General features: G+C 38.5%; 64 protein-coding genes. 9 read left to right on the top strand and 55 right to left on the bottom strand.

Going from position 1 to position 55299, the window contains the following annotated elements; translation table 11 throughout:
* Positions 1-147 precede the first annotated feature (147 nt).
* From rpmB to A5844_RS05150, 3 genes are all read left to right on the top strand, one after another.
* Complete coding sequence (rpmB, locus tag A5844_RS05160; RefSeq protein WP_086284201.1) at positions 148-336, top strand: 50S ribosomal protein L28; 189 nt, start codon at positions 148-150, stop codon at positions 334-336.
* A gap of 402 nt (positions 337-738) precedes the next feature.
* A complete protein-coding gene (locus A5844_RS05155; RefSeq protein ID WP_086284200.1) occupies positions 739-3399 on the top strand; it encodes a YfhO family protein in 2661 nt (886 codons plus the stop codon).
* A gap of 131 nt (positions 3400-3530) precedes the next feature.
* On the top strand, positions 3531-4826 hold the full coding sequence (locus A5844_RS05150) for an ISL3 family transposase (RefSeq protein ID WP_086284199.1): 1296 nt from the start codon (positions 3531-3533) through the stop codon (positions 4824-4826).
* A 185-nt stretch (positions 4827-5011) separates the two neighbouring features.
* Here the strand turns inward: A5844_RS05150 and A5844_RS05145 are convergent, their stop codons facing one another.
* The 38 genes from A5844_RS05145 to rpsL all read right to left on the bottom strand — a co-directional run bounded on the left by A5844_RS05145 (position 5012) and on the right by rpsL (position 29363).
* The gene (locus A5844_RS05145; protein WP_086284198.1) at positions 5012-6142 is read right to left on the bottom strand and encodes an IS110 family RNA-guided transposase; all 1131 of its coding nucleotides are present in this window, start codon (positions 6140-6142) and stop codon (positions 5012-5014) included.
* Between the two features lie 608 nt (positions 6143-6750).
* Positions 6751-7506, bottom strand: a complete 756-nt coding sequence (gene truA, locus A5844_RS05140) for a tRNA pseudouridine(38-40) synthase TruA (protein WP_086284197.1) — start codon at positions 7504-7506, stop codon at positions 6751-6753.
* Positions 7507-7549: 43 nt separating this feature from the next.
* Positions 7550-8347 carry an energy-coupling factor transporter transmembrane component T family protein gene (locus tag A5844_RS05135; protein WP_086284196.1) on the bottom strand — a complete coding sequence of 266 codons (798 nt, stop codon included), beginning with the start codon at positions 8345-8347 and terminating at the stop codon, positions 7550-7552.
* Complete coding sequence (locus A5844_RS05130) at positions 8337-9206, bottom strand: energy-coupling factor ABC transporter ATP-binding protein (RefSeq protein WP_086284195.1); 870 nt, start codon at positions 9204-9206, stop codon at positions 8337-8339. The genes A5844_RS05135 and A5844_RS05130 overlap by 11 nt, the downstream gene beginning before the upstream one ends.
* Positions 9182-10021, bottom strand: coding sequence for an energy-coupling factor ABC transporter ATP-binding protein (locus A5844_RS05125; protein WP_086284194.1), 840 nt, complete (start codon positions 10019-10021; stop codon positions 9182-9184). The genes A5844_RS05130 and A5844_RS05125 overlap by 25 nt, the downstream gene beginning before the upstream one ends.
* 269 nt (positions 10022-10290) lie before the next feature.
* Positions 10291-10671, bottom strand: a complete 381-nt coding sequence (rplQ, locus tag A5844_RS05120) for a 50S ribosomal protein L17 (protein WP_005880733.1) — start codon at positions 10669-10671, stop codon at positions 10291-10293.
* 27 nt (positions 10672-10698) lie between these two features.
* The gene (locus A5844_RS05115) at positions 10699-11637 is read right to left on the bottom strand and encodes a DNA-directed RNA polymerase subunit alpha (protein WP_086284193.1); all 939 of its coding nucleotides are present in this window, start codon (positions 11635-11637) and stop codon (positions 10699-10701) included.
* A 79-nt stretch (positions 11638-11716) separates the two neighbouring features.
* On the bottom strand, positions 11717-12106 hold the full coding sequence (rpsK, locus tag A5844_RS05110; protein WP_086284192.1) for a 30S ribosomal protein S11: 390 nt from the start codon (positions 12104-12106) through the stop codon (positions 11717-11719).
* A 27-nt stretch (positions 12107-12133) separates the two neighbouring features.
* Complete coding sequence (gene rpsM / locus A5844_RS05105; RefSeq protein ID WP_002288713.1) at positions 12134-12499, bottom strand: 30S ribosomal protein S13; 366 nt, start codon at positions 12497-12499, stop codon at positions 12134-12136.
* 17 nt (positions 12500-12516) lie between these two features.
* Positions 12517-12633, bottom strand: coding sequence for a 50S ribosomal protein L36 (gene rpmJ / locus A5844_RS05100; protein ID WP_002288710.1), 117 nt, complete (start codon positions 12631-12633; stop codon positions 12517-12519).
* 32 nt (positions 12634-12665) lie between these two features.
* Positions 12666-12884 (bottom strand): translation initiation factor IF-1, encoded by a 219-nt coding sequence (gene infA, locus A5844_RS05095; protein ID WP_002288695.1) that lies wholly within the window; start codon positions 12882-12884, stop codon positions 12666-12668.
* Positions 12885-13075: 191 nt separating this feature from the next.
* The gene (locus tag A5844_RS05090) at positions 13076-13723 is read right to left on the bottom strand and encodes an adenylate kinase (RefSeq protein ID WP_086284191.1); all 648 of its coding nucleotides are present in this window, start codon (positions 13721-13723) and stop codon (positions 13076-13078) included.
* A gap of 59 nt (positions 13724-13782) precedes the next feature.
* Positions 13783-15078: a preprotein translocase subunit SecY gene (secY, locus tag A5844_RS05085; protein ID WP_086284190.1), complete on the bottom strand. Its 1296-nt coding sequence runs from the start codon at positions 15076-15078 to the stop codon at positions 13783-13785.
* Positions 15078-15518, bottom strand: a complete 441-nt coding sequence (gene rplO, locus A5844_RS05080) for a 50S ribosomal protein L15 (RefSeq protein WP_086284189.1) — start codon at positions 15516-15518, stop codon at positions 15078-15080. Before rplO ends, secY begins: the two co-directional genes overlap by 1 nt.
* Positions 15519-15564: 46 nt before the next feature.
* Entirely contained in the window at positions 15565-15744 is a 180-nt protein-coding gene (gene rpmD / locus A5844_RS05075; protein ID WP_010734455.1) for a 50S ribosomal protein L30, read from the bottom strand.
* Positions 15745-15758: 14 nt separating this feature from the next.
* Complete coding sequence (gene rpsE / locus A5844_RS05070; RefSeq protein ID WP_010734456.1) at positions 15759-16259, bottom strand: 30S ribosomal protein S5; 501 nt, start codon at positions 16257-16259, stop codon at positions 15759-15761.
* Between the two features lie 20 nt (positions 16260-16279).
* A complete protein-coding gene (gene rplR / locus A5844_RS05065; RefSeq protein ID WP_086284188.1) occupies positions 16280-16636 on the bottom strand; it encodes a 50S ribosomal protein L18 in 357 nt (118 codons plus the stop codon).
* Positions 16637-16799: 163 nt separating this feature from the next.
* A complete protein-coding gene (gene rplF, locus A5844_RS05060) occupies positions 16800-17336 on the bottom strand; it encodes a 50S ribosomal protein L6 (RefSeq protein WP_086284187.1) in 537 nt (178 codons plus the stop codon).
* A 31-nt stretch (positions 17337-17367) separates the two neighbouring features.
* A complete protein-coding gene (gene rpsH / locus A5844_RS05055) occupies positions 17368-17766 on the bottom strand; it encodes a 30S ribosomal protein S8 (RefSeq protein ID WP_086284186.1) in 399 nt (132 codons plus the stop codon).
* A gap of 36 nt (positions 17767-17802) precedes the next feature.
* Positions 17803-17988 carry a type Z 30S ribosomal protein S14 gene (locus tag A5844_RS05050; protein WP_002356214.1) on the bottom strand — a complete coding sequence of 62 codons (186 nt, stop codon included), beginning with the start codon at positions 17986-17988 and terminating at the stop codon, positions 17803-17805.
* Positions 17989-18006: 18 nt separating this feature from the next.
* Positions 18007-18546, bottom strand: coding sequence for a 50S ribosomal protein L5 (gene rplE / locus A5844_RS05045; protein WP_034689410.1), 540 nt, complete (start codon positions 18544-18546; stop codon positions 18007-18009).
* A 28-nt stretch (positions 18547-18574) separates the two neighbouring features.
* Positions 18575-18883: a 50S ribosomal protein L24 gene (gene rplX, locus A5844_RS05040; RefSeq protein WP_086284185.1), complete on the bottom strand. Its 309-nt coding sequence runs from the start codon at positions 18881-18883 to the stop codon at positions 18575-18577.
* A gap of 36 nt (positions 18884-18919) precedes the next feature.
* The gene (gene rplN / locus A5844_RS05035; protein ID WP_086284184.1) at positions 18920-19288 is read right to left on the bottom strand and encodes a 50S ribosomal protein L14; all 369 of its coding nucleotides are present in this window, start codon (positions 19286-19288) and stop codon (positions 18920-18922) included.
* A 57-nt stretch (positions 19289-19345) separates the two neighbouring features.
* The gene (gene rpsQ, locus A5844_RS05030; protein WP_067483538.1) at positions 19346-19612 is read right to left on the bottom strand and encodes a 30S ribosomal protein S17; all 267 of its coding nucleotides are present in this window, start codon (positions 19610-19612) and stop codon (positions 19346-19348) included.
* A gap of 24 nt (positions 19613-19636) precedes the next feature.
* Positions 19637-19825, bottom strand: coding sequence for a 50S ribosomal protein L29 (gene rpmC / locus A5844_RS05025; RefSeq protein ID WP_002288664.1), 189 nt, complete (start codon positions 19823-19825; stop codon positions 19637-19639).
* Positions 19815-20249, bottom strand: a complete 435-nt coding sequence (rplP, locus tag A5844_RS05020; RefSeq protein WP_086284183.1) for a 50S ribosomal protein L16 — start codon at positions 20247-20249, stop codon at positions 19815-19817. Before rplP ends, rpmC begins: the two co-directional genes overlap by 11 nt.
* A gap of 2 nt (positions 20250-20251) precedes the next feature.
* Positions 20252-20908 (bottom strand): 30S ribosomal protein S3, encoded by a 657-nt coding sequence (rpsC, locus tag A5844_RS05015; RefSeq protein WP_010720446.1) that lies wholly within the window; start codon positions 20906-20908, stop codon positions 20252-20254.
* A 13-nt stretch (positions 20909-20921) separates the two neighbouring features.
* Positions 20922-21269 (bottom strand): 50S ribosomal protein L22, encoded by a 348-nt coding sequence (gene rplV, locus A5844_RS05010; protein ID WP_086284182.1) that lies wholly within the window; start codon positions 21267-21269, stop codon positions 20922-20924.
* A gap of 22 nt (positions 21270-21291) precedes the next feature.
* Positions 21292-21570 carry a 30S ribosomal protein S19 gene (gene rpsS, locus A5844_RS05005; RefSeq protein ID WP_002288655.1) on the bottom strand — a complete coding sequence of 93 codons (279 nt, stop codon included), beginning with the start codon at positions 21568-21570 and terminating at the stop codon, positions 21292-21294.
* Between the two features lie 42 nt (positions 21571-21612).
* Positions 21613-22446, bottom strand: a complete 834-nt coding sequence (rplB, locus tag A5844_RS05000) for a 50S ribosomal protein L2 (RefSeq protein WP_086284181.1) — start codon at positions 22444-22446, stop codon at positions 21613-21615.
* Between the two features lie 38 nt (positions 22447-22484).
* Positions 22485-22775 (bottom strand): 50S ribosomal protein L23, encoded by a 291-nt coding sequence (rplW, locus tag A5844_RS04995; RefSeq protein ID WP_002290449.1) that lies wholly within the window; start codon positions 22773-22775, stop codon positions 22485-22487.
* Positions 22775-23398 (bottom strand): 50S ribosomal protein L4, encoded by a 624-nt coding sequence (rplD, locus tag A5844_RS04990; RefSeq protein WP_086284180.1) that lies wholly within the window; start codon positions 23396-23398, stop codon positions 22775-22777. The genes rplW and rplD overlap by 1 nt, the downstream gene beginning before the upstream one ends.
* 27 nt (positions 23399-23425) lie before the next feature.
* The gene (gene rplC / locus A5844_RS04985) at positions 23426-24055 is read right to left on the bottom strand and encodes a 50S ribosomal protein L3 (RefSeq protein ID WP_010734470.1); all 630 of its coding nucleotides are present in this window, start codon (positions 24053-24055) and stop codon (positions 23426-23428) included.
* Between the two features lie 28 nt (positions 24056-24083).
* The gene (rpsJ, locus tag A5844_RS04980) at positions 24084-24392 is read right to left on the bottom strand and encodes a 30S ribosomal protein S10 (RefSeq protein ID WP_086284179.1); all 309 of its coding nucleotides are present in this window, start codon (positions 24390-24392) and stop codon (positions 24084-24086) included.
* A 475-nt stretch (positions 24393-24867) separates the two neighbouring features.
* Positions 24868-26055 carry an elongation factor Tu gene (gene tuf, locus A5844_RS04975; RefSeq protein ID WP_086284178.1) on the bottom strand — a complete coding sequence of 396 codons (1188 nt, stop codon included), beginning with the start codon at positions 26053-26055 and terminating at the stop codon, positions 24868-24870.
* Between the two features lie 174 nt (positions 26056-26229).
* Positions 26230-28314, bottom strand: a complete 2085-nt coding sequence (gene fusA / locus A5844_RS04970; protein WP_086284177.1) for an elongation factor G — start codon at positions 28312-28314, stop codon at positions 26230-26232.
* Positions 28315-28392: 78 nt separating this feature from the next.
* A complete protein-coding gene (gene rpsG, locus A5844_RS04965) occupies positions 28393-28863 on the bottom strand; it encodes a 30S ribosomal protein S7 (RefSeq protein ID WP_086284176.1) in 471 nt (156 codons plus the stop codon).
* Between the two features lie 86 nt (positions 28864-28949).
* Entirely contained in the window at positions 28950-29363 is a 414-nt protein-coding gene (gene rpsL / locus A5844_RS04960; protein ID WP_002294318.1) for a 30S ribosomal protein S12, read from the bottom strand.
* Between the two features lie 303 nt (positions 29364-29666).
* Between rpsL and rpiA the strand changes: the two genes are divergently transcribed.
* From rpiA to A5844_RS04945, 3 genes are all read left to right on the top strand, one after another.
* A complete protein-coding gene (gene rpiA / locus A5844_RS04955) occupies positions 29667-30350 on the top strand; it encodes a ribose-5-phosphate isomerase RpiA (protein ID WP_086284175.1) in 684 nt (227 codons plus the stop codon).
* A gap of 112 nt (positions 30351-30462) precedes the next feature.
* Positions 30463-31047, top strand: coding sequence for a recombinase family protein (locus A5844_RS04950; protein ID WP_086284174.1), 585 nt, complete (start codon positions 30463-30465; stop codon positions 31045-31047).
* Positions 31048-31321: 274 nt separating this feature from the next.
* On the top strand, positions 31322-32008 hold the full coding sequence (locus tag A5844_RS04945; RefSeq protein WP_086284173.1) for a 2,3-diphosphoglycerate-dependent phosphoglycerate mutase: 687 nt from the start codon (positions 31322-31324) through the stop codon (positions 32006-32008).
* 189 nt (positions 32009-32197) lie between these two features.
* Here A5844_RS04945 and A5844_RS04940 read toward each other — a convergent pair whose 3' ends face one another.
* Together A5844_RS04940 and A5844_RS04935 are read right to left on the bottom strand one after the other, a co-directional pair.
* Positions 32198-33616 carry a glycoside hydrolase family 1 protein gene (locus tag A5844_RS04940; RefSeq protein WP_179190547.1) on the bottom strand — a complete coding sequence of 473 codons (1419 nt, stop codon included), beginning with the start codon at positions 33614-33616 and terminating at the stop codon, positions 32198-32200.
* 13 nt (positions 33617-33629) lie between these two features.
* Positions 33630-34934 carry a PTS sugar transporter subunit IIC gene (locus A5844_RS04935; RefSeq protein ID WP_086284172.1) on the bottom strand — a complete coding sequence of 435 codons (1305 nt, stop codon included), beginning with the start codon at positions 34932-34934 and terminating at the stop codon, positions 33630-33632.
* 168 nt (positions 34935-35102) lie between these two features.
* Between A5844_RS04935 and A5844_RS04930 the strand changes: the two genes are divergently transcribed.
* Positions 35103-35804: a GntR family transcriptional regulator gene (locus A5844_RS04930; RefSeq protein ID WP_086284171.1), complete on the top strand. Its 702-nt coding sequence runs from the start codon at positions 35103-35105 to the stop codon at positions 35802-35804.
* A gap of 325 nt (positions 35805-36129) precedes the next feature.
* Here the strand turns inward: A5844_RS04930 and deoD are convergent, their stop codons facing one another.
* The 14 genes from deoD to A5844_RS04855 all read right to left on the bottom strand — a co-directional run bounded on the left by deoD (position 36130) and on the right by A5844_RS04855 (position 52020).
* A complete protein-coding gene (gene deoD, locus A5844_RS04925; protein ID WP_086284170.1) occupies positions 36130-36837 on the bottom strand; it encodes a purine-nucleoside phosphorylase in 708 nt (235 codons plus the stop codon).
* 22 nt (positions 36838-36859) lie between these two features.
* Positions 36860-37678 (bottom strand): purine-nucleoside phosphorylase, encoded by an 819-nt coding sequence (locus A5844_RS04920; RefSeq protein WP_086284169.1) that lies wholly within the window; start codon positions 37676-37678, stop codon positions 36860-36862.
* A gap of 365 nt (positions 37679-38043) precedes the next feature.
* Positions 38044-39210, bottom strand: coding sequence for a phosphopentomutase (deoB, locus tag A5844_RS04915; protein WP_086284168.1), 1167 nt, complete (start codon positions 39208-39210; stop codon positions 38044-38046).
* Between the two features lie 93 nt (positions 39211-39303).
* Positions 39304-40260 (bottom strand): ABC transporter permease, encoded by a 957-nt coding sequence (locus A5844_RS04910; RefSeq protein WP_086284167.1) that lies wholly within the window; start codon positions 40258-40260, stop codon positions 39304-39306.
* Complete coding sequence (locus A5844_RS04905) at positions 40260-41393, bottom strand: ABC transporter permease (protein WP_086284166.1); 1134 nt, start codon at positions 41391-41393, stop codon at positions 40260-40262. The genes A5844_RS04910 and A5844_RS04905 overlap by 1 nt, the downstream gene beginning before the upstream one ends.
* Complete coding sequence (locus A5844_RS04900; protein ID WP_086284165.1) at positions 41386-42948, bottom strand: ABC transporter ATP-binding protein; 1563 nt, start codon at positions 42946-42948, stop codon at positions 41386-41388. Before A5844_RS04900 ends, A5844_RS04905 begins: the two co-directional genes overlap by 8 nt.
* A 211-nt stretch (positions 42949-43159) precedes the next feature.
* On the bottom strand, positions 43160-44245 hold the full coding sequence (locus tag A5844_RS04895) for a BMP family lipoprotein (protein ID WP_086284164.1): 1086 nt from the start codon (positions 44243-44245) through the stop codon (positions 43160-43162).
* A 63-nt stretch (positions 44246-44308) separates the two neighbouring features.
* On the bottom strand, positions 44309-44707 hold the full coding sequence (locus tag A5844_RS04890; protein ID WP_244610790.1) for a cytidine deaminase: 399 nt from the start codon (positions 44705-44707) through the stop codon (positions 44309-44311).
* A gap of 19 nt (positions 44708-44726) precedes the next feature.
* On the bottom strand, positions 44727-45389 hold the full coding sequence (gene deoC, locus A5844_RS04885) for a deoxyribose-phosphate aldolase (RefSeq protein WP_086284162.1): 663 nt from the start codon (positions 45387-45389) through the stop codon (positions 44727-44729).
* A 12-nt stretch (positions 45390-45401) separates the two neighbouring features.
* On the bottom strand, positions 45402-46703 hold the full coding sequence (locus A5844_RS04880) for a pyrimidine-nucleoside phosphorylase (RefSeq protein ID WP_086284161.1): 1302 nt from the start codon (positions 46701-46703) through the stop codon (positions 45402-45404).
* A gap of 141 nt (positions 46704-46844) precedes the next feature.
* Positions 46845-47861 (bottom strand): LacI family DNA-binding transcriptional regulator, encoded by a 1017-nt coding sequence (locus tag A5844_RS04875; protein ID WP_086284673.1) that lies wholly within the window; start codon positions 47859-47861, stop codon positions 46845-46847.
* Between the two features lie 878 nt (positions 47862-48739).
* A complete protein-coding gene (locus A5844_RS04865) occupies positions 48740-49357 on the bottom strand; it encodes a hypothetical protein (protein WP_086284160.1) in 618 nt (205 codons plus the stop codon).
* A 443-nt stretch (positions 49358-49800) separates the two neighbouring features.
* Entirely contained in the window at positions 49801-51264 is a 1464-nt protein-coding gene (locus A5844_RS04860) for an IS1182 family transposase (protein ID WP_086284159.1), read from the bottom strand.
* 153 nt (positions 51265-51417) lie between these two features.
* Positions 51418-52020 (bottom strand): class I SAM-dependent methyltransferase, encoded by a 603-nt coding sequence (locus A5844_RS04855; RefSeq protein WP_086284158.1) that lies wholly within the window; start codon positions 52018-52020, stop codon positions 51418-51420.
* Positions 52021-52446: 426 nt separating this feature from the next.
* On the opposite strand from A5844_RS04855, the gene coaA reads away from it, so the two are divergent.
* Together coaA and guaA are read left to right on the top strand one after the other, a co-directional pair.
* Positions 52447-53370, top strand: a complete 924-nt coding sequence (coaA, locus tag A5844_RS04850; protein ID WP_086284157.1) for a type I pantothenate kinase — start codon at positions 52447-52449, stop codon at positions 53368-53370.
* 58 nt (positions 53371-53428) lie between these two features.
* Entirely contained in the window at positions 53429-54994 is a 1566-nt protein-coding gene (guaA, locus tag A5844_RS04845; protein ID WP_086284156.1) for a glutamine-hydrolyzing GMP synthase, read from the top strand.
* A gap of 90 nt (positions 54995-55084) precedes the next feature.
* On the opposite strand, the gene A5844_RS14410 is transcribed toward guaA, so the two are convergent.
* Positions 55085-55299, bottom strand: a 215-nt coding sequence (locus A5844_RS14410; RefSeq protein ID WP_218776167.1) for a hypothetical protein, incomplete at its 5' end; no start/stop codon positions are given.

Raw genomic sequence — 55299 nt, 5'->3', positions numbered from 1 at the left:
TAACCTTGTTTAATTTACAATTAATCATGAGAAATGTCAATCGCAACTATGAAAATGTACTTGCAAATTTCTTTCCTGTATGATATGTTATTCTGGTATGAGCTGAATTTACTATTGCTCCAAATCAAGGCAAAGGAGGAAATTTACATGGCAAAAGTTTGTTACTTTACAGGTCGCAAGACAAAAAGTGGAAACAACCGTTCACATGCGATGAACGCAACAAAACGTACTGTTAAACCTAACTTGCAAAAAGTTCGCGTTATGATCGACGGCAAACCTAAAAAAGTTTGGGTGTCAACTCGTGCTTTGAAATCTGGAAAAGTTGAACGCGTATAATTATAATTGAATGAAGTTTGAACCGTTCACACAATGAACGGTTTTTATTTTATAAATATCTTTAAATAAAAAAGGCTTAAAACAACTAATCACCCAGATAATTGTTTTAAGTCTTCTTTTATGTGCCACTATTCAATAGTGATAGAAATATGTTTTTTTATAATCATTTCAATCTAAACATAACGCATTTCAAAACCCTTGTCAACACCTTATTTTAAAAGAAAAATACAGCTTTTAATGATTGTTATTATATTATAAAAGAAAACGCAAACTTAACCTTACGTTTGTTATTTATTTGTAAATTTGATTTTTTTATGAAATACAAGTCTTTTTCAGCAAGTAAAAACTGGAATATGATAAACTAATTATAACTTCATATAGAAATTTGGTGAATAAAATACAATGAAAACTTCATTCAAACAGTTTTTAAAAGAAAACGGACGCTATGCTGCTGCCAGTTTTTTAATTCCTTTACTTATCCTTGCACTTGTTTATTTAAGTATTGGAATTTATCCAGGAAGTGACAGGAGTATTCTTGCAAGTGATGCGTTCTCACAATTTTCAAATTTCCATGCCAGCTTTCGCAATATGCTTTTAGGAAAGCAAAGCATCTTCTATACTTGGAATGCTTCACTCGGATTAAATTACTTATCTTTAGTTTCGTATTATTTAGGTGGGATTTTCACACCACTCGTTCTTTTCTTTCCTAATCAAACGATGCCTGATGCACTTTATGTTCTCACATTGCTGAAAGTTGGGGCTGCTGGGTTATCTTTCTGGTTTTTAGCACATTCTTATCGAATTCCTCGTTGGGGACAAGTAGCGTTAAGTGTTAGCTATGCTTCCATTTCATTTATTACAGCACACTCAGAAATCATCATGTGGTTAGATACGTTTGTCTATCTCCCATTGATTATTTTAGGAATTCATCGAGTCATGGACTTGAAAAAACCAACAGTATTATTTGTCAGTTATTTACTATTGTTCTTATCCAGTTTTTACATGGGCTTTATGGTCGGGGTCTTTTCATTTTTATATTTCATCGCACGATTATTGACAAATTGGTCAGCCTACAAAAAATCGATTATACCTTATGGAGTGACTTCCTTGTTAGCCGGAGGTGCTTCAATGATCATTATTTTACCTGCCATTCTCGATCTTCGCGCGAATGGAGAGGCTTTGACACAAATTACCACATTAAAAACTGAAGCTACTTCTTATCTTGATTTACTGATGAAAAATATGGTTGGCGTTTATGACACTACCAAATACGGATCCATCCCATTTATCTATGCAGGGTTATTCCCCCTCGTCTTATGTTTATTTTATTTTGTCAGTCGCAAATTCCCACTAAAAAACAAGCTGCTTTTTGGTAGTCTATTTGCTTTATTGATTGCTAGCTTCTACTTTGTTCCATTCAATTTGTTCTGGCACGGTATGCATGCACCAAATATGTTTTTGTTCCGTTATGCGTATCTCTTCTCCTTCTTGGTTCTCTTATTAGCAGCAAAAAGTTGGGAAAAACTAGATGCTAATGACCGCGGGACTATAGTAGGGATCATTATCGTATTAGCTGCTGCTTTTGCCACTGCTTGGGGCATCAAAGCTGATGATGGTTATACGTATGTTACGTTAACTTCCTTCGTTTTAACGATCGTATTCTTAGGTCTCTACGCTTTGACGGTTGGTTTCTTCCAACAACATCAATGGGATTTGAAACGACTTAGTGTTCTCTTGTTATTAGTGATGACAGCAGAAGCTGCTGTGAATACCAATAGCATGATTCACGGCATCCTTGACGATTGGAACTATGCTTCAAGAAGTTTATACACCGATCCTTATCCTGATATCAAAACATTAGTTGATGAAACAAAGACAGATTCAGATTCTTTTTATCGCTTAGAAAATCTTGATCCAGTTTCTGCCAATGATTCGATCAACTATGGTTACAGCGGAATCAGTCTATTTTCTTCGATAAGAAACCGAAATTCTTCTTCCTACTTGGATACTTTGGGATTTCGTTCAAGAGGAACGAATTTGAATATTCGTTATAACAACAATACATTACTCATGGACGGGTTTACAGGAATTAAATACAATATTGCCAAAAACGATAGCAGCTTCAATAAATATGGCTTCGAAGAAGAAAGCAAGAGTGGCGATTATACCTTATACAAGAATATAAACGCATTACCATTAGCCTTTCAGGCTCCGTTGACGATCAATGACATCGAACAGCCAACAACGGATAATCTAACGAGTCAAACAAACTTGATCAATGCCTTATCAAGTTTAAATCAACAATATTTTACTTTTTATACACCTAACTTAAAGGGACAAGAAAATACAACGATCACTCGTACGACAAATGGCGTCACTTATTCTGAGACAGCAGATAACTTACCGAAAGTTTTGACTTGGGAAGTCCAAGTGCCGGCAAATACACAAGCTTATCTCAGCTTGTTTCCAACAAACTTTGCCCAATTAGAAAGTTCAACTGCCACTCTTACTGTAAATGGCATGTCTAGAAAAACACAAATCAATATCGCCGGTCAATATTATGATTTGGGCTATTACCCACAAGATACAACGGTGACTTTCTCTGTAAGTTTTTATGGAACGAAGGAAGTCAGCTTTATGGAACCAAAAGTAGTAGGGTTAGATGTAGTCGCCTATCAGGCTGCAATGAACCAAATCAATCGCAACGGGGTTGAAATGAAAACAACGAGTCGAACAGCCACTGGTAAAATCAATACACCAGAAGATACGATGCTAGTGACTACTATCCCTTATGATGAAGGATGGACAGCAAAAATCGATGGGAAAAAGGTACCAATAGAAAATTTCAAAGATGCTTTCTTAATGGTACAAGTGCCAGCAGGCGAACATACTATAACTTTTAGCTACTTACCAAAAGGGTTCATTGTTGGCTCCATTCTCTTTATCCTATGTATCGCTTTATTCATCTTATATCTGTGGTATCTTCATACGCGTGAATTTTCTGGTGTGATCTATCCAGACGACGAAAGACGCCCACGTAGAGAACGAAGAAAAAGAAGATAAAAAGAGGCTCTATACTTTTTGATGTTGGTGGATTCCACTGACATCTTTTTTATTGAGAAAAAAAGATAGAAAAGACACCTTGAAATCCTTTAGAATTGATTTGGCGAAACCATTCATAAGGAGGATTCAAGATGTCTTATACTCAGCTTATCAAAGATACTCTAAATATTCTAGACCTAAATATCCATTTTGAGGAAAATTGCTTAACGAAAGAAAAGTACAAAGGCCAAATTTGCATGATCTATCGTGGGAGGCTTCGCTATTCACCTGAAAAATGTGTTCATTGCCACTGTGTCGTCCCCTCTCAGCTTATCCATTGGGGGACGACAACCGTTCGGTTGTTACTCAATGATGTTTCTGAATACCGAACTTATTTAGAATTGAAGAAACAACGCTTTAAATGTAAGTCTTGTCATAAAACCTTTGTTGCCGATACTTCGGTTGCTGAAAAGCACTGTTTTATTAGTCAAAAGGTCCGTTGGTCTGTCGTCACTCGTTTAAAGAAGAACACTTCAATGACCGAAATTGCCTACCAAAAAAATATTTCTGTCTCTTCCGTTTATCGAATCATGAAAAAATTTTATCGTCCATTGAATCCCTTGAAACAAAGCTTACCAAAAACTTTATGTTTCGATGAATTTAAGTCTGTTCGTAGTGTGTCTAGCGCCATGAGCTTCATTATGATGGATGGTGACACCCATGAACTACTGGATATTTTAGAAAATCGACGCCTTCCCTATCTAGAACGTTACTTTTTGCGCTTCTCATCAGAAGTTCGAGAGGCGGTTCAATGGATCGTTATTGATATGTATGCACCTTATGTTTCCTTAGTGAAAAAGCTATTTCCAAACGCGAAACTGATTATTGATCGATTCCATATTGTCCAGCATATTGGTAGAACATTTCGCAATCAACGAATCAAAGAAACAAATCGGTTGCTTAAACATCCTTCTTCTTCTCAAAAAAGCCTAGGTAGGAAGCTAAAACGTTACTGGAAACTTTTACAAAAAGAAGAAGGAAAACTAGATTATGACAAACGCACTTGGCGAGCCGGTTTTAAAGAGTATTTAACTGAAACCGAAATAGTCGATCGCCTTCTTAGAGACTGTCCTAGTCTACACTCTGGTTATCAACTCTATCAAAATCTACTTTATGCAGTTAAAAAGCGGGAAATTGACACGTTTAAAGAATATTTAAATGTGGGAAAAACAGACCTTCCTGAAATCTATGATAGAACTTTGAAAACCTTTAAAAAGTTTCTTCCACAAATCGAGAACGCCCTACGTTATGGCTACTCAAATGGCCCTTTGGAGTGTTTGAACAATCATATCAAGGTATTAAAACGAAATGCCTATGGGTTCCGAAGCTTTTACAACTTTAAATTACGAATCATGATTCGGCATGGGAAAGCATTACTCATAAAATAAAAAAAGGAACAGAAAGAAAAATAGTTCTTTCTGTTCACCAATCATTCTAGGATTTCTCTTCACCAACATCGTTTTATACGAAAGCTTCACCGCACCTATGTACGAAACAACTAGAAAAAAAGCAAAAAAAAACTACCCTCCTCCATAAAAATTAAGAATCTAAAAATTTCAAAGAGCAGTGGTTCTTATTCGTGATAGACTTCATTTCTCAAAAGCATATAGTAAATGATTCTAGTAATAAGATGAGCAACTGCCACTATCGCACGCTTACCGCCTCGATTTCTACAGATTCTTTGATAATAGTTTTTGAATCTCTGATGATTAGATTTACAAGCTGAATAGGCACATTGGCATAAGACCCTCTTTGCATAAGCATTTCCTTTGGAAATTCTCGTAGAGCGTCTTTTCCCAGCACTTTCATTGTTTCCAGGACACAGACCAACCCATGAGGCTAATCTTTCTGCAGAAGAAAACTGATTCATATGAATGCCAAACTCAGAGATAATTACAGCAGCTGAATCCGTACTAATTCCTGGGATCGTTAATAAATTGTCCATCTGTTTTTGGTAAGGAAGTAAATATTCGGCTATTTTGGTTTCTAGTTCACCAATCTTACTGTTATACATATCAATAACATCTAAAATTTGTGCCAATAAAAACTTGTGATGACTTCTGAAAAAGCCAGTAAGTCCTTCCACTAATTCCGGCACTTTAAATTTTAAAGAAGTATAAACAGCCGCTTCAACTTTTTCTGCAGTAATATCTTCCTCATTAATCAATAGATTTAATAAATTTCTTCCAGATAATCCGAATATATCTGTCATGTAAGAAGTTATTTTAATTCCGGCAGTCTGTAAAATTTTGTGCGCGCGATTCTTTTCTCGATTTCTAGATTCGATCCACATTTTTCTTAACCGTGTGAGTTCACGCAAATCTTGTATAGGTTCCTCTGGAACAAAACTTTTGGGAATCAAACCTACTCGCAGCAACTTAGCAATCCAACTTGCATCTTTTTTATCCGTTTTTTGCCCAGGAATATTTTTAATTTTATACGGATTAGCTAGAACTAAGTCGAAATTTCCTTGAAGAATGTGCCAAACCGGTTTCCAATAAATACCTGTACTTTCCATAGCGACAATCTCACAATCAAAATCCGTTAGCCATTCATGTAGGGCTAATAATCCTTTGGTGGTCGTATCAAATTTTTGTAGATGTTTTTTTGGTCTGGTAGAAGTAAGCGGACCTTGTAAAACACAAGCAACAACATTACTTTGATGGACATCTAATCCAGCACAGCATTCGTAAATGATTTCCATAAAAAGGCACTCCTTTCCCATGATTTTAGGAAAGGAGTGCTTTATTTCATGTAAAATCAAATTTTTATACACATGCTCATTGGCAATATTTCAAGGTTCTCGAGAAATAAAGCAAGCCAGTTTGACAATCGGCATCACTTGCTTTTCCAAAATAATGGCGGCTTTTTTCCTTTCCCCTATAATTGTACTACAATCTTACCTTTCATTCTTCAGGGTGAATGAGTTTGCGAATTCATGTGTGTTTGACAAAGAGCCTAAAAAGAGAGATCACTACAATATTGTAGTGACCTCTCTCTTTTTTGACTCTATACTTTTTGATGCTTGTGAATCCACCAGCATCTTTGCATCGGACAAAAGTATGATTTACTCTTATTTCACGCTCTAAATACGTATAAACAGCGGAATCAGAAGCAACTTTTTCGAAAATAAGCAGAAATTCACAAAAATTTGTAAAACATTTTTCGTGAATCCCATCTAATTTCTCGAGGTTAATCACTTCTGTCCCAACCTAAAATGAACAGCAAAAATATGTTGCTTTCTTTCTGTTCACCAATCATTCTAAGATTTCTCTTCACCAACAACGTTTGACAAACAATCTTTGTTCATCACTAGTTTTCTCCGTCATATTTCACTTCGTATAAATACAAACCTTCCGGATGAGCCGTTGGTCCAGCAGCATTGCGGTCTTTTTTAGCAATAATTGCTGGAAGACAGTCAGCAGGTAAACGACCATTCCCAATTTTTAGTAAAGTTCCCACTAAAATACGAATCATCTTATATAAAAAACCATCCCCACGAAAGGTGAAAACTAGCTCATCTTGCGCTTCGTTTACTTGTAGACTAGCTTCATAAATCGTCCGTACCTTGTCCTCAATCGAACTGCCAGAAGCACAGAATGAAGTGAAATCATGAGTACCTAAAAGATCTGGCAGTGCTTGTTGGATCTTTTTTATATCAATGGGATACGGATAATAGCTGGCATAATGCCGACGAAATGGACTTCGAGGCTTACCGATATCTACTTTGAACTGATACGTTTTTTCTTTCACCAAGTAACGTGCATGAAAGTTTTCTGGAACGATTTCTACGTCTCTAACAGCAATATCTTCCGGAGACTGCGTATCTAAAGCAAAGCGCATTCTCTCTAATGGACGTTCCTCAGGATAATCAAAATGGATCACTTGACCCCAAGCATGGACACCAGCATCTGTTCTCCCTGAACCAAAAACAGTGATGTCTTTTCCATTCGCTATTTTTTTTAATGTTTTTTCAAGTTCTTCTTGCACCGTACGACCGTTAGGCTGCTTTTGAAAGCCATTAAAAAGCGTTCCGTCGTAGGCAATGACTGCTTTATAACGTACCATGTAATTTTCTCCCTGTTATCAATTTCTAGGCTTAAAATAGCACTCAGCCACGAATAAAGATCAATACGACCGTTAAGAGTACGAAGGTCACCATCACTAGTGTGTCGCGAGTATGCCAGTAGAGAACCCTATATTTCGTTCGGCCTTCTCCACCTTGATACCCTCTTGCTTCCATGGCAGTCGCCAGATCTTCTGCACGATTGAAACTGCTAACAAACAACGGAATAAGTAAAGGAATGACTGCTTTCATTTTTTGGACAAGACTTCCCTCACCAAAATCCACTCCACGGGCACGTTGAGCATTCATGATTTTCTCTGTTTCGTCCATTAATGTAGGAACAAATCTCAAAGCAATAGACAACATCAATGAAATTTCATGAACAGGAAATCGAACTACTTTTAATGGACGCAATAAATATTCAATCGCATCAGATAATTCCAATGGGGGGGTGGTCAACGTCAATAAAGTGGACATGAAGATGATCAACACAAAACGACAAAAAATAAATAGACCGTTCATTACACCAAACTGGGTAATATTAAAGATCCCCCAACTCCAATAGGTTTCACCACCACTTGTAAACAAGACCTGTAAGGCTACGGTAAAAAGAATCAACCAAATCAATGGTCGGATTCCCCGAATAAAAAATTTCATATCTACTTTTGATAAAAAAACAGCAAACAAGGTAAAGACTGCCAGTAGTGCATAGGCTTGCCAGTTATTTGCAAGAAAAATAATGCCAATAAAATAAAAACTAGCTAATAATTTTGCCCGTGGATCTAGTTGATGAATCAAAGAATCTCCAGGCATGTAGCGACCAAAAATCAACTTATTCATCATGGGCAGTTCCTCCTGCTAGATTGACTAGTTGATCTGCTAATTCATCTGCAGTAATGGGCAATTCTGAAAAATGAATCCCTTTTTTCCTTAGCTCTTCTGCAAATTCAGTCGCAGTCGGCACACCTAGTTGTTTTTCTTTTAACCAAAAAAGATTTTGAAATACATCTTTTGGTTCGCCGCATTTAACGATTCGACCTTTTTCTAATACGTAAACATAATCAGCATAGTTAGCGACATCATCCATCAAGTGAGTCACCAGTACGATCGTAATATGGTGCTCATTGTGTAAACGCCAAAACATGTCCATCATTTCTTTTCGTCCTTGAGGATCCAAGCCTGCTGTAGGTTCGTCCAATACTAATACTTCTGGCTTCATTGCTAAGACTCCCGCAATAGCGACACGACGCATTTGTCCTCCTGATAATTCAAAAGGCGAACGCTCTAAGTAGCTTTCATCCAATCCTACTTGTTCCAAGGTTTCCGCTGCTAATTTAATAGCATCTTCTTCCTTTATGCCAAAATTCTTAGGTCCAAAAGCAATATCTTTAGCTACTGTTTCTTCAAATAATTGTGCTTCTGGAAATTGAAACACGATACCTACTTTTTTTCGAATCGGTTTCAAGTTTTTATTGTTCGTTTCAGGAGTGATTCGTCGATCCCCAATCTGGACCACTCCTTCGGTTGGTTTGATCAAAGCATTTAAATGTTGCAACAAAGTAGATTTACCACTTCCAGTATGTCCGACTAAAGCTGTATAACTATTTTCTTTAATTTGTAAATCGATATCAAATAATGCACGTTGTTCGAATGGTGTATTCGGCTGGTATGTGAAATTTACTTTTTCAAAACGGATGTCCATAACCAATCCACCATCCTTTCTTCTGTCATGTATTCTTTTGGTACATCTATGCCACGTTGTTTCAATGCACTTTTCAATTTTTCAGGAAAAGGTAAATCTAAACCTAAATTGATCAGCTCAGGACCTGCAGAAAAAATCTCCTGAGGTGTTCCCTCATTGACTAGTTGTCCTTCTTTCATCACTAATATTCGATTCGCATTTGCAGCCTCATCGATATCATGCGTAATTGAGATCACGGTTAGATGGCTTTCATCTTTGATTTTTTTTATAGTAGCAATCACTTCTTCTCGGCCTTCTGGATCTAACATGCTTGTCGCTTCATCTAAGATAATGATTTCTGGCCTTAAAGCAACTATACCAGCTATAGCGACACGCTGTTTTTGCCCACCTGATAGTCGAGCAGGTTCTCGAGTCGCAAAATCAGCCATTCGAACTTTTTCTAAAGCATCCTTCACTCGTTCAATCATTTCTTTCCGAGGGATTCCTTGATTCTCTAAGCCAAAAGCGACATCGTCTTCTACTGTGGAACCAACAAATTGATTATCTGGATTTTGAAAGACCATGCCGACTTTTCGGCGAATGGCCCAAATGTTTTCTTCATTCAATAGTTGGTTGCCTACTTTGACCGTTCCCGATTCCGGAAGAAGTAATCCATTGATCGTCTTTGCAAGTGTTGATTTACCTGATCCATTGTGTCCAATGATGGCGATCCATTCTCCTTTATTGATCGTAAAAGAAACGTCTGTCAGAGCTGGCCGTAAATCTTCTGGCTGGTATTTGTAATTAATCTTTCCTAATTCAATAATCGGCTCCATAATTACTCCTTCTTCATCCTAAAGTTCCTACTAACACTATCAAAAAACAACGTAGTTTTCAATCTTTTATCCTTTATTAAAATGTTTTTTTATAACTTCAAATGTGTCTTGACAGTTAATTGAAGGTATAAAAAAACACTTTATGATGAGTGCATACTCCCCAAACGAGTGGTTTGGGGAGTAGCGCTGAGCTAGACTCGGAATAAGTAACTTCCAACATCATAACACTCTAAAAGAATCATCTATAAAGTGATGTTATTAGTGTGATTTTAGACAAGTTCTAAGACAACCATTGGTGCACCGTCTCCGCGTCTTGGTTCTGTCTTCAAGATACGAGTATAGCCACCTTGACGTTCAGCATAACGAGGTGCAATATCATTAAATAGTTTTTGCAAAGCTGATTCAATGACGATATCCTCATTTTCTTCACGTACGCTAGCAACTTCATTACGTACGAAAGCCGCAGCTTGACGACGTGCATGCAAGTCCCCGCGTTTGCCTAAAGTGATCATTTTTTCAGTAGTCGAGCGAACTTCTTTCGCACGAGCTTCTGTCGTCACAATACGTTCATTAATTAATAAGTCAGTTGTTAAATCACGCAACATCGCTTTACGTTGGCTAGATGTGCGTCCTAGTTTACGATAACTCACGTTGGTTTCCCTCCTTCGTAAAAGGTTTTAATCTTCTTTACGTAAACCTAAACCTAAGTCATGCATTTTTGCTTTAACTTCTTCTAATGATTTACGTCCTAAGTTGCGGACTTTGATCATTTCTGGCTCAGATTTATTCGTAAGTTCTTGTACAGTATTGATTCCTGCACGTTTTAAGCAATTATAAGAACGAACAGATAAGTCTAATTCTTCAATTGTCATTTCCAACATTTTTTCTTTTTGTGTTTCTTCTTTTTCCACCATGATTTCAGCGTTTTTCGCTTCATCAGTTAAGTTTACAAAGATATCTAAATGTTCAGTCATGATTTTTGCAGCTAAACTCATTGCTTCCAATGGTTCGATTGAACCATCTGTCCAAATCTCCATTGTCAATTTATCAAAATCTTCACGATGTCCGACACGTGTATTTTCTACTTGGTAGTTTACACGACGTACAGGTGTATAGATTGAATCGACTGGAAGAACACCGATTGGCATATCTTCTTTTTTATTTTCATCTGCTTGAACATATCCACGTCCTGGCTTCACTGTTAAGCGAGCATGGAACGTAGCTCCTTCAGAGACACTGCAGATGTACATATCTTTGTTAAGAATTTCTACCTCACTATCAACGATAATATCGCCAGCAGTTACTGTAGCAGGTCCGGTAATATCGATTTCAAGGGTTTTTTCTTCTTGACCATACATTTTCAGTGCTAAACCTTTAATGTTCAAGATGATTTGAGTGACGTCTTCTCTAACACCTTTGATGGTAGAGAATTCATGCAGTACACCATCGATTTGAATATTAGTGATGGCAGCACCTGGCAAAGAAGATAATAAAATACGACGTAGGGAGTTCCCTAAAGTAGTCCCATACCCTCTTTCAAGAGGTTCAACGATGAACTTGCCATAATCTTTTTCTTCATCAATTTTTGCGATTCTTGGTTTTTCGAACTCAATCATTCTTATCTTTACCCCTTTCAAAACGAAAAGTGTCTTGTTCAATGACGTTACGAATAGAACTCAAAATGAGCGGCACTCATTAAACACGACGGCGTTTTGGAGGGCGGGCACCATTATGAGGAATTGGAGTCACGTCACGAATTGCAGTCACTTCTAAACCTGTCGCTTGTAATGAACGAATTGCTGCTTCACGTCCAGAACCAGGTCCTTTAACTGTTACTTCAACAGTTTTTAATCCGTGTTCCATTGCTGCTTTCGTAGCTGTTTCTGCTGCCATTTGAGCGGCAAAAGGAGTTGATTTTTTGCTTCCTTTAAAACCTAATGAACCAGCTGATGACCACGCTAATGCATTTCCGTGAGTATCAGTGATCATGATGATAGTGTTGTTGAATGTAGAGTGGATATGTGCAATCCCAGATTCTATATTCTTTTTCACACGGCGTTTACGATTCACTTTTTTTGCTACCATGAAGATTTAACCTCCTTCACTTAAGAATTATTTTTTCTTGCCAGCGATAGCGCGAGCTGGGCCTTTACGAGTACGTGCATTGTTTTTCGTGTTTTGTCCACGAACAGGCAATCCACGACGGTGACGGATACCTCGGTAAGAACCGATTTCCATCAAGCGTTTGATGTTTAAGTTCACTTCACGACGAAGATCCCCTTCAACTTTTAACTTATCTACTTCTGCACGGATAGCATCTGTTTGTTCATTCGTTAATTCACGAACACGAACATCTTCAGACACGCCAGCATCAGCTAAGATTTTTTTAGCAGTAGTGTTACCAATACCATAGATATAAGTAAGTGAAACTACTACACGTTTATCACGAGGAATATCTACTCCTGCAATACGAGCCATATTTAGTGCACCTCCAATTATCCTTGACGTTGTTTATGTTTTGGATTTGCTGGGCAAATCACCATAACGCGTCCTTTACGACGAATTACTTTACAATGTTCACACATTGGTTTTACTGATGGTCTTACTTTCATGATAATACCTCCTGTAGTTTTACGGAGTACAATTATTTAAAGCGATAAGTGATACGGCCACGGTTCAGATCATACGGAGACAATTCAACCGTCACTTTGTCACCAGGTAAGATACGGATATAGTGCATACGAATTTTACCTGAAACAGTTGCAAGAACTTGGTGTCCGTTTTCTAGTTCAACTTTAAACATTGCATTCGGCAAAGTTTCGACGACTGTACCTTCGACTTCAATCATATCTTCTTTTGCCACGCACAGTACCTCCTTGTACTTGTTTCGCATTTTCACACGATAAAATGGCGGAAACTGCAGTTCCCACCTCAAAATTCTCAAAATGGATCATCTAGAGGATTCTCTAGAAGTCGGACTGACATATTCTATCATAATTTATTGAACTTGACAAGAGTAACTGCATAATGCAAGTCGGCTACGGGCAAATCGTGCTATTTTTCAATGATTTTTTGTACATCAGTAAATACAGCATCGATTTCACGATCACCATCGATAGTGTGTAACAAACCTTGTTCTTTATAATAAGCCAAGATTGGTTCACTATTCTTGATGTTGATAGCCAGACGATTTTTAACCGTCTCAGGTTTATCATCTTCTCTTTGATAGAATTCATGCCCACCACAACGATCACATGTGTCTTCAACTTTTGTAGGGTTGAAAATTTTATGGTAAGTTGCTCCACAGTTGCGACAGATGAACCGGCCAGCTAAGCGCTCAACCAATACGTCTTCACCCACGTGGATATCGATGACAGCATCAATTTTTTTATTTAATTCTTTTAGCATTGCATCTAGAGCTTCAGCTTGTTCGATCGTACGAGGAAAACCATCTAATAAGAAGCCTTTCTCCGTATCTGGTTCAGCTAAGCGCTCTTTTACGATTCCATTTGTTACTTCATCAGGAACTAATGCACCTTTATCCATATAAGACTTTGCTTCCAAGCCAAGAGCTGTTTCATTTTTGATTGCTGCACGAAACATGTCTCCTGTTGAGATATGAGGAATACCATAAGCATCAATGATTTTTTCTGCTTGTGTTCCTTTACCTGCGCCTGGCAGCCCCATTAAAATGAGGTTCATTGCTTTCCCTCCTAATAAATGTGAGAACGTGTGTTGAGGAAAAACCTCAACACGCTTTCTTACTCAATAAAGCCAACATACTTACGTTTCAGCATTAAACCTTCTAACTGTTTCGCAGTTTCTAAAGCTACACCGATCACGATCAATAAACTTGTACCGCCTAAACCGATAGATTGAGGCAAGTCCCAGATCATTTGAGCAATGATTGGTAACAATGCGACTAATCCAAGGAAAAGTGCACCGACTGTACTTAAACGCATCAGTAAGCTTGAGACATACTCCTCAGTCCCCTTTCCAGGGCGTACGCTTGGTATATAACTTCCTTGCTTTTGCAAGTTTTCCGCTAATTTCTCAGGGTTTACTTGGACAAATGCATAGAAGAATGTAAATGCGACGATCAATACAGTATAAATCGTTGCGCCAGGCACCGTATTATAATTAAAGATCTCCATCATTATCTTATACCAATTTTCAGAACCAAATCGTCCACTCAACGCTTGTAATACAGCATTCGGTGTGGCAATAAATGAACTAGCAAAGATGACTGGAATAACTCCAGCAGCGTTCACTTTCAACGGTAGATAACTACTCGTTGGCGCACCAGCTACACGTTTCGTATACTGAATCGGAATCTTGCGTTCAGCTTGTTGGAAAAATGTTACAAAAGTCACGATCAATAAAACCGCAACAAGTAAAATGGCCACAAAAATGGCAGATTTCCAAATATCAGAAGAATTGATATTTACAAAGTAATCTTCATAAATTTCTCTGACACTTTCCGGAAGTCTGGAAATGATCCCTGCAAAGATGATCATTGACACTCCATTACCGATTCCTTTTTCAGTGATTTGCTCACCTAACCAAGTGACAAACATTGTACCCGCAGTCAAAATCAGACCGATGGTTACATAAGTAGATACATCTGGATTCTTTACAAAACCTAATTGGGCATATTGGTTAAACCCTGCAGTAATACCGACCGATTGGATAAACGCCAATACTAATGTCAAATATCTCGTTGCTTGGTTTAACTTTTTACGACCCACTTCTCCTTGCTTAGACCATTCAACAAATCGAGGTACGATATCCATCTGTAATAGCTGGATAACGATTGAAGCAGTGATGTATGGCGAAACCCCCATCGAGAAGATAGAAAAGTTTTGCATTGCACTACCACTTACCAAGTTCAACATGTTGAAAAATGGTAACGAAGAAAGATTTTGTAATGAACTCGCATTTACTCCTGGAACCGTAATGTGGGCCCCAAGGCGAAATACAAACAGAACAAATACTGTGAAAAGGATTTTTGATCTAATATCTTTGACTTTAAAAGCGTCTTTTAATAGTTTAAGCATTAGATCACCTCGATTGAGCCACCGGCTGCTTCGATTGCTTCTTGAGCTGCTTTTGAGAATTTAGCTGCTTTCACAGTTAATTTCTTGTTTAAGTCTCCGTTTGCTAATACTTTGATTCCAGCTTTTTCGTTTTTCACGATTCCAGCTTCAACTAAAGTAACTGGAGTTACTTCTGCTCCGTCTTCAAAGCGATTCAAAACATCTAAATTAATAACAGCGTAATCTTTGCGGTTCACATTTGTAAAACCACGTTTTGGTAAGCGACGGAATAAAGGTGTTTGTCCACCTTCAAATCCTAAACGTACACCTCCGCCTGAACGAGCTTTTTGTCCTTTTTGACCACGTCCGGCAGTTTTTCCGTTACCTGAAGAAGTACCACGACCAACACGGTTACGTACTTGGCGTGAACCTTCAGCGGGTTTTAATTCATGAAGTTTCATAGGTTTGGCACCTCCTTAATATTCTAGTTCTATGATGATGTTTTAATTAAACTTCTTCAACGTCCACTAAGTGAGAAACAGTGTTGATCATGCCTTTGATTGCTTCATTAGCAGGCTTAACCACTGAACTGTTAATCTTTGTAAGACCTAACGCTTTAACTGTATCGCGTTGGTTTTGAGGACGTCCGATAATACTGCGTTTTAAAGTAACTTTTAATTCAGCCATTATGTTTGTCCTCCTTATCCGATTAATTCTTCAACTGATTTGCCGCGTAGAGCTGCAACTTCTTCAGCACGTTTCAATTGTTTCAAACCTTCAACTGTTGCACGAACAACGTTGATTGGTGTGTTTGAGCCTAAAGATTTAGAAGTGATATCTGCTACCCCTGCTAATTCTAATACGGCACGAACTGGTCCACCAGCAGCAACCCCAGAACCTTCAACAGCAGGTTTCATTAGGATTCTACCACCACTAAAAGCACCGATTACTTCGTGTGGGATTGTTGAACCAACCATAGGTACTTCAACTAAGTTTTTCTTCGCATCTTCAATTGCTTTACGGATTGCTTCAGGTACTTCTTGTGCTTTACCAGTACCAAATCCTACATGTCCGTTTTTGTCACCGACAACAACTAAAGCAGCAAAACGTAGACGACGTCCACCTTTAACAACTTTTGTTACACGGTTAATTGCAACAACGCGGTCTTCTAATTCCAAATGTTTTGGATCGATATAAACCATGAATGGTATTCCTCCTTCTTCTAAAATTCTAGTCCATTTTCGCGAGCAGCTTCAGCTAAAGCTTGAACACGGCCATGGTAAAGGTATCCACCACGGTCAAAGACTACTACTTTAACGCCTTTTTCAGCTGCACGTTCAGCAACTAATTTACCGACAGCTTGTGCTGCTTCTGTTTTTGTTCCACCTGAAATTTCTTTATCCAAGGTAGAGGCACTTGCTAGCGTTACACCCGCTACGTCATCAATGATTTGCGCGTAGATGTTTTTATTAGAACGAAAAACGTTCAAGCGTGGGCGCTCAGCAGTACCAGAGATATTGTTACGTACACGACGATGTCTCTTTTGACGTGTTTTGTTCTTATCTGGTTTTGTAATCACAATTGTCACCTCTTTATTTTTATTGTTCTGCCTTTATCAAGCAGTAACGATCAGTTTTGAAAAAATAGAAGCTGCGGCACAAGTTAAATGTCTCTTAATGAAGGTATACTTCAGCAAAATTTCTTTTTCTTGCTGCTGGCTTCTATGCAATTTTTCGAAACGATTATTTACCAGTTTTACCTTCTTTACGGCGTACATATTCGCCAACATAACGAATACCTTTACCTTTATAAGGTTCTGGAGGACGAGTTCCGCGAATGTTCGCAGCTAGTTCGCCAACTTCTTCTTTATTCGCACCTTTGACAATTACTTGTGTATTAGATGGTACTTCAACAGTAACGCCAGCTGGTGGTGTGATTTCGACTGGATGTGAGTAACCTACGTTCAATACAAGTTTTGATCCTTGTAATTGTGCACGGTACCCAACCCCGATTAATTCTAAAGCTTTTTGGAATCCTTCACTAACACCTACAACCATGTTGTTGAAGTTAGCACGAGTAGTTCCATGGATTGTTTTCATTTCTTTACTGTCATTTGGACGAGTGAAAGTTACTTCATTGCCTTCGATATTCATTTTGATATCAGAAGAAAACGCACGAGTCAATTCCCCTTTTGGTCCTTTAACTGTAATGTTGTTTCCATCTTGAGTGATTGTTACTCCTTCAGGGATCACAACAACTTTATTTCCAATACGGCTCACTTAAAGACACCTCCTTGTAGATTCTACTTTATTACCATACGTAAGCGATAACTTCGCCGCCGATGTTTTTCTCACGAGCTTCTTTATCAGTGACTACACCTTCAGAAGTCGAAATAATTGCGATACCTAAACCGTTCAATACTTTTGGTACTTCGCCAGCTTTAACGTAAACACGTAAACCTGGTTTAGAGATACGTTTTAAGTTAGTGATAACACGTTCGCCATCTTTCCCAAATTTTAGGAAAACACGGATCACGCCTTGTTTGTCATCTTCGATATATTCAACATCACGGACGAAACCTTCACGTTTTAAGATTTCAGCGATGTCACGTTTAATTTTTGACGCAGGTACTTCTAAAGACTCGTGTTTAACCATATTTGCGTTACGGATACGAGTTAGAAAATCTGCAATTGGATCTGTCATGACCATTGACCTTTTACCTCCTTCTTATGCGAATTTACTTTTTTACCAGCTAGCTTTCTTCACGCCGGGAATTTGACCTTTATAGGCAAGTTCGCGGAAGCAAATACGGCAAAGATGGAACTTACGATAAACTGAATGTGGACGTCCGCAACGTTCGCAACGAGTGTAAGCTTGTGTTGAATGTTTTGCAGGACGTTTGTTTTTAGCAATCATTGATTTTTTAGCCACGTAGTTCGCCTCCTTTAATTATTTTTGGAATGGCATGCCTAATTGTGTCAACAACTCACGAGATTCTTCATCTGTGTTGGCTGTTGTTACAATAACGATGTCCATACCACGTACTTTATCTACTAAATCATAATCAACTTCTGGGAAGATCAATTGTTCTTTAATACCTAAAGTATAGTTTCCACGACCGTCAAAGGCTTTCTTACTTACACCATGGAAGTCACGTACACGTGGTAGAGAAACAGATACTAATTTATCTAAAAATTCGTACATTCTTTCTCCGCGTAAGGTAACTTTTGCACCAATTGGCATTCCTTCACGCAAACGGAATCCAGCGATTGATTTTTTTGCTTTTGTAATCATAGGTTTTTGACCAGTGATCAAAGTTAGTTCTTCAACTGCTTTGTCTAAGTTTTTAGCGTTTGATACCGCATCACCAACACCCATGTTGATGACGATTTTTTCAACTTTAGGTGTTTGCATAACAGAGCTATAGTTAAATTTTTCCATCAATGATGGAGTTACTTCTTTAAGATATTTTTCTTTTAGGCGGTTCATTCAGTAAGACCCTCCTTCCTTAAACTTTTTATTTATCTAAAACTTCACCGGTTTTTTTAGAAACACGGACTTTTTTGCCGTCTACTTCTTTGTAGCCAACTCGGCCAGCTACACCAGTAGAGTCGATGACCATCACGTTAGATACGTGAAGTGGCGCTTCCATCTCAACAATCCCACCTTGAGGAGCAGCTTGAGAAGGTTTTTGGTGTTTTTTGATCATGTTCACACCTTCGACAATCACTTTATCTTGTTTAGGAAACGCTGCTAATACAACGCCTTCTTTGTTTTTGTCTTTTCCAGTGATCACTTTAACTTTATCGCCTTTTTTAACAAACATAACTGTTTCGCACCTCCTTCGATAAGTGTTTCAAGATTATAAAACTTCTGGTGCTAACGAAACGATCTTCATGAAGTTGTTTTCACGTAGTTCACGTGCAACTGGCCCAAAGATACGTGTTCCACGAGGGCTTTTATCATCACGAATAATCACTGCAGCATTTTCATCAAATTTGATATATGAACCGTCGGCACGACGAGCTCCTGATTTTGTTCTAACAATAACGGCTTTTACGACGTCACCTTTTTTGACAACCCCACCTGGCGTTGCTTGTTTAACCGTAGCAACGATCACATCACCGATGTTCGCAGTTTTACGACCAGAACCACCAAGGACTTTGATCGTCAAAATTTCACGTGCGCCTGAATTATCAGCGATTTTTAAACGACTTTCTGCTTGGATCACGTTGTGTATCCTCCTTTCAGATTTTGCATTCAATCTATATAGGAAAATCTCGTGTTATTAGATAATAACTGCTTCTTCGACTACTTCCAATAAACGGAAACGTTTGGTAGCTGATAATGGACGAGTTTCCATAATTCTCACGATGTCGCCAACTTTTGCTGTGTTGTTTTCATCATGTACTTTGTATTTCTTAGAATAGTTCATGCGTTTGCCATAGATAGGGTGGTTTTTCTTTGTTTCGACAGCAACGGTAATTGTTTTATCCATTTTGTCTGAAACCACACGACCTTGATAAACTTTGCGTTGATTTCTTTCTTCAGTCATACGCTTAATGGCCTCCTTCCATAATTACTTAGCTTGTTCACGCAATACAGTTTTGATGCGTGCAATCGATTTACGTACTTCTTTAATACGTGCAGTGTTTTCTAATTGACCTGTTGCTAATTGGAATCTAAGATTAAACAATTCTTCTTTTAATTGTTTTTCTTGATCAAGCATTTCGGCAGTGGTTAATTCTCTGATTTCTTTAACCTTCATTCGATTCACCACCCATTTCCTCACGTTTTACGATCTTAGTTTTCATTGGTAATTTGTGAGAAGCTAGACGTAACGCTTCACGAGCAACTTCTTCAGGAACGCCTGCGATTTCAAACATGATTTTACCACGTTTTACTGGTGCAACCCATCCTTCAGGTGCCCCTTTACCAGAACCCATACGTACCCCAATTGCTTTGGCAGTATAAGATTTGTGAGGGAAAATTTTAATCCATACTTTCCCACCACGTTTCATGTAACGAGTCATTGCGATACGAGCAGCTTCGATTTGGCGGTTTGTGATCCAATGTGAATCAACAGCTTGCAAACCGTATTCACCGAATACGACTTCTTTTCCGCCTTTCGCTTCCCCACGCATTTTTCCGCGGAATTCACGACGGTGTTTTACACGTTTAGGTACTAACATGATTATTTCCCTCCTTTCTCAGTGTTTTTTTTAGTTGGAAGAATTTCTCCACGATAGATCCACACTTTAACTCCTAGTTTTCCGTATGTTGTATCTGCTTCTTCCCATGCGTAGTCAATGTCCGCACGTAAAGTATGAAGAGGAACTGTTCCTTCTGAGTATCCTTCTGAACGAGCGATGTCCGCACCGTTTAGACGTCCAGATACTTGAGTTTTGATTCCTTTAGCGCCAGCACGCATTGAACGTTGGATGGCTTGTTTTTGAGCGCGACGGAAAGCAACACGGTTTTCTAATTGACGTGCGATTCCTTCACCTACTAATTTAGCATCTAAATCTGGTTTTTTGATTTCCACGATGTTGATGTGAATTCTTTTACCAGTTAATTTGTTTAATTCTTTTCTTAGGTTTTCGACTTCAGATCCGCCTTTACCAATTACCATACCTGGTTTAGCTGTGTGAATTGAAATGTTTACGCGGCCTGTTGCACGCTCGATTTCAATTGTTGATACAGCAGCATCAGCAAGTTTAGTTGAAATAAATTTACGGATTCTTAGATCTTCGTGTAAGAACTCTGCATACTCTTTTTCAGCATACCATTTTGCATCCCAGTCGCGGATGATGCCTACACGCATTCCAATTGGATGTACTTTTTGACCCACTGATTATCCCTCCTTATTTTTCTGATACGACTACCGTGATATGACTTGTACGTTTGTTGATTGGTGAAGCTGAACCTTTTGCACGAGGACGGAAACGTTTCATTGTTGGTCCTTCATTGACAAATGCTTCAGATACTACCAAGTTCTCAACATCTAAGTCAAAGTTGTTTTCTGCATTCGCAACTGCTGACATCAAAACTTTCTCGATGATTCCAGCAGATTTGTTTGGTGTGAATTTCAAGATTGAAATTGCATCCGCAACACTTTTACCTCTGATAAGGTCAATTACTAAACGCGCTTTACGAGGCGAAGTGCGAACTGTTTTAGCAGTTGCTTTAGCTGATGTGATTTGTTCTACCATATGCTTTTATCCTCCCCTCAAATTAGCGTTTCGTTTTCTTATCGTCTGCAGCATGCCCACGATAAGTTCTAGTTGGTGCGAATTCACCTAATTTGTGTCCTACCATATCTTCTTGGATGTAAACTGGTACGTGTTTACGTCCATCGTATACTGCGATGGTATATCCAACAAAACTTGGGAAAACAGTCGAACGACGAGACCAAGTTTTGATTACTTTTTTCTTTTCGACCCCAGCTTGAGCTTCAACTTTTTTCATTAAATGCTCATCAACGAAAGGTCCTTTCTTTAAACTACGACCCATGGTGAACCTCCTCTCAAAATGTGCGACACATGGTCAAAGTATTTATTTATTTTTGCGACGACGAACAATAAGTTTGTCCGATTTAGCTTTCTTATCACGAGTTTTATAACCAAGAGCTGGTTGACCCCATGGAGAAACTGGTGCTTTACGTCCGATTGGTGCTTTACCTTCACCACCACCGTGTGGGTGATCATTAGGGTTCATTACGCTACCACGTACAGTTGGGCGTTTACGCATCCAACGAGAGCGGCCAGCTTTACCGATATTGATCAATTCGTGTTGTTCGTTACCTACAGAACCGATTGTTGCACGGCATGCAGCAAGAATCATACGAACTTCGCCAGAGTTTAAGCGGATCAATACGTATTTTCCTTCTTTACCAAGTACTTGTGCACTTGTACCAGCTGAACGGATCAATTGTCCGCCTTTGCCAGGTTTCATTTCAATGTTGTGGATTACAGTACCAACCGGAATGTTTTCTAATGGAAGAGCATTTCCGATTTTGATATCTGCTTCAGGACCTGAAACAAGTTTCATTCCAACTTGTAGTCCTTTTGGTGCTAAGATGTAAGCTTTCACTCCATCTTCATAATGTACTAACGCGATGTTAGCTGAACGATTTGGATCATATTCGATCGTTTGAACAGTTGCAACAACGTTATCTTTGTTACGTTTGAAGTCGATCACGCGATATTGGCGTTTATGTCCGCCACCTTGATGACGTACAGTGATGCGGCCGTTGTTGTTACGTCCAGCATGGTTTTTCAATGGTTGTAACAATGATTTTTCAGGTGTTGATGTTGTGATTTCAGCAAAATCAGAACCTGTCATGTTACGACGACCATTTGAGGTAGGTTTGTACTTTTTAATCGCCACGTTTTTCCCTCCTAATTTAATGAGTTATCTAGTTCTGCTTATTCAGCAGCTTCGAATAATTGGATTTCTTTTGAATCTTCAGTTAATGTAACGATCGCTTTGCGACGTTTTTTTGTATATCCTGCATATTTGCCCATACGTTTGAATTTCGCACGTACGTTCACGATATTCACGTTTTTGACTTTTACGTCAAAAGCAGCTTCAACCGCTTGTTTTACTAAAGTTTTGTTTGCACGAGTGTCCACTTCGAAAGTATATTTCTTGTCATCCATGGCAAGCATTGATTTTTCAGTGATCACCGGGCGTTTGATTACGTCTAGTAAGTTCATTATGCAAGCACCTCCTCAATTTGAGTAAGAGCAGTTTGTGTTGCTAACACTTTTGTATTTGAAACAACATCTAGAACGCTAACGTTATCAGAAGTTACCACAGAAACGTTTGGTAAGTTACGTGCAGATAGTGCAGCAAAGTCGTTACCAGTTTCTAAAACTACTAATACTTTAGAGTCAATAGACAAGTTAGCAAGAACTTGTTTAAATTCTTTAGTTTTTGGTGCATCAAAGCTTAATCCTTCGATTGCTACCAAGTTGTTTTCAGCAACTTTTTCTGACAATACAGATTTCATTGCTAAACGACGAACTTTTTTAGGAAGTTTGTAGCTGTAAGAACGTGGTGTTGGTCCAAAGACTACGCCACCTCCACGCCATTGTGGTGAGCGGATTGATCCTTGACGAGCACGACCAGTTCCTTTTTGACGCCATGGTTTGCGGCCACCGCCTCGAACAGCGCTACGGTTTTTAACCGCATGTGTTCCTTGTCTTAATGATGCGCGTTGCATAACGATTGCATCGTAAACAACACTTTCATTTGGTTCAATTCCGAAGATTTCTTCGTTAAGAGTGATTTCACCGTTTTGGCTTCCATCTTGTTTGAATAATGCTACATTCGGCATTCCTTAGTTCCTCCTTTCTCCCTACAATTATTTAGCTTTTACAGCTGATTTGATAGTGATTAATGATTTTTTCGCTCCAGGAACGTTACCTTTGATCAAGATGACGTTTCTTTCAGCATCTACGCGTACAACTTCCAAGTTTTGGATCGTTACGCGGTTGCCACCCATACGGCCAGCAAGACGTTTGTTTTTGAATACACGGTTAGGTGCAACTGGACCCATTGACCCAGGACGACGATGGTAGCGAGAACCGTGAGCCATTGGTCCGCGGCTTTGGCCGTGACGTTTGATAACCCCTTGGAATCCTTTACCTTTCGTAGTACCTGTTACATCAATAATGTCTCCTGCTTGGAAAACATCAACTGTAATTTCTTTTCCTACTTCATATTCTCCTAGCTCAACATTTTTGAATTCACGAATGAAGCGCTTAGGAGCCGTGTTTGCTTTTGCAACATGACCTTTCGCAGGTTTGTTTGATAAAACTTCACGTTTATCTTGGTAACCAACTTGGATAGCTTCGTAGCCATCTGTTTCCATTGTTTTTACTTGTAGTACTACGTTTGGCGTAGCTTCTACAACAGTAACTGGAATTAATTCACCAGATTCAGTGAAGATTTGTGTCATTCCCACTTTTTTCCCTAAGATTCCTTTGGTCATGAGTACACCTCCATTATTAATTTAATTTTTATAGTTTGATTTCGATGTTAACACCTGATGGTAAGTCAAGCTTCATTAAAGCATCAACTGTTTTTGGTGTTGGGTTCACAATGTCGATAAGACGTTTGTGTGTACGCATTTCGAATTGTTCGCGTGAATCTTTGTATTTATGTGTCGCACGAATAACTGTGTAAAGACTGCGTTCTGTTGGTAATGGAATTGGACCAGCAACGCCAGCTCCAGTTCTCTTTGCAGTTTCCACGATTTTATCCGCTGATTGATCTAAAATACGGTGTTCATACGCTTTTAAACGGATACGAATTTTTTGTTTTGCCATCTTGTTCCCTCCTTCGCCTATTTTGAAAAGTAGACATAGCTCCACGAAAATTTCCGTCACGCTCGTTCGTGGCAAAGCGTCCGGGCGTGTCGCAACCTCTCGTTTCTTCGCCGACAAAATCAAGCTGATTTCGTCTGTGCGATTCCTTTATGGTAAACGCACCTTTGTAATTATAATACATCCTAAACTACAAAGCAAGGTTTTTTAATGTAAAAGATAAGATTATTTTCATGGATTTTCATTTGAGTATTCATGCGTGAAATCTCCCATTTCTAATAAGAGAGATTCTTCAATTTTTTCATAGAATGAATCAAATTTCCTTCACCATTTACACCTCATAAACAGGATGAGCCTTGTTTGATGCCACAGATTTTGACAACTTTCTTATTATAAGACAAAAAAAGTTCGAGGCAAGGATCAAATCCTTACCTCGAACTTTAACGTCCGAATAGATGTAGCTAGACTTAATTAAGAATTAAGCTTTGATTTCTGTAACAACACCGGCACCAACTGTACGTCCGCCTTCACGGATTGAGAATTTAGTACCGTTTTCGATAGCGATTGGGTGGATTAATTCAACTTCCATTGTTACGTTATCGCCAGGCATAACCATTTCAGTTCCTTCTGGCAATTCAACAACACCAGTTACGTCAGTTGTACGGAAGTAGAATTGTGGACGGTAGTTAGTGAAGAATGGAGTGTGACGTCCACCTTCTTCTTTTGTCAACACGTATACTTCAGCAGAGAATTTTGTATGAGGTGTGATTGTACCTGGTTTAGCTAAAACTTGTCCACGTTGGATATCGTCACGTGAAACACCACGTAGCAATGCACCGATGTTATCACCAGCTTCAGCGTAGTCTAACAATTTACGGAACATTTCAACACCAGTTACAGTTGTTTTTGAAGTTTCTTCAGCAATACCGACAACTTCAACTTCGTCACCAACGCGAACTTGTCCACGTTCTACACGACCTGTAGCAACAGTCCCACGTCCAGTGATTGAGAATACGTCCTCAACTGGCATCATGAATGGTTTGTCGTTTTCACGTTCTGGAGTTGGGATATATTCGTCAACTGCAGCCATCAATTCAAGAATTTTTTCTTCGTATGAAGCGTCGCCTTCTAATGCTCTTAGAGCTGATCCAGCAACTACAGGAACATCGTCACCAGGGAATTCGTATTCTGTTAATAGGTCACGAACTTCCATTTCAACTAATTCTAGTAATTCTTCATCGTCAACCATATCTACTTTGTTCAAGAATACAACGATGTATGGTACACCAACTTGACGAGATAATAGAATGTGTTCACGAGTTTGAGGCATAGGGCCGTCAGCAGCAGAAACAACCAAGATTGCTCCGTCCATTTGAGCAGCACCAGTGATCATGTTTTTAACGTAGTCCGCGTGTCCTGGGCAGTCAACGTGAGCGTAGTGACGTGCGTCAGTTTCGTACTCAACGTGTGCTGTTGAGATAGTGATTCCGCGTTCGCGTTCTTCTGGAGCACCATCGATTTGATCGTAAGCCATTGCTTGGCCGCCGTTTTTCTTAGATAGTACAGTTGTGATTGCAGCTGTTAAAGTAGTTTTACCATGGTCAACGTGTCCGATAGTACCGATGTTAACGTGTGGTTTTGAACGGTCAAATTTTTCTTTTGCCATTTTAAAATATCCTCCCTAAAATTACAGTTTGATTTTTTTATTTGTCTGATAGGAATGTGATAGACAAAATTGTCAATCACATACCCGTATCATCAAAAGTTATTTTACACGAAACCGTATTAAAAATACAGTCTCTAGATAAATCTCTTAACGAGATTACCTTGCTTTAAGAAATTAGCTAGCTTTTCCGCCATTTTTCTTAATGATTTCTTCTTGAACAGATTTCGGTACATCTTCATAGTGATCGAATACCATCATGAAAGTACCACGTCCTTGAGTTGCTGAACGCAATGTTGTTGCATAACCGAACATTTCTGCCAATGGAACGATCGCATTCACGATTTGTGAGTTACCATGCGCTTCCATTCCTTCGACACGTCCGCGTCGGCTTGTTACATGTCCCATGATATCACCTAAGTAATCTTCAGGTACAGTAATTGTAACTTTCATCATTGGTTCAAGGATTACAGGGCGTGCATGTTTTGCAGCGGCTCTTAAAGCCATTGATGCTGCCACACGGAATGCTGTTTCATTTGAATCGACGTCATGGTATGAACCATCGTAAAGTTTTGCTTTGATATCCACTAATGGATAGCCAGCAAGAACCCCGTTGTTCATAGATTCTTCTAAACCTTTTTCAACAGCTGGGATGTATTCACGAGGAACGACCCCACCCACGATTGCGTTTTCGAATTCGAATCCTTTACCTTCTTCGTTTGGTGTAAATTCAACCCATACGTGACCGTATTGTCCTTTACCACCAGACTGACGTACAAATTTACCTTCAGCTTTAGTTGCTTCACGGAATGTTTCACGATAAGAAACTTGAGGAGCACCAACGTTCGCTTCAACTTTGAACTCACGTTTCATACGGTCTACTAAGACGTCTAAATGCAACTCACCCATTCCTGAGATAACTGTTTCTCCCGTTTCAACATTTGTTTCAACTCGGAATGATGGATCTTCTTCAGCAAGTTTTTGTAAAGCAACACCCATTTTATCTTGGTCAGCTTTTGATTTAGGTTCAACAGCGACTTGGATAACTGGTTCAGGGAATTCGATTGATTCAAGGATAACCGGTGCATCTAATGCACATAGTGTATCTCCTGTAGTTGTATCTTTCAATCCAACTGCAGCAGCGATATCACCTGAGTACACTTTGTCAATTTCTTGACGAGTGTTCGCATGCATCTGTAAGATACGTCCGATACGTTCTTTTTTACCTTTAGAAGCGTTCAATACGTATGATCCACTTTCAAGGACACCTGAGTAAACACGGAAGAAAGTTAGACGACCTACGAATGGGTCAGTCATTACTTTAAATGCTAATGAAGCAAATGGTGCTTCGTCATCAGCAGGACGTGTTGTTTCTTCGTCTGTTTTTGTATCGATACCTTTGATTGCTTCAATATCAACTGGTGAAGGCAAGTAATCAAGAACAGCATCCAACATTAATTGAACCCCTTTGTTCTTAAATGCAGAACCAGCTAATACTGGGAAGAATTCAACATTGATTGTTGCACGACGGATACCGGCAATCAATTCTTCTTGTGTGATTTCTTCACCTTCAAGATATTTCATCATTAGTTCTTCGTCTGTTTCAGCAACAGCTTCGACTAATTTTTCACGCCATTCATTTGCTAAGTCTACATATTCTTCAGGGATTTCTGTTTCTTGAATGTCAGTTCCTAAGTCATTTGTGTAGATTTCAGCTTTCATTTTAACCAAATCAATGATTCCAGTGAAGTTTTCTTCTGAACCGATTGGTAATTGAATTGGATGCGCGTTGGCTTGCAAGCGATCATGTAATGATTTCACTGAGTATAAGAAGTCTGCACCGATTTTATCCATTTTGTTACAGAATACGATACGAGGCACTCGGTACTCAGTTGCTTGGCGCCAAACAGTTTCAGTTTGAGGTTCAACACCTGACTGTGAGTCAAGTACAGTTACCGCACCATCTAATACACGTAAAGAACGTTGAACTTCGATTGTGAAGTCTACGTGTCCTGGTGTGTCAATGATATTTACGCGGTAGCCTTTCCACTGCGCAGTAGTGGCAGCAGATGTAATCGTGATACCACGTTCTTGCTCTTGTTCCATCCAGTCCATTTGTGAAGCTCCTTCGTGAGTTTCACCAATTTTATGGATTTTACCAGTATAGTACAAGATACGCTCTGTTGTTGTAGTTTTACCTGCATCAACGTGAGCCATGATACCAATATTACGAGTGTTTTCTAGCGAAAATTCTCTTGCCATTTTCTTACTCCTCTCTCTATTTAAATCGATTGTAAATTGACTTTCTGCTGTTGTTTAAACCAACAGGCAGAGAGGATCTTACCAACGATAATGAGCAAATGCGCGGTTAGCGTCTGCCATTTTATGAGTGTCTTCACGTTTTTTAACAGAAGCACCTGTGTTGTTTGCAGCATCCATGATTTCTTTAGCTAAGCGTTCTTCCATTGTGTGTTCACCGCGCAGACGAGCGTAGTTTACTACCCAACGAAGTGCTAAAGTCGTACGACGTTCAGGGCGAACTTCAACTGGTACTTGATAGTTTGAACCCCCAACACGACGTGCTTTAACTTCAAGAACAGGCATTACATTTTTCATTGCTTGTTCAAACACTTCCAATGGATCGTTACCTGTAGACTCTTTGATCAAATCAAAGGCATTATAGATAATATTAGCTGCAACACCGCGTTTTCCATCAACCATTACACGGTTGATCAAGCGTGTTACTAATTTTGAGTTATAAATAGGATCTGGTAAAACATCACGTTTTGCAACAGGACCTTTACGTGGCATCCGTAACTCCTCCTTCCGAAATATTCTTCATAGTTATCGAGCTGTTTTTCACAGCTTCAATTTTCATTTGTATCGTATAATTAAAATTAAGCTTTAGGTTTTTTTGTACCGTATTTAGAACGGCTTTGTTTACGATCATTCACACCAGCAGTATCTAGTGCACCACGAACGATATGGTAACGTACCCCTGGTAAGTCTTTTACACGTCCACCGCGTAATAGTACCACGCTGTGTTCTTGTAAATTGTGACCAATCCCTGGGATATAAGCAGTAACTTCAATTAAGTTTGACAAACGAACACGAGCATATTTACGTAAAGCTGAGTTCGGTTTTTTAGGTGTCATAGTACCCACACGTGTTGCTACCCCACGTTTTTGAGGAGAGTTCACGTTTGTTTGAGTTTTCTTAAAGCTGTTATATCCTTTGTTCAAAGCAGGTGAATTAGATTTTTCCACCTTTGATTTACGAGGTTTACGTACTAATTGATTAATTGTAGGCATTCCTAGTTCCTCCTTCCCACGATTCACATCTAGTTCCACACATCCAGGTGGTTCTTTTTTTGTGATAAAAAATAAATGCAATATGCATCTTTATCAAATATGCTTTGATAAACAGTCAGCACGTCTCTTCATAGAGACCTGTAGATAAAGCACCTTTGTTAGAATATCATGGATAAAATAGAATGTCAACTAATCGCTTAGATTTTTTTTAGTAGCAGAAAACGAGATATGCCAACTATCTTTTTCCCCTAAATCAAGCTAAAATAGCTAGTAAAGAGCAATTGTGAAAGGATGGAAAGAGACATGAATTTAAAACAAGCCGCAGGTATAAAAGCAGCTGGATTTGTCAAAGACAGAATGATCGTCGGGTTAGGAACTGGTTCTACCGCCTATTATATGGTAGAAGAAATCGGTCGTCGGATGCGTGAAGAAGGATTACAAATCACTGGAGTCACGACATCAAATGCGACAAAAGAACAAGCGGAGTCACTAGGTATCCCTTTAAAAAGTATTGATGAAGTCTCTATGGTGGACTTGACAATCGATGGTGCAGATGAAATCAGCTCTGATTTTCATGGGATCAAAGGTGGTGGTGCCGCACTATTGTTTGAAAAAATCGTGGCTACTTATTCAAAAGAAACGATTTGGATCGTGGATGAATCAAAATTAGTGAAACAATTAGGTCGGTTCCCCCTACCTGTGGAAGTTATTCCTTACGGGTCACAACAATTGATGCGTATTTTTAAAGAACGCAATTATCATCCAGTATTACGTACTACCCTCACTGGTGATGTCTTAAAAACAGATAGTGGTCATTATATTATTGATTTGCATCTCAATAAAATAGAAGAACCCGAAAAACTAGCTGCTTATTTGGATCAGTTAGTAGGCGTTGTGGAACACGGGCTATTTCTTCACATGGTTTCAAAAGTAGTTGTTGGTTCTGAAAATGGTGTGCGTCTCTTAGATTCACCCCACCAAAAATAAGGATCAAGTGATTCGCTGAAAATTCCTAAAAAAACTATCTTTTTTATTTAGTTTATGCTACATTTTTACTTGTTATAAACACTTAGAAAAACATTGTTAGAAAGGACTCACCATGAAGATTATCGGTTATGCACGCACAACCATAAATGATGTTGATCTGACTACTCAAGTGGAGCAACTCTCTGATTTTGGTTGTCAAGAAATTTTTCACGAAGCTTATGGCTCAAAAGACACTATATCCGACAACATTTGTTTAGAAAAAGTAATCAATGAATTACAACAAGGTGATACATTAGTCATTTGCCAGCTTCATCGCTTGGGAAAATCTACTAGGCAATTAACAGAATTCACGCAACTATTCAAAGATCGTGGCTTACATTTAGTGAGCATCGATGAACACATCGATACGCGTGAACCAATGGGGAAAATCTATTTCCAATTAATGGAAGGATTAGCTGAGATGGAATGTACCTTAATCAAAGAGCGTACACTTATCGGATTGGATGAAGCACGTAAAAAAGGGAAAATTGGCGGACGTCCGAAAATCGACGCAAAGACCATCAAAAAAATTCGTCGCCTCTATTATGAAAAGAAAGAAACGATTCAATTTATTTCAACAAAATGCGGTGTCTCTGTCGGCACTTGCTATAAATACATCAATTTACCGGAAAAAGATATCCAGCAATTATTTAATTAGCTAAGAAAAATTAAAGGATTTCAATTTATCTATTATAAGAAGAAATCATAAAAAAATATAGATTTATTTCACACCTGATATGAAGCCAGTAAGATAAGCGATTTGAGCGAGAACTCAACTATTCTGCTTGTTTTACTAGCTTCTTTTTCTAACCACCTCCTCTACTTTCATGGCACTTCCTACATTTTTCAATGGAAATCTCTTCAAAAAAATTGTACAATAAGGCAGAACTGAAATTTTCAGAAATATAACCTATCTTAAAGGAGAGCGAAACATGCCAAAATTAGTTTTTTCACGTCATGGTCTTAGTGAATGGAATGCATTGAACCAATTTACTGGTTGGGCTGATGTAGACCTAGCACCAGAAGGAATCGAAGAAGCAAAAGAAGGCGGACGCAAGATCAAAGAAGCTGGAATCGAATTCGATATTGCTTACACTTCTGTTTTGACTCGTGCAATCAAAACTTGTAACTTGATTTTAGAATACTCAGATCAATTATGGGTACCTCAAATCAAATCATGGCGCTTAAACGAACGTCACTATGGTAAATTACAAGGTCTAAACAAAAAAGAAACTGCAGAAAAATACGGTGACGAACAAGTACACATCTGGCGCCGTTCTTATGATACTCTTCCTCCATTAATGGATGTAAATGATGAAGGTTCTGCAGCAAACGATCGTCGTTATGCAATGTTAGACAAACGTGACGTACCTGGTGGAGAAAACTTAAAAGTTACTCTAGAACGTGCATTACCATTCTGGCAAGATCACATTGCTCCAGCATTGTTAGACAACAAAACTGTTTTGGTGGCAGCACACGGTAACTCTTTACGTGCTTTAGCTAAACATATCGAAGGTATCTCTGATGATGACATCATGGATCTTGAAATCCCAACAGGTCAACCACTTGTTTATGAATTAGACGATGACTTGACAGTAATCAAAAAATACTACTTATAAACTTTTGTGAGATTAGTATAACAACAGGCTACGACTATGAGTCTAGCCCTAAGAAACAAACCGAAAAATCCGAAAATAGCTTTCCTATTTTCGAGATTCGTCGGTTTGTTTTTTTGGTTATTTCTGAAACATCGTTTATCTTACATTGAACACCTAGAAATTACTTTAATCCAGTTTTTTATTTTTTTTCTACATAATTAATGGCTTTTCTTCATAATGTAGGATACGATCATCAATAATCGACCGATACCAACTGGCTGATTTCTTCAAGGATCGTGTCCGCTCTTTATCTAACTCGATTCGAACAAGACCATAACGATTTTTGAACGCATTCATTGGTGAAACACAATCCGTAAAAGCCCAAAGCATATACCCTTCACAATTGGCTCCATTTTCTACCGCTTTTAATAACCAATACAAATGATCCGAGATAAACTGGATACGGTAGTCATCTTCAACCTGGCCCTCATCATTCATATAAAACTCTTCATTCTCACGTCCCATTCCATTTTCTGTGATCAACCAAGGAATACTTCCATAATTTTCTTTAAGATATTGAGCCATATCAAACATGACTTTGGGGTAGATCTCCCATCCACGAGAATTATTCATTTGCTTCCCCGGCAAATCAAATGTTTCATAGAACATTTCCGGATGAAAAGGGGTTTCTTGATTCCATTGATACCTTGGAGCGCGGACACGTTTTGGATAATACTGATTCACCCCTAAAAAATCCACCGTATGTTCTTGGATCGTTTGTAAATCTTTTTCTTTGGGGTCAAAATAGATTCCATATTTTTTACATAATTCAATCAATTCATCAGGATAATAGCCTTTGATCATGGGATCAAAAAATACTCGATTATAAAACAAATCATACATTTCTTTCGCCTTTTGATCTTCAGGAGAAGAAGAACGAGCATAGACCATCTCTGGATTTAGCACACAGCCGATCCGCCCTTTATAACCTTTTTGATGGTAGCAGGCGACAGCTTGGGCTGTAGCTAACACCTTATGATAGTTCCATAGCATCCATTTTCTAGTATTTTGTTCATGAGGCCATCGGACAGCATCTAAATAACAACGTGTTTGGATGACGATTGGCTCATTGAAAGTGAACCAATGTTTGACACGATCTCCATAACGCTCAAAGGCAATTTCAGCATATCGCGTGTATAGTTCTACGACATGTCTTGAGCTCCAACCATCATATTGATCCATCAAGTAGGCAGGAAGTTCATAATGTTCTAGACATAACATTGGTTCAATCCCAGCAGCAAGTAATTGATCAATCATTTGATCCACATGACTAGCATAGTCTTCATCCACGACCAAATTCTCATAGTCTGTAAAAAAGCGTGCCCAATTGATTGAAGTGCGATAATGAGTCAAATGGATCTCTTTCATGAAGCCAATATCTTCAGAAAATTTTTCCATAAAATTCGTTGCTACCGCAGGACCATAACCATTATGCCAAACAAAACGCTCTTCTTTGTACCATTTATCTAAGTAAGAGTCTTGTCCTTCTTTTTTTCCTTGCCAGCCCTCTGTTTGCCAAGCAGATGAAGCTGCACCTAAAATAAAATTCTCAGGTATTTTCATCATCATAGATAACTCCTTTTTATGCAATTTCACTTGTCGTACGATTCATGACCACAACAAATGGCAAGTAAATCAAAATCGCTACAACGATACAAACCACTTGAGTAAGAACGGCACCGATATCTCCTGCAGTTGCCAAATACGCATTAACGATCGGTGGCATCGGCCAAGGGACCATTACAACTGCCTTCGCTGCAAACCCTAGCGAAGTAGCAAAATAACCAATGGTTCCTGTGACTAATGGCGTAATGATAAAAGGAATAGCTAAAATCGGATTCAGCATGATCGGCATACCGAATATGACTGGTTCGTTGATATTAAAAATCCCTGGGGCTAAAGAAAGCTTCGTGATTTGTCGCATATCTTCCCGTTTTCCTACGATCATAATCGCGATCAATAACCCAATAGTCACACCAGAGCCACCCATACTCATATACATATCCCAAAATGGCATCGTAATAATATTGGGTGCTTCTTTTCCTGCTTCGATTGCTTCAGTATTCACTGCAATTGCCGCAAGTAGTAAAGGTTCTCTGATCGGTTTGACCATTTGATTTCCATGAATCCCGATCACCCAGAAAATTTGTGCAATAAACATTAATAGTAAAATTCCTGGAAGTCCTTGGACGATCCCTTCTAATGGTCGCTGTACCACATTATAAATAATGTCATAGAGATACATACCAGTAAGAGATTTGATTGCAAAACCAGCCGTCGCAATGGTCGTAACTGTCAGAATCGTTGGGAAAAGAGCTGAGAAACTAGCTGAAACATTTCCTGGTACACTGTCGGGCATTTTGATCTGCAACCTTTTTTGACGCCCTAACCAAGAGTACAACTCGATCGATACGATAGAAATAAACATTCCTAAAAACAAACCCTTTGTATCTGTATATTGTTTAGCAAGAACATTTTCTGCGATGACCGTGACATCCCCATTTAAAAACTCAAACATCATTGGATTGACCGATAAGTACGACATCACAGCGATAACTCCGGGGAAAACACCAGAAATTTTATTTAACTTTGCTAGTTCGATCCCAATCAGAAATACCACATAAATCGTAAGAAAACTCAAAGTAACATAACTGATTGAAGATGAGATTGGTTTTAGATTCTCCAAAAATCGTAAAGCTTTGATTTTTGCCAAGCCATTTTCTGAATCGAAGACCATTGCTGAAAATAATGTTCCAAAGGCGCCTGTGATTATGACCGGTATCAGTGCAGCAAAAGCATTTTTGATGACCATGATATAACGTAAATTATTTATTTTGTTTGCAAATACTCCTAAAACATTTGCTAATCTATCCATGAATCCTTGCATAAGCTCCCCCCTCAATTCTTATAAGCGAAAAAGAAAACGTTTACAAATAAAATGTAATTGATTTCCCTTTGAAAGTAAACTAGTCAGAGCCTATAGAAGCAAGGTATGTAAACCTACAAGTTTACATAGTCTGTTTTTTCCTCTATCCTTATATTGGAGGTGAGTCTAATGGCCAATTACCACGATATTGCTGCAGACCTTCGCAGCAAAATCAACCACGGATACTATGAAAAAGAAAAAAAATTACCAAAGCAAGCAGAACTTGCCACGCTTTACCATACAAGCAGAGTAACCATTCAAAAAGCACTGAATATTTTACAATTAGAAGGCATCATTTATGGAAAAAAAGGAACTGGAACATTCATCAATGATTCTTATTCCACCTTTGATTACAATGCCAAAATCAACCGTGGCCTGACAAGACGTTTAGGTGAAACTGGAAAAATCAGCAGTAAGATCATCTCTTTTGCCATTATTTACCCAGACGAAAAAGAACAAGAACAATTAAAAATCAAAAGTAACCAAAAAATCTATGATATTGTCCGCTTACGTTTATTTAACGATATCCCTTTTGTTCTGGAATATACAATCATGCCACTTCATGTCATTCCAGGAGTAACAGAAGAAGTCCTCACTTCTTCCGTTTATGGCTACATCACTAACCAACTTCATTCCACTATAGGGACATCTGTACGGAGAATCAAAGCCGATCGCGCTGACAAATACGATCAAAAATACTTAGCCTGTTCAGCAGCAGATCCAATTCTGGAAGTGGAACAAACGGTATACTTGGGTGATGGCACCCCCTTTGAATTTTCTCAATCTCGTCATCGTTATGATATGGGTGATTTTATTGTGGTGAACAATTAAGAAAATCAATCATTACTCTTCTATAAAAAGTTATGATGGCAGATTCAGTGTGTGCCTCCAAGCTAAAAATTTTCGGATGTAACCATTCTCTTTCTATAAATAAACTCTTTTTTTGAAGGAATATTTTCAAAAAAATAAGCCGAAGAAGCATAAAAATAGGAACGCCTATTTTTACTTCTTCGGCTTATTGTGAGTATTACAATCAAAGCACTTCTTTAGAAGGTAGTTTTGGAGCCTATCTCATCTAAAAGTAAGTAGAACGTTGTGTTCACCTATTTGCAATGGGACGACTAACATCTACTCCTTCTCATTTCACTTGTTCTTTTTAATCAAGAATGGCTGTTTCCAAGCCCACTTCAATCATGTCATTAAATGTTGTTTGACGTTCAGCGGCAGTCGTTTCCTCCCCTGTAATCAAATGGTCACTGACTGTCATGATAGCTAATGTTTGCACGTGATATTTTGCTCCTAGATAATAAAGCGCTGCTGCTTCCATTTCAACGCCCATTACACCCAATTCAGCTAATTTGAATGTTTCTGTTGTATCATCTTTGTAAAATGAATCTTCAGAAAGGACATTTCCTACATGTGTGGTAAAACCTTTGTCTTTTGCAATTTCATAAGCTTTCAACAATAAATCAAAATCACAGATTGGCGGGAAGTGAAAGGTTTTGAAATCTTTTTCAATCATTGAAGAACTAGTCGCTGCTCCTTGGGCGAGTACCAAGTCACGCACATGGACATCTTTCGATAAAGCACCACAAGTACCTACACGGATCAGTTTCTTCACCCCATATGAATGGATCAATTCATGCGCATAGATCGTTGCAGAAGGCATGCCCATCCCGGTACCTTGAACAGAGATTCTTTCTCCTTTATAAGTTCCAGTATAACCAAGCATACCTCGAACTTGGTTATAGCATACGGGATTTTCCAAAAACGTTTCTGCAATATACTTTGCTCTTAATGGATCTCCTGGAAGTAAAATCTTATCTGCGATCTCTCCCATTTTTGCTTCAATATGAACACTCATTTCGGTTACCTCTCGATCGATTTTATAGTGATGTCAATGTTTCTTTGATTAGTGATTTGAAGGATTGTTTCACTCTTTCCGTTGTTTCTACTACTTCTTCATGGTTCAAATTCGCTTGCATCCCTGCCGCTAAATTAGTGATACAAGAAATACCTAAAACTTTTAACCCATTATGTGCAGCTACAATGACTTCTGGAACAGTTGACATACCTACAGCATCTGCCCCCATCACTCGTGACATTCGGATCTCAGCAGGTGTTTCATACGTAGGCCCAGAATAGCCCATATAGACGCCTTCTTTTAATGTTAAGCCAAGTTTTGTCGCTGCTTCTTTCGCCACTCGACGATAAGTAGTTGTGTAGGCTTCACTCATATCTGGGAAGCGTGGTCCCATAGTCTCATCATTTGGACCAATCAATGGGTTTTGTCCTGTAAAGTTGATGTGATCGGTAATCAACATCAAATCTCCTGGTACAAACGATTCATTTACACCGCCACAAGCATTCGTGACAATCACAGAATGTGCACCTAATGCTGCCATTACCCGAACAGGATACGTAACTGTTTGCATCGAATGACCTTCATAAAAATGGAACCGACCTTGCATCGCTAATACTTTCTTACCAGAAAGCGTTCCATACACTAATTGTCCGGCATGCCCTACCACAGTAGAGGTTGGGAAAAATGGGATTTGATCATAAGGAATCACGATAGCATCTTCGATTTCATCTGCTAATTCCCCTAAACCTGAACCTAAAATCATTCCAAATTCAACTGTTTCTACCCCTTGTGACTGAATAAACTGAGTTGTTTCTTGTAACATTTCACTTAATTTCGTCATATTCTTCTCCTATTCCATTCGATTTATTCGGTCGTGAGAGAAATATTTTATCACCGAAGTGCAATTTCTCGGACAACGTTTGTCAAGGTCGCCAGAGAAACGTTCTACACTAAGGGATAAGAAATAAAAAATAGAAAATGGTTCTTTTCATTTTTTATTTTTTGGTCTTATCATCGAAGTGCAGTTTCTCAGACAACGTTTATCAAGATCGTACGAGTAACAAATAGATCCAAAAAAGCAAGTGGAAGAAGATGAAAATAGTTTTTCAACTTGGGGAATTCTTCCACTCACTTCTGAAAAAACTCATTCTCAAACGCCAAGAACCTTCAAATTATTCAATTAAAAAATATTCATTGAGTTAAGATTTATTTCAAAAGTTTCAAGAAACTTTCGCCATTTTCTGTTGCAGGTACGTCAAAATTTTCTGCGATTGTTGCAGCGATATCTGAATAATAACCTTGTAGAAGGCTACCTTGTTCCTTCATTTTTTTGCTGTAAGCAAGTAATGGCACATATTCACGTGTATGATCAGTTCCAGTAAAGGTTGGATCATTTCCATGATCTGCTGTAATCAATAACAAATCGTCTTCTCCCATGGCATCAAGTAATTCTGGAATACGCAAGTCAAAGTCTTCAATGGCATGAGCATAACCAACTACATCTCGGCGGTGACCATATAATGCATCAAAGTCTACTAAGTTGGTAAAGCTTAACCCCGTGAAATCTTGTTTCATCACATTCAATAGTTGATCTACACCATCCATATTGCTCTTTGTCCGTACAGAAGCAGTGATTCCTTGACCATTGAAGATGTCATTGATCTTACCCACTGCAATCACATCTTTTCCAGCTTCTTTCAATGAATCTAAAACTGTATGACCAAATGGATCCAAGGCATAATCGTGACGGTTGCTTGTACGAGTGAAGTTACCAGGTTGACCGATATATGGGCGAGCGATGATACGTCCGATCATGTATGGATCTTCTTTGGTAATCTCACGAACATATTCACAGATACGGTAAAGTTCTTCTAAAGGAATAATCTCTTCATGTGCCGCAATTTGTAATACTGGATCAGCAGAGGTGTAAACGATCAAATCACCAGTTTTCATTTGGTGTTCACCGAAATCATCAATAACAGCTGTTCCGCTGTACGGTTCGTTACAAACGATTTTACGACCTGAGAATTCTTCGATTTTTTTCAGTAACTCGTCAGGAAAGCCATTTGGAAACACACGAAAAGGAGTTTTGATATTCAAGCCCATGATTTCCCAGTGACCTGTCATTGTATCTTTACCGACAGAGACTTCTTCCAATTTTGTAGCATATCCTTGATGATCTTGAATCGCTTTAACCCCTTCTAATGGGCGGATCGTTCCTAAACCAAGCTGTTCAAGGTGAGGAATCGTCAATCCTGCTTCTTTAGCGATATGTCCTAAAGTATCGGCACCTAGATCTCCAAATTTTTCTGCATCAGGTGCTTCTCCGATCCCAACTGAATCCATGACGATCAAATGTACGCGTTTAAACATGATTATTCCTTCTTTCTTTTTATTTTCTTAATAAAATAAAAAAGGCGAGACGAAAAACACTTCCCGTAACCCGCCCTTTTTAATCACTAACGATTATTTGGATTTTATATAATTCTTACCGTTTGCTTTAGGTCCAGATGCTTTTCCTAAAAATGCGACTAAGACGATGATCGTCAATAGATAAGGAGCAATCTGTAGCAATACCGGTGGAATCGAAGAAATCACTGGTAATTGGGCTCCGATGATACTTAAACTTTGAGCAAACCCAAAGAATAATGAAGCACCCATTGCACCTAGTGGATTCCATTTACCGAAAATCATAGCAGCCATTGAGATGAACCCTTGACCAACAATGGTACCTGCTGAGAAGTTACCGGATATCGATTGTGCAAAGACAGCACCACCCATCCCACCAAGTAATCCTGAAATCAAGACGCCTGAGTAACGCATTGCATAAACGTTGATACCTAATGTATCGGCAGCTTGTGGATTTTCTCCGACTGAACGTAAACGTAAACCAAATCTTGTTTTGAAAATGATAAACCATGCCAAGATCGCAATCAAGATTGCAAAGTAAGCTGGTAAAAACGTATTTTTAAAGAAAATTGGTCCAATCACTGGAATATCCGATAATACAGGAAATGAAAAATAACCTAAATTTTGAGAGATATTATCGGTTTGACCTTTACCATACCACGCTTTGATCAAAAATACCCCTAAGGCAGGAGCCATCAAATTGATGACAGTCCCGCTAATGATATGATCAGCACGTAAGCTAACTGTCGCTACTGCATGAAGTAACGAAAAGAGTACACCTACAACTCCACCGACTAGAATAGAAATCCAAGGAGTCGCTGGTCCTAATGTTGAACTCATTGTTAGGTTAAAAACAACTGCACTGAATGCACCCATGACCATGATGCCTTCCAGCCCTACGTTAACGATCCCGCTTCGCTCAGAGAAAGTTCCGCCCAATGAGGTAAGGATCAACGGTGTTGAATAGACTAAAGTTGATGTAAGGATCAAAGCGATTAGTTCTACTGATGACATTACAACTCTCCCCCTTCTTGATTTTGGCTATTCGGTTTTGTTTCGATTGTTGCAACGATTTCTTCTTGTTTTTTCCCTTGGAAGAATTTTGCCATAAGGAAACGAATCAAGAAGTTGATTCCTACAAAGAAGATAATCAGTGCAATCGACACGTTCACGATTTCAAATGGAACGCCGGCACCTGTCTGCATTCCTAAACCACCAATCTTCAAAATACTGAATAAAATGGCTGATAAAAGAATACCGATAGCTGAACCTGATCCAAGAAGAGAAACTGCCATCCCATCAAACCCGATGGATAAAGAAGTCGTTTGAACAAAGAAGTTTTGGTATGTGCCCAATCCTTCCACTACTCCGCCAAGTCCGGCTAATGCACCAGAGATGACCATAGACAATACGATAGTACGTTTACTGCTCATTCCGGCATATTCAGAAGCATAAGGATTCAATCCAACCGAACGGATTTCATACCCTAAAGTCGTTTTCTTCATGACTACCCATACTAAAACCAATGCAATCAAAGCTAGAAACAGTCCACCACTGACTCTGGAACCACCAAACATTTGGGTCAGCCAAGGAAGACGCAACGAAGCATTTTGACTGATTAGATTGGAGGAGTCCAAACTAGAGCGATAAGAATCTGGCATCACTTCATGTAAAGCAAAGGTACTCAAGTAAAGCAAGATATAGTTCATCATTATGGTCACAATTACCTCACTTGTTCCAAAAAAGGCCCGTAGTAATCCCGGGATAGCAGCAGCCATTGCTCCAGCAAGTGCGCCTAAAATCACACACATTGGCAATAAAACTACTTTTGGCAGATCTGGAAAAGCTAATGCTGTCCAGACACTGACGATCCAACCACAAAGTGCTTGACCGGAAAGCCCGATATTGAAGAACCCTGCTGAATTGGCTACAGAAAACCCTAATGCGGTAAAAATCAAAGGTGTTGCTTGTCTCAATGTTTCACCGATACTACGCTGTGAACCTAAAGAAGCGTTCAACATCGAAGAATATCCTTGAATAGGATGGAATCCAAAGGCTGCCATCAATAAGGCTCCTAGGATCAATCCTAAAATAACTGAAAAAATAGGTACTAGCAGATTACGGAATTTTTCGCTGCGATCATTCATGTGCGCCACCCGCCTTTTCTAACTCTCTTCGTGCTTCTTCTAAAGAATAGCCCGCCATCAATAGACCTAGCTCATTTTCTGTTGTTTCTTTTGGATTAACGATCCCAACGATTTTTCCTTCGTGGATAACTGCAATACGATCTGATACATTTAAGATCTCTTCTAATTCAAAACTAATCAATAGCACCGCTTTGAACTTGTCTCTTTGTTCGATCAAACGTTTGTGGATAAATTCGATCGCACCGACATCCAGACCACGTGTAGGGTTTGCTACGATCAATAAATCTGGATCACGATCGACTTCACGAGCAATAATTGCTTTTTGCTGATTCCCTCCAGATAATGCTTTGGCAGGAACAAGTTCATTCGTTGTCCTTACATCGTATTCTTCGATCAAATCTCGTGCATGCTCATTCATCACCCCATAATTTAATAAGCCATTGTGACTATATGGTTTTTGATAATAAGTCTGTAGAGCAATATTTTCAGATAATGTCATATCTAGTACTAATCCATATTTGTGTCGGTCTTCTGGTACATGTCCTACACCGGATTCAGTAATTTTACGAGGTTTTTTATTGGTGATATCTTCATCTTTTAAGCGGATCGTACCACTTTCTACTTTACGTAAACCAGTTATCGCTTGGATCAATTCGGATTGACCATTGCCATCGATTCCTGCAATTCCTAAGACTTCGCCTGCACGTACTTCTAGACTTAAGTCTTTCACCGCTTCTAATCCTCGATTTTCTTTTACTACTAAGTTTTCGACAGAAAGCACCACTTCTTGTGGACGTGCTTCTTTCTTCATTGTCTTGAAGGAAACAGTTCGGCCAACCATCATATCCGCTAATTGTTGTGAAGAAACATCTTTGACATTGACTGTACCGATACCTTTCCCGCGACGAATGACTGTACAACGATCCGCAACTGCCTTGATCTCATCAAGTTTATGCGTAATCAAAATGATCGATTTTCCTTCTTTTACTAACTCTTTCATGATCTCGATTAATTCATCGATTTCTTGAGGTGTCAGTACCGCAGTTGGTTCATCGAAGATCAAGACATCTGCTCCACGATAAAGAGTTTTTAAAATTTCCACCCGTTGTTCCATCCCAACAGAGATATCCCGAACATATGCATCTGGATTGACTGCTAAGCCATATTGTTCAGATAATCGTTTGATTTCTTCACGGGCTTTTTTACGGTCAATAATACCGCCGACACTTGGCTCACTGCCTAGTACGATGTTTTCTGTTACAGTGAAAGCATCGACTAACATAAAATGTTGATGCACCATGCCGATCCCTAGCTGATTGGCTTTTGTTGGACTCGTGATCTGCACTTCTTTTCCATGCATCAAAATCTCACCAGAGGTTGGTTCTAATAGACCTGATAACACATTCATTAAAGTTGATTTACCTGCACCGTTTTCACCTAGCAATGCATGGATCTCTCCGGCTCTTACTTGTAAATTGATGTTGTCATTCGCTTTGAATGTGCCAAACTGTTTGGTAATATTTCGCATTTCGATGACAATATTTTCTTGATCCACATTTTTCACATCCTAATAATTTCTATCAAGGCAACGATTCATAATGATTTTGTAAAACAAAAAATCTGGTTTGAAGCAACAACTTCAAAGGGGAGTTATTCCCTTATCCAAATTGCCGTACTGTACAACTTGAATAAAGAAACAACAGTGATACACTAACTAAACGATAGCCCTGTTAAACAGCTGTCCAACAAGGCTATAGAAATAGATTTTATTCGTTTTCAGGTTTTTCTGGAACTTCGATTTCGCCTGCAATGATTTTTTCTTTTGCTTCATTTACTGCTTTTTTCGCTTTATCAGAAAGTTGTCCTTCTGTGATGCCAACACCGTCTTCTTTCAATCCGTAAACTGTGTGTTCACCACCAGGGAATTTACCATCTGCTGATTGTTGCGCTAAATCTTTTACGACAGTTCCTACAGCTTTAAGTGTAGATGTCAAAGTGAAGTTTTTCTCTTCTCCGTTGATTGTGTAGTTACCTTCATCTGATTGGTCACGGTCAACACCGATAACCCAAACTGTTTTGTCGCCTGATTCATTCAATGATTTTGCTTCTTGGAAGACGCCGTTTCCTGTACCACCTGAAGCATGGAAAATGATATCAGCATTTTGTGCATACATACCTTGTGCAATCGAGCGTCCTTTGTCTGGTGCAGAGAAATCACCAGCATATTGGTTCAATACTTTGATTTCTTTGTTCAAAGCTTTCGCTCCATCTTTCACACCAGCTTCAAACCCAGCATCAAAACGGTCGATAACTTCACCTTTTACCCCACCGATGAAACCAACCACGTTTGTTTCGGTTGTGTAAGCTGCAGCAATCCCTGCAAGATAAGAAGCTTCGTTATCTTTAAATGTAGCTGAGACAACATTGTCTTTTCCTTCGATTACATCATCAATGATTGCAAAATTTGTTTCAGGGTTATTTGTTGCTTGTTCTTCAATTGCCGGTTTTAATTTATAACCGATCCCAAAAATCGTTTTGAAGCCAGCATTCAATGCTTGGTCGATGTTAGGGATATAGTCTGATTCATTTGCTGATTGGAAATATTGGTAACCATCATTTCCACGTGAAAGATCATTTTCTTTACCCCACTCTTGTAACCCTTCCCAAGCTGACTGATTGAAAGAACGGTCATCAACACCACCTGTATCTGTAATCAACGCAGCAGTAGTTGTTTTTGATGAACTGTCGCCACCTGTTGAATCAGTAGAATCTGAACCGCTACCGCATGCGCCTAAAAGTAACCCTGCGGATAGTGCAACCGCACCTAAACCAAATAATTTTGCTTTTTTCATTTCTGTAAAGCCCCCTAAAGTAGTTGTTTTTTTCAACAGTCAGCTGACTGAATTGAACGTAGTTTATAGATCTTTTTCTGTAAATGCATAAGGCAATAACTCTCTCACCGACATTGTTTTTGTCACGCCTTCGTCACCGACTAAAGTGACTGGCATATCAGGTGCGCAAAATTCAGCCATTACTTGTCGACATGCCCCACAAGGTGAAATCGGCTCTGGTGTATGACCAGCGACCACTAAATGCGTAAATTCTCGTTCACCTTCTGAAACAGCTTTGAAAAATGCCGTACGTTCGGCACAGTTCGTTAACCCAAAGGAAGCATTTTCGATGTTGATTCCTTGATACGTTTTTCCTGATGAGGTTACTAAACAAGCACCTACAGGAAATTTAGAATAAGGTACATATGCCTTTTCTAATGCATCTATGGCAATGTCCTTCCATTCTTGATTACATTCTGACATATCATTTCTCCTTAGAAAATTAATAACCTTCTCCAGTTGAACCAGACATGATCGATACGCCCGCACTCGTACCGATTCTTGTTGCTCCTGCTTCAACCATTGCAACTGCTTCAGCTTCATTATGGATGCCGCCAGAAGCCTTGACTCCCATAGTAGGTCCAACCGTTTCACGCATCAAACGAACATCTTCCACTTTTGCGCCACCAGTTGAAAAACCTGTCGATGTTTTGACAAAGTCAGCACCGGCGGCTTTCGCAAGCTCGCAAGCTTTGATGATTTCATCATGACTTAATAACGCTGTCTCAATAATGACTTTCACTAATGCTCGATCTTTGGCAGCTTCTACTACTGCTTCAATATCTTTTTGGACAACTTCATATTCACCGGATTTCAATGCACCGATATTGATCACCATATCGACTTCATCCGCTCCGTTGTCAATCGCATCTTTTGTCTCAAACGCTTTGGTTGCGAAAGTATTTGCTCCTAAAGGAAATCCAATAACTGTACATACGGCAACTGGTTCACCTTTTAGTTGTTCTTTCGCCAATGATACCCATGTTGGATTGACACATACTGAGTAGAAATGATATTTCTTGGCTTCCTCAATAATTCCCATCACGGCTTCTTTTGAAGCATCTGCTTTTAGAATCGTATGGTCGATCATTCGATTTAATTCCATGTCTTTTCTCCTTTATTCTGTGATAATGTCATGTATCAACGTCGGTTTTTCAGCTGATTCACCGATTTCGATATTTTTATATAACAGTTCGATCACTGTCGAGATCTCTTCTTCATTACTATAGATAGTTACTAGTGACTCTCCAGCTTTCACCGAATCGCCAATTTTTTTATTTAATTTCAAACCTACCGCATGATCGATCGCATCATCTTTTGTCTTACGTCCCGCACCCAGCATCATTGCCGCAATTCCTAATTCATTTGCAACGATCTTAGACACAATGCCAGATTCCTTTGCAGGCAATTCAAAGGTATAACGAGCAGTCAATAGACGTTCAGGTTCATCCACAATCGTTGAATCGCCTCCTTGATTTTGGATCATCTCTTTGAACTTCGCCAAAGCTTTCCCTGATTCAAGTGCTTCTTCCAACATCACTCTTGCTTCATCCATCGTCTTGGCTTTTTCTGCTAAAACAACCATTTGACTTCCTAAGGCATAACACATTTCGACTAGGTCTTCTGGACCATCTCCTTGAAGTGTCTCAATCGCTTCAACGACTTCCAAGCTATTGCCGATGGCTTCTCCTAATGGCTCTGACATGTCCGAAATGACCGCAACTGTTTGACGATTAGCTAATTTACCGATGCGTGTCATTGTTTTAGCTAGACGTCTAGCATCATCGATGTTTTTCATAAAGGCACCGTCACCTGTCGTTACATCCAGCACGATTGCATCTGCTCCCGCAGCGATCTTCTTGCTCATGATCGAGCTTGCGATCAAAGGGATCGAGTTGACAGTTGCTGTCACATCACGTAATGCATATAGTTTTTTATCTGCCGGTGCTAGATTTCCCGACTGTCCAATAACAGCGACTTTACTTTCATTGACGATACGAATAAATTCCTCATCGGATAATTCAATCTTAAAACCTGGGATTGCTTCAAGTTTATCTAATGTACCACCAGTATACCCAAGCCCTCGTCCAGACATTTTCGCTACAGTCACACCGACACTAGCGACTAATGGTGCTAAGATCAATGTCGTTGTATCACCGACACCACCTGTTGAATGCTTATCCACCTTGATGCCATCTAATGAACTTAAATCGATCACATCACCAGAGTGGGCGATTGCAAGAGTTAAATCAGTAATCTCTTCATCAGTCATATCTTGATAGAAGATTGCCATCAGCAATGCACTGATTTGATAATCAGGAATTGTATCATTTGTATAATTGGTAATAATATACTCAATTTCCTCTTTTGATAATGTGTATCCGTCTCTCTTTTTTTCAATCAGATCTACCATTCGCATTGCTTGATCCTCCCTGTTCTTCATTCGGTATTATACAGGAAATTTAAAAAAGGTAAACCACTTTAGTAAACCGGTTTACTTAATTTCCGAGACTTGCTCTACCGACTTTGTAAACACTTACATAAGCAATATAACGCTGACTTAGACCTTTGTCAATGCTTTTACGCTCTCACGAATAATTAATTTTGTTTCAAAGATTTTGTTCGGAACTTTTCTTTGAGGGAACTCGATCGTATCGATCAAAAAACGAGCCGCATAAAATCCAATATCAAAACTTGGTTGCTTGACAGTTGTCAGCTTAGGGATCATGTATTCCGATAATTTCAAACCATCGAATCCAATCACTGAAATATCTTCTGGGATTCGCTTGCCAATTTCATGGATCGCTTGGTAACAGCCTATCGCCATTGCATCATTCCCACAGAACACTGCAGTCAAATCTTTTTGACGTAATAACTTCTTCGATGCTTCATACCCACCTTGGACTGTCAGCTCTCCTTCTTCTACTAACTTGCCATTGAAAGCCAATCCATGATCTTTTAAGGCATGACGATAACCATTGAATCGCTCTTCTAATTGATAGTAGCCAGTTGTTTCTTTCAACATACCGATTTTCGTATGCCCATTGTTGATCAGAAGAGAAACTGCTTGATAAGCACCTTCGTATTCTTTGACAATCAAACGCCCATTATCACGAGCATTTAGCCCACGGTCGATCAAAATAATCGGCATGTTTTTAAAAAAACCACTGTCTAACGAATATTCCTGCGGCAAAATATTAGGTGTTGCTAACAAAAGGCCATCTACGGCACGATGTGAAAGCTCCTGCAAATACTTGATTTCATTTTCTTGACTATGACGTGAGTTACATAAGACAATCACATAGCCAAGTGGATTCAAATAGCTTTCTACCCCTTCAATCAATTTGGAAAAAAAGAAGTCAGTCACATCAGGCACGATCATGCCAATCGTTTTCGAATGGCGATTGATCACATTTGAAGCAAAATAATCCGGTTTATAGTGATGCTCATTGACGATCGATAAAACTTTTTTTCTTGTTTTATCACTAAAACGACTCCCTTTATTGTTTAAAATTTGTGACACGGTGGTAACTGATACACCAGCCATTTCAGCGATATCCCTAATCGTCAGCTTCACTTTAGCTCCCCCTTTTGTATGTAAATTCCCTATCAGTGTACCAAAAGCTTTGCAAAATGGATAGAAAAAAAGTGAGAAGGTTTCCTTCCTAGCTTCAAAGAAAGCGCACCCGTTACGATATTCTTCAAATAAAAACACACCTATCGAATTCATAAAAAAAATAGCAATTTCTAAAATTTGTCACCTCGACAAGTCACTCTGGAGATCCAAGGAAAAGAGGCTGGGACAGAAGTGGTTAACTCCGAGAAATTAAGAAGGAATTCACGAAAAATGCTTTTCAAATTTTTGAGAAATTTTGGCATATTTCCGAAGGAGTTGCTTCTGCTCCCGCCGTTTATATGTATTTAGAGCGTGGAACAAAAGTAAATAACGCTTTTGTCCCACGCTCGACTTGATTTAGAAAGAGTGATAAAAAAATCTGATGGCTACATTTTTATGTATTTCCCTATAATTGAACTTTTCCAACCACTATGTAACATTAGATTTTTGTGCCATAAAATTTTTAAAAATAAGCCTTTAAAATCTCTCGGGCCTCATTATAGAAATTTATATATTTCGATCTTCAATAATTAGCGGATCGAGTGATTCCCTCTCGAAAAAACACTGGTTTACCTCAAAATCAACTTTCTTCAGTTAATTACTTGAAAAGTTTCAAAAAAATCAAGTCTCCCTGTTATAAAAACAAGAAAGTTACACTGATTTGGATTGTTTTTATTATTGTATGTTTCACATTAGAACAGACTTCCATCCCCAACCAGCTGAGTCTATGATAGTAGAGGTCCAAGTCTCAACCTTGATAAAACCACCTTGCTGTTCAGACTCTTAGTCGCAGAATTTTTTCTGCTTTTTCTTCTCATTATGTAATGGAACATTTTATTTTAAAAGACTAAAAAGATCGTAATCACCGTCAGACGTTTATTTATCGGATCGTATACACTCCACAACCTCACGCTTGAAGACACATCATCAAAATTATAATAATTCGTAAATTCGGGATTCCAAGAGTAGATAACTAAGTTCTGTTTCTCTGGGAAAAGATCTTCATTCAGTGACACAAAATCAGCTCTTGTAAGACTTTCTATTTGAACTCCATCAAAAAAAGCCTGTTCGTATGCACTTTGTTCTTTGAAAAATAGCTGTGGACTGACTTCAAGGACTTTAATCATGTCTAGATTTACATAAATTGGATATTGATCCCGGCCAAAAGTAGTTGGGTCAAGCTCTGTCTCCATAATAGGATCTGCTTCTATGAAACTAAATTCCGTTTTAAACTCTTCTGGTGTCACAGCTGTTCCTACCTCATTATAATGGGCAATTGCCCATTGGGAACATTTCGTGACACGGTTATAATATCCAAGTTGTGTCATTACTGCTTCTTGATGACTTTCTAATCCTTGATACTCGTTTTCTTTGAAAAAAATATAACCGACATAATAAGGTATTTTTTTTTCTTGTTCATACAATACATCTAAGCTTTCTTTTTCTAGTAATTCCATTTTCTTCCCTCCTCTTTTTTATGTATCAATTAATCAAATACTTATGACTTAAATCTGCCAATCAATGCAGAAATATATCTATCAGATCTCCACCTATAGACCTCAATAACCGATACATGATCGCACTTCTAAAAATAATTCACCTCCTTTTCCTACAAGAAGTACTAATTAGTTGAACTCACGTGTCTCATTTTGCTTTTCATTGAAAGCGTTCACAAAAAATATCACCAGATTATTTTATATATCGCTATTGCTTGTCCTCTAGATAAATATTTTTAGTGAATGATTAAAAAAATACTATCTACCTTTACAATTTTAAAGTCAACTTAGTTTTTTTACAAGTGATTATTTATACGATAAACCCTTTAAAAATAGACTTTATGAAAAAAACAAAAATATTATTATTTGTTCTTTTATTCTATCATTTGTATCCTCAATACTTTTCACAAAAAAAAGACAAAGAAACACTGTTTCTTCCAGACTGTAGACAAAAGCATCAGTTTCCTCTTTACTAAGAGTGTAGACTGATACTTTTGTCTATTTTTGTATAATAAAAGATATGAAGACATATGCTTCCACTGCCAAGTGGCCAATTTTTTCAGGTTCATTGCGGCAAAAACAAGCATCGTATGCACCTGATTTTTTTCCAAGCCTCGATACTTGGTGTAGCGCATTCCATGCTTTTCCTTTGCGTCTGCAAAAACACGTTCAATCGTTTCTTTTCTTTTTTTATATTTTTCGCGATTATACGCCGTATGGCGTAAATGTTCTGCTTCATCTAAGTAATCTTCCCAAATGTGTCTATGTATTTCTTTTTGGTGTTTCTGGCTTTCTGTACAATTTTTCAATAATGGACAAGTTTCACAAATAAAAGATTTAGATACATATTTTTTATAGCCATCTCGAGTAGTTGTGCGAAACTGAAGTGTTTGATCATTGGGGCATAAGTACCAATTATAATGGGAATCATAATCAAAATCTTTCTTTTTAAAACGTTCTTTGTTTCCTTTGGGTCGAGTATAAGGAAAAATGGGCCGTAGTTTTTGGTCGATTAAATACTTGGCATTCCAAGGTGTTTTGTACGCAGCATCAGCAGCTACACCATAAAAGGAGAAACCACGCGATTTAACACGTTCAATTTGTGGCACGAGCATTCGGCTGTCATGTAGATTTCCAGGCGTAATCATGACATCTAATACAAAACCATTTTCATCACAAACGGTATGAGCAGAATAAGCAAACTGTTTTTCTCGTTCTGTTTTTACATAATAACCACTTTCTGGATCTGCGACACTAATTTTCCTTTCTACCACCTCCTGACGAATGATTGAACCAAAAGGGCGTTTGCCTTCGGCAATTCTTGCTTCATTAATTTCTTCTTCCAATTGTTTTTGGTATAAAATGGCTTCTTTATGTGCCATTTCTCTTGTAAAAATACGTTTGTTCGCATTCGCTTTAATATGAGTTGAATCCATATACAAAATTTCTTCATGAATAAATCTAGCATCAACTGCTTGTTCAAGAATAACGATAAATATCTGTTCAAACAAATCGGTTTCTCTGAAACGCCGTGCATAGTTTTTACCAAAAGTCGAAAAATGAGGAACTTTATCAATTAAACTAAGCCCAAGAAACCAACGATAAGCTAGGTTTGTTTCAACTTCTTTAATGGTCTGACGCATCGAACGAATCCCAAATAAATATTGAATGAATACTAATTTTACTAAGACGACAGGATCAACACTAGGACGACCAATGGTCGAGTAAGTTGATTCAACAATTGGATAAATAAAATCAAATGACAATGATTTGTCAATTTTACGGACCAAATGATTTTTAGGAACAAGTGCATCTAGCGAAATTTTGGCTTCTTCCATTCGACTATCCATTGATTGTTTGGACATCATTATACATTCCTCCTCGAAAAGCAAACGTTTTCTTTAATTGTAACAAAAAAACTGTAGAACAAAGAAATTTTTTTCTTTGTCTACAGTCTGAAGAAACACTGTTTCTTCATCTTCTTCATTTTATTCTATTAATGGAAAATCTGCTGGTTCCTATTATTCTTTTACGCTTTTGATGATGTAATAGCCTTTATCTTTTGTAACGATTTCTGCATTACCAAATGTTTCTTCCATTTTCTTTTGCGCACTAGGAGCACCTTGTTTTTTCTGGATCACGATCGTTAGTGTGCCACCCGTCACTAATCTTGGATAAGCTTCAGTTAAAATCTCGTGGACAACTTTTTTACCTGCACGAATCGGCGGATTGCTGATGATCGCTGCGTACTTCTCTTCTTCTACTTCAGCGTAGATATTCGATTGATGGATCACGACATTTTTTATTTGATTGCGTTTGGCATTTCCTTGCGCCAATTCGACTGCTCGTGCATTGATATCCACCATTTCTACCATGCGCTGACTAGCATAAGCAATGGATAAGCCGATGGGGCCATAGCCACAACCGACATCTAAAATTCTTCCTTCTGGTAGATTTTCCCATTCAAAGGCATCAATCAAAACTCGTGAACCATAGTCCACTGTTTCACGTGAAAACACCCCAGAATCTGTGACGAATTGAAATGTTTTTCCTTTTAAATTAAACGACCATTCATCAAATTCATGGGCAGTCTCTGGGCGTTCGGAATAGTAATGATTTGTCATAGCGTTCATCCTTCTCATCTGTTAGATGCTCATAGTCTAACGTTTAACCAGAAAAGGTGCAAGCTAAACCGCATCATTTCCTACTCATTCCTTTCGTACTTATCAAGTTTCTTTTCAAAAATCATTTTTTTTGATTTCTATAGTAAGATCAGAAACTATCGACCTTTCATGAGTGTCAGCTAGCAAAATAAACCTTCCTTTGAACCCTCAAAAAAGTGCCCCCTTTCCTTATATTTTCCTCTTCAATAAAATTCTTGGATCACTCTTTTTCTATTTTTTTATTCAAGTTTTTCAAAAAATAAGTTTCTTTTTTTACTGACATTTTTTCTTTCAGAAAAAAGACCCATCATTCCTACTTAAGTGGTAGGGTTTGCTCTTATTTTGTGTTAAAATAGGTCCATTGATGGGAGAATGCAGGAGGCTATTATGAATGATCCAATGAACTACTACCGAGTAGCAAGAGAAGAATGGCGCGAATTTTATCGCAATGGGCAAGCCCCATTGACACAAGATGAGTTAGATAATATCAAAAGTTTGAATGACCGAATTTCAATGCAAGATGTCCGTGATATCTATGTTCCATTGGCGCATTTGATTTTTCTGCACATGAAAGAATTTGAATCTCTCTCATTAAGTAAAGGACTATTTCTTCATAAATATGTCCAAGTGCCCCCGTTCATTATCGGGATTGCTGGAAGTGTCGCAGTTGGTAAAAGTACCACTGCACGTTTATTGCAAATGATTTTATCTCGAACTTTCAAGAAACGGAATGTTCAGTTGATCACAACAGATGGATTCTTGTACCCAAACAAAGTCTTACAAGAACGTGGTATCATGGATCGCAAAGGATTTCCAGAAAGTTATGATATGGAGATGCTGATCGATTTTTTAAACCGAGTGAAATCTGGACAAGAAATAATCAAGGTACCTATGTACTCACATAATGTGTATGATATTGTGCCTGATGAGTATGAACTGATCCAACAACCTGATATTTTGATCGTAGAAGGGATCAACACCTTGCAACTACCAGCCAATCAGCAAATTTACGTCAGTGACTTTTTTGATTTTTCTGTGTATGTTGATGCCGATTCTTCATTGATTGAAAAATGGTATTTAGATCGCTTCGGTGCATTGCTAGACACAGCTTTCCAAGATCCAACGAATTATTATTATCGTTTTGCCATTGGGGATCGTGAAGATGCTTTCAATATGGCACGAGAAGTCTGGAAAAATGTGAATTTGAAAAATTTAAACGAATATATCTTGCCTACTCGAGGGAGAGCCGATATAATTCTCCATAAAACTGAAAATCATATTATCGATTCGATTTTCATGCGAAAATATTAGCATTTTAAAATAGTTCAACTATTTTGAGATAAATTTTAAAGGGATAGGGGTAATAAATGTGACGAACGTTGCCGATATGACAAACGTTGAAAAAATCATCGTACTAGATTACGGTAGTCAATATAACCAGTTGATTACACGACGCATCCGTGATTTAGGAGTTTTTTCTGAATTATTGAGCCACCGCATTACAGCTGAAGAAGTAAAAGCAATGAATCCAAAAGGGATCATCCTTTCTGGAGGGCCAAACAGTGTCTATGACGAAAATGCATTTGGTATTGATCCTGAAATTTTCAACTTAGGGATTCCTGTTTTAGGTATTTGTTATGGTATGCAGTTGATCACGTATAAGCTAGGCGGTTCTGTTGAGCCAGCTAAAAACCGCGAATACGGAAAAGCATTATTGGAAGTAACATCAGATGATGCCGTTTTATTCAGCAAAACACCAAAACAACAAATTGTTTGGATGAGCCATGGCGATTTAGTAACCAAAGTTCCAGAAGGATTTGAAACGGTCGCTACAAGTAACGACTGCCCAATTGCTTCAATCCAAGACACAAAACGCAATTTCTATGGGATCCAATTCCACGCAGAAGTCCGTCATTCAGAATACGGAGTCGAATTACTACGCCATTTTGCGTTTGACATTTGCCAATGTGAAGGCAACTGGACAATGAACAACTTCATCGACATGCAGATCGAAAAAATCCGCGAACAAGTTGGTGATAAAAAAGTATTACTTGGTTTATCTGGTGGTGTAGATTCTAGTGTAGTCGGCGTTCTTTTACAAAAAGCTATCGGAGATCAATTAACTTGTATTTTTGTTGATCACGGTTTGTTGCGTAAAGGTGAAGCAGAACAAGTCATGGAAAGCTTAGGTGGAAAATTCGGCTTGAACATCATCAAAGTAGATGCAAGAGATCGTTTCTTGGACAAACTTGCTGGTGTTTCTGACCCTGAACAAAAACGTAAAATCATCGGAAACGAATTCGTCTACTTATTTGATGATGAAGCGACAAAATTAGCCGGTGAAGAAGGCGTTTCTTTCTTAGCCCAAGGAACTCTTTACACCGATGTCATCGAAAGTGGTACAGAAACTGCACAAACGATCAAATCACATCACAACGTTGGTGGATTACCTGAAGATATGCAGTTTGAATTGATCGAACCATTGAATACTCTCTTCAAAGACGAGGTTCGTGAACTAGGAACAGAACTCGGCATGCCTGACTCAATCGTTTGGCGCCAACCATTCCCAGGCCCTGGTCTTGGTATTCGTGTTCTTGGCGAAATCACAGAAGAAAAATTAGAAATCGTCCGTGAATCAGATGCGATTTTACGTGAAGAAATCGCCGCTGCAGGCTTAGACAGAGATATCTGGCAATACTTCACAGTCTTACCTGGTATCCGTTCTGTAGGTGTTATGGGCGATGGTCGTACGTATGACTATACGGTCGGTATCCGTGCTGTCACATCCATCGATGGAATGACCGCTGACTTTGCTCGCATTCCTTGGGATGTGCTACAAAAAATCTCTGTACGTATCGTTAACGAAGTATCTCACGTTAACCGTATCGTGTACGATATTACCTCAAAACCACCTGCAACTGTGGAGTGGGAATAAGTACAAACAGCCTAGAAACCTTTATTTATCGAGGTTCTAGGCTGTTTTTGAGTGTGATTGCAACCATTTTGCAACCAATAATACCTTTGATTAAAAGGGTAAGTCATCATCACTAATATCAAAAGGAGCTTCAATTTTAAGAGGAATTTTACTTAACCTTATATTTAAATTATCTAAGATAGTTTTTCTCCCTTCATAATTACTATATAAAAATAACTTATAAAATTTTTCTATAGTCGAAATTTTAATTAAATTTCTTTTATAGTAAGAATAGCCATTATTGACAAAAACATTCACTATAAGTG

Source organism: Candidatus Enterococcus wittei (assembly GCF_002140175.1).
Classification (GTDB): Bacteria; Bacillota; Bacilli; order Lactobacillales; family Enterococcaceae; genus Enterococcus_B; species Enterococcus_B wittei.
This window is presented reverse-complemented; position numbering and strand designations above follow the sequence as displayed.

Bases quoted from the DNA above. Each gene is read 5' to 3' on its own strand.
- rpmB (WP_086284201.1), top strand. From the start codon at position 148: ATGGCAAAAGTTTGTTACTTTACAGGTCGCAAGACAAAAAGTGGAAAC.
- A5844_RS05155 (WP_086284200.1), top strand. From the start codon at position 739: ATGAAAACTTCATTCAAACAGTTTTTAAAAGAAAACGGACGCTATGCT.
- A5844_RS05150 (WP_086284199.1), top strand. From the start codon at position 3,531: ATGTCTTATACTCAGCTTATCAAAGATACTCTAAATATTCTAGACCTA.
- A5844_RS05145 (WP_086284198.1), bottom strand. From the start codon at position 6,142: ATGGAAATCATTTACGAATGCTGTGCTGGATTAGATGTCCATCAAAGT.
- truA (WP_086284197.1), bottom strand. From the start codon at position 7,506: ATGGTACGTTATAAAGCAGTCATTGCCTACGACGGAACGCTTTTTAAT.
- A5844_RS05135 (WP_086284196.1), bottom strand. From the start codon at position 8,347: ATGATGAATAAGTTGATTTTTGGTCGCTACATGCCTGGAGATTCTTTG.
- A5844_RS05130 (WP_086284195.1), bottom strand. From the start codon at position 9,206: ATGGACATCCGTTTTGAAAAAGTAAATTTCACATACCAGCCGAATACA.
- A5844_RS05125 (WP_086284194.1), bottom strand. From the start codon at position 10,021: ATGGAGCCGATTATTGAATTAGGAAAGATTAATTACAAATACCAGCCA.
- A5844_RS05115 (WP_086284193.1), bottom strand. From the start codon at position 11,637: ATGATTGAGTTCGAAAAACCAAGAATCGCAAAAATTGATGAAGAAAAA.
- rpsK (WP_086284192.1), bottom strand. From the start codon at position 12,106: ATGGTAGCAAAAAAAGTGAATCGTAAACGCCGTGTGAAAAAGAATATA.
- rpsM (WP_002288713.1), bottom strand. From the start codon at position 12,499: ATGGCTCGTATTGCAGGAGTAGATATTCCTCGTGATAAACGTGTAGTA.
- rpmJ (WP_002288710.1), bottom strand. From the start codon at position 12,633: ATGAAAGTAAGACCATCAGTAAAACCAATGTGTGAACATTGTAAAGTA.
- A5844_RS05090 (WP_086284191.1), bottom strand. From the start codon at position 13,723: ATGAACCTCATTTTAATGGGGCTGCCAGGCGCAGGTAAAGGAACACAA.
- secY (WP_086284190.1), bottom strand. From the start codon at position 15,078: ATGCTTAAACTATTAAAAGACGCTTTTAAAGTCAAAGATATTAGATCA.
- rplO (WP_086284189.1), bottom strand. From the start codon at position 15,518: ATGAAACTTCATGAATTAAAACCCGCTGAAGGTTCACGCCAAGTACGT.
- rpmD (WP_010734455.1), bottom strand. From the start codon at position 15,744: ATGGCTGAATTAAAAGTTACTTTAAAACGCAGTATTATCGGACGTCCT.
- rpsE (WP_010734456.1), bottom strand. From the start codon at position 16,259: ATGGTTTATATCGATCCAAAACATTTGGAATTAGAAGACCGCGTTGTT.
- rpsH (WP_086284186.1), bottom strand. From the start codon at position 17,766: ATGGTCATGACAGATCCAATTGCAGATTTTCTAACTCGTATCCGTAAC.
- rplE (WP_034689410.1), bottom strand. From the start codon at position 18,546: ATGAACCGCCTAAAAGAAAAATATCTTAAAGAAGTAACTCCATCATTG.
- rplX (WP_086284185.1), bottom strand. From the start codon at position 18,883: ATGTTTGTTAAAAAAGGCGATAAAGTTAAAGTGATCACTGGAAAAGAC.
- rpsQ (WP_067483538.1), bottom strand. From the start codon at position 19,612: ATGACTGAAGAAAGAAATCAACGCAAAGTTTATCAAGGTCGTGTGGTT.
- rpmC (WP_002288664.1), bottom strand. From the start codon at position 19,825: ATGAAGGTTAAAGAAATCAGAGAATTAACCACTGCCGAAATGCTTGAT.
- rplP (WP_086284183.1), bottom strand. From the start codon at position 20,249: ATGTTAGTACCTAAACGTGTAAAACACCGTCGTGAATTCCGCGGAAAA.
- rplV (WP_086284182.1), bottom strand. From the start codon at position 21,269: ATGGTAGAACAAATCACATCAGCTAAAGCAACTGCTAAAACAGTTCGC.
- rpsS (WP_002288655.1), bottom strand. From the start codon at position 21,570: ATGGGTCGTAGTTTAAAGAAAGGACCTTTCGTTGATGAGCATTTAATG.
- rplW (WP_002290449.1), bottom strand. From the start codon at position 22,775: ATGAACTTACTAGACGTAATCAAACGCCCGGTGATCACTGAAAAATCA.
- rplD (WP_086284180.1), bottom strand. From the start codon at position 23,398: ATGCCGAATGTAGCATTATTCAAACAAGATGGAAGCCAAAACGGTGAA.
- rplC (WP_010734470.1), bottom strand. From the start codon at position 24,055: ATGACCAAAGGAATCTTAGGGAAAAAAGTGGGAATGACACAAATCTTC.
- rpsJ (WP_086284179.1), bottom strand. From the start codon at position 24,392: ATGGCAAAACAAAAAATTCGTATCCGTTTAAAAGCGTATGAACACCGT.
- tuf (WP_086284178.1), bottom strand. From the start codon at position 26,055: ATGGCAAAAGAAAAATTTGACCGTTCAAAACCACACGTTAACATCGGT.
- fusA (WP_086284177.1), bottom strand. From the start codon at position 28,314: ATGGCAAGAGAATTTTCGCTAGAAAACACTCGTAATATTGGTATCATG.
- rpsG (WP_086284176.1), bottom strand. From the start codon at position 28,863: ATGCCACGTAAAGGTCCTGTTGCAAAACGTGATGTTTTACCAGATCCT.
- rpsL (WP_002294318.1), bottom strand. From the start codon at position 29,363: ATGCCTACAATTAATCAATTAGTACGTAAACCTCGTAAATCAAAGGTG.
- rpiA (WP_086284175.1), top strand. From the start codon at position 29,667: ATGAATTTAAAACAAGCCGCAGGTATAAAAGCAGCTGGATTTGTCAAA.
- A5844_RS04950 (WP_086284174.1), top strand. From the start codon at position 30,463: ATGAAGATTATCGGTTATGCACGCACAACCATAAATGATGTTGATCTG.
- A5844_RS04945 (WP_086284173.1), top strand. From the start codon at position 31,322: ATGCCAAAATTAGTTTTTTCACGTCATGGTCTTAGTGAATGGAATGCA.
- A5844_RS04940 (WP_179190547.1), bottom strand. From the start codon at position 33,616: ATGATGATGAAAATACCTGAGAATTTTATTTTAGGTGCAGCTTCATCT.
- A5844_RS04935 (WP_086284172.1), bottom strand. From the start codon at position 34,934: ATGCAAGGATTCATGGATAGATTAGCAAATGTTTTAGGAGTATTTGCA.
- A5844_RS04930 (WP_086284171.1), top strand. From the start codon at position 35,103: ATGGCCAATTACCACGATATTGCTGCAGACCTTCGCAGCAAAATCAAC.
- deoD (WP_086284170.1), bottom strand. From the start codon at position 36,837: ATGAGTGTTCATATTGAAGCAAAAATGGGAGAGATCGCAGATAAGATT.
- A5844_RS04920 (WP_086284169.1), bottom strand. From the start codon at position 37,678: ATGACGAAATTAAGTGAAATGTTACAAGAAACAACTCAGTTTATTCAG.
- deoB (WP_086284168.1), bottom strand. From the start codon at position 39,210: ATGTTTAAACGCGTACATTTGATCGTCATGGATTCAGTTGGGATCGGA.
- A5844_RS04910 (WP_086284167.1), bottom strand. From the start codon at position 40,260: ATGTCATCAGTAGAACTAATCGCTTTGATCCTTACATCAACTTTAGTC.
- A5844_RS04905 (WP_086284166.1), bottom strand. From the start codon at position 41,393: ATGAATGATCGCAGCGAAAAATTCCGTAATCTGCTAGTACCTATTTTT.
- A5844_RS04895 (WP_086284164.1), bottom strand. From the start codon at position 44,245: ATGAAAAAAGCAAAATTATTTGGTTTAGGTGCGGTTGCACTATCCGCA.
- A5844_RS04890 (WP_244610790.1), bottom strand. From the start codon at position 44,707: ATGTCAGAATGTAATCAAGAATGGAAGGACATTGCCATAGATGCATTA.
- deoC (WP_086284162.1), bottom strand. From the start codon at position 45,389: ATGGAATTAAATCGAATGATCGACCATACGATTCTAAAAGCAGATGCT.
- A5844_RS04880 (WP_086284161.1), bottom strand. From the start codon at position 46,703: ATGCGAATGGTAGATCTGATTGAAAAAAAGAGAGACGGATACACATTA.
- A5844_RS04865 (WP_086284160.1), bottom strand. From the start codon at position 49,357: ATGGAATTACTAGAAAAAGAAAGCTTAGATGTATTGTATGAACAAGAA.
- A5844_RS04860 (WP_086284159.1), bottom strand. From the start codon at position 51,264: ATGATGTCCAAACAATCAATGGATAGTCGAATGGAAGAAGCCAAAATT.
- A5844_RS04855 (WP_086284158.1), bottom strand. From the start codon at position 52,020: ATGACAAATCATTACTATTCCGAACGCCCAGAGACTGCCCATGAATTT.
- coaA (WP_086284157.1), top strand. From the start codon at position 52,447: ATGAATGATCCAATGAACTACTACCGAGTAGCAAGAGAAGAATGGCGC.